Here is a 57671-nt window from a genome sequence, read left to right as displayed (position 1 = left end):
CCTCTGCTATACGCTCGAGCAATAACCGAATTGCTTCCTCATGCTTAGCGGAAAGCTGGCTACGATCGGTTATGTAATAGAGAAACAATCATTGACCTTAGCAGAACGGGCGCGCCTGCGATGCAACGCGCCAGGGCAATTCGGCCTCTCTGATGAGATGACCGCAGGCGAGCTTGGCGTTCAAATCATTCAATTACTGTTGATCGCAATTCCCATTGCCAGCGTGAGTTGGACTATTACCCACGAAGAGATCTTCCGCGAGCCTCGTGAGTTCTGCATACGCTGCAGCAAGCAGGCTCCACATCTGCTGCAACGCAAGTTCTTCTACCTCTTTACCTGCGAATACTGCTTCAGTCACTGGGTGGCATTCATTTTCCAACTAATCACCCACTTCCGTCTGGTCTATCAGGATTGGCGCGGATCGGTCCTCGGCTTCTTCGCCCTGGTCTGGATCGCGAACCAATACATCTCGATATTCGACCGCCTGCGGCTCGACATCAAGCGCGAGCGCGTAGAAATCAAAGGCGAAGAGCACGAAGTAAGACAAAAGACTGGAGATGGACAGCGCAAAGCGGCGTGAATCAGCCGTTGCAAAACGTTGTCTCGCATTTCTCGACCGCAAAGCACGATAATGGAACGCTGCAACTGCCATGGTTCGCAGACGCTCAATGCCGTGCATATTTCACTCAGCGTTTCTGTTGTTCATCTTGAGCTCATTACTATCCGCCCAAGCGCCGCCGACCGCGAGATCGACCACTTCAGCAACGCCGACCTTTCGTGCGAACTCGAGGCTCGTACAGTTCGATGTCATCGTGCTCGACGGAAATGGCCGTCCGATTCGCGGGCTGGCGCAAAACGATTTCAAGATCTTCGAGGATGGCAAACCTCAGCAGGTACGCTCATTTGACGCGCATGAAACAAAGCTGACGGCGCAGCCGCAAGAACCATTCCATCTGCCACCGCACCAATATACGAACGTCCCTGTAGACGAACCTCGCGGTCCTCTCACAGTCATACTCTTCGACACACTCAATACTCCAACGCTCGACCAGTCCGCGGCGCGTCGTCATCTCATCGAATTTCTAAACGAGCTGCCGCGCGGCCAACAAACTGCATTGTTCACCCTCGGCACGCGTCTGCGAATGGTTCAGAGCTTTACCGGACAATCGGATGTTCTGCTTGCTGCCGCACAAAGGATTCTGTCGAGCCAATCTCCTCTGCTCACTACTGAAAAGGAACATCAACGAAATGAGGATGACCTCATTTACCGCGAGCGGATGACCACTCCGACGGTGACCGGACCAGGCTCGGGTGCGGCCCCACAAGCGCCGCAGGACTCAGATCTCCTGGCGGGAACAACGGCGAGGTTGCGCGATGCTCTTACAACACAAGAGCAGTACCAGATTACTCAGAGAGTTGGAATCACCCTGAGTTCACTGGTGGAGCTGGCGGCGATGTTGCAAGGCTATCCCGGACGAAAGAACCTGCTTTGGCTCTCAGGAACTTTTCCGTTCAGTTTTGGTCCAAATCCATTCGTACGTTCCGAGCAACATGACCGCAGCAATTTCGACATTGCTGTCCATCAAGCCACTTCGCTGTTATCGGCGGCGCAAGTGGCGGTGTACCCCATCGACGCCACAGGCCTTCACACTCATGGCGTCGATCTGACTAATACCGGCGAAAGCATGACCGGCTTTGACTCCAGCACGCAGATGCCGCGCATGAATGCAGGATTCGCGCGCCAGATGCAGGAAGAAAGCGACGCACAAACCACAATGGACGAGATCGCAGAGCAGACCGGCGGAAAAGCCTTCTACGGAACCAATGGCCTGAAGACGGCGATGCAGCGCAGCGTTGACCAGACATCCTGCTACTACACAATTGCCTATGAGCCCCAAAACCAGGATTGGAACGGCAAGTTTCGTCGCATCAGCCTCAAGACAGAGCGCCCCGGAGCAACGCTGCAATATCGGCGTGGCTATTACGCGTTTCCTGAACCGGAACACACGCCCCAAGAGTCGACTATCAAACTGGCGGCGGCGATGCGTCCTGACATGCCGGACTCGACCGCTCTCTACTTTAAAGCACAAGTGCTACCGCCCGATACTGACCATCACTCAGTTCGAATCACGTATCTGATTAATCCGCAGCAAATCACTTTTACGGATGCTGCCGAAGGCCGGAAACACGCATTCCTCGATCTGCTGGCCGTGGCTTGGGACCGAAATGGGAAGGATGTAGGGCATTCGGCCGACACAATCGACGCAACCCTCACGCAGGCCGAGTATCTCAAAGTTCTTCGCACCGGACTGCAGGCATCGCAGGAGGTTACCGTGAAGCCCAGCGCGTATCGCGTCAGAGTTGGCGCTGTGGATCGTCTTAGCCAACAAGTAGGAACGATCGATGTTCTGCTGTCTAATGCTCCGCCAAAATAACGTGGATCCGTCCGCCCTCGGCCGGGTGTTTTGCTTAGGATGTCGTGGTCCTGCGAGTTTGCGATGGTCGTCTACTTCACGAGTCACGCGAGATGAGAATCAAAACGGGGCCCGCCCGGCCGGAGACACGTTTTGCTTCAGCTTACATTCCTGACGGAGGCGCCTGATCCTCATCCTCCGGCTTCTCCGGACGCCTCGGCAGTTCCTTCTCAATCGGCTTGCGCGGAAACATCTGATCACGCATCGCGGCGTTATAGACGAAGTCCGCGACAATCACCGCGATCTGCCGCAGATCGTCGAACTGCAAACGGTCATAGACGTCCATATTGGAGTGGTGCGTTCGGGTGTCGTACTCAATTGGATCCTGGATGAACTGGAATCCTGGAATGCCGACCGCATCGAACGAGAGATGGTCGGTGCCCCCCGTGGAACGCATCGTGAGCGTATCCATGCCGAGATCTTTGAACGGATGCATCCAGGCTTCGAAGATCGGCTGCACTCCAGCGTTCTCCTGCATGTACACGCCGCGGATCTTTCCTGTCCCATTATCGATGTTGAAGTAAACCGACACCTTCGCCTGCTCCGCCTTCACCGTTACCGCTCCGGCTTCTCGACGCCGAAGCGTTGGCATACCTTGCATTGCAGGAGTATCCATTGGTGGACGCGATCCAAAATGGTGCTGCACGTACCATTGAGAGCCCAGCAAGCCCTCCTCTTCGCCGCTCCACAGCCCAATGCGAATCGTCCGCCGCGGCTTCACTCCCAACGATTGCAGAATCCTCACTGCCTCCATCATCACGATGCTGCCCGCACCGTTGTCAGTTGCGCCTGTGCCTGTATGCCATGAATCGAGATGCGCTCCGAGCATCACGACCTCATCTCTCTTGTCGGCGCCAGGGATCTCAGCGATCGTGTCGTACTGCTCGTCAGCGTCGGACCAGTTGTTCTTTACATTGATCTCGAGCTGCACCGGTGTCTTCTGCTCCAGCAGGCGTGCCACGCGATCCCACTGCTCAATCGCCAGCGTCAATTGTGGTACCGCAGCCTGGGGCTCGCTCTTGCGATATGCACCACCACCCTGCACGAAGACAGTTCCTCCGCCCGCGGCTCCGCGACTGCGGTCGATCACCGCCAGCGGCTTTTCGTCAGCAAAGAACTGATTCAGATCCCGCTGAAACTGCTGGCGTCTCTGCTGCTCTTGCGGACTAAACGCCGGCCTCTCGCTTGGCAGTTCGTAATTCCCGACGTCTGCCAACGACTTTTCCGTGTAGCGCTCGTATGGCGGTTCCACAATGGGCTTCACGTCCACCAGCTCACCGAGGATCGCAATCTTCCCGGCCAGCTTGCCCTTGTACTTTTCAAAATCCTGCTTGGTCCTGATGTTGGCGCGAACGCAATCGCCGTGAATTGCACCGTCGGTTCCGGGAGTCCACGCCTTCGGATAAGCGATAACCGTTTGCGTATCCGGCGACAGCATGCGCACATTGACATACTCATTCCACCAGCCGCGTCCGAACGGTCCCCAGGCTTCGAGGTGAGCATTGACCAGACCGAATTTCGTTAGCTGATCGCGAGTCCACTCATTCGCGCGCTTCATGTTCGGTGAACCCGTGAGCCGCGGACCGATGTTTTCGATGAGCCCTTCGGCAATCTCCTTGATCTTCGAATTACGAAAACCCTCATAACGGATCTTCGTCACCATATCGAGATCGACTTTTTCCTGAGTTTGTGCAAAGGCAAGCACGGATAGAAAGGGAAGTGAGCAAACCAGCAGACGGCGGGTCGCGAATTTCAAACGATGACCTCCAACCATGATTCAATTTTTCGGGATCTTGGGCTCGCGCCTGCCTGTTGACGCTCACCCGGCACTCTGCAGCCCACAGGTGCAGCAAGGAATACTATCAGCACCGCGTGGGACGAGCGGGCATGGCGCAGCAACCAACCAGTGGCCGGCAGCTTTCCCCCGGCGCACGAAATTGTTGACGACTCCCATCTTCGCCAGGCGGGCGCCGGACGCTCCATTTCTGGGGGGCTACGCCCTAGGAACCATACTGTAAAATTCCGGATAGATGTCCCAAACCGCCCAGGCAGAGACGCGCCCAGCCGCCGAAGTTGTGCGTACGGCTCACGTGGCGCAGGCACCTAACGGCGTCTGCTACGCCTTAGTCGGCGAGAACACCATCAGCGCGCAGGACGTTGAGCGCGCAGTGGGAGCGGTGCCACCGGCAATTGCCGCGGCATTACAACGCAAGGCGTACTATTTCGTCCCACTCACAGTGGGTGAAGGTGACGATACCCGCATCGCCGAGCGCTACGACAGCGAGCTGAGCGACCATGCCGTTTGCCATCGCAACTACACCGTAAGCGGCTCGCAATGTGTTTTTATCTCAACGCGCGTGATGGACGACCGGTTCTCGGTGGCCTTTGAGTTCTTTATTAATGTAGGCCATGCCTTCGTGGAGAAAGCAGGAGTGTCCGAAGAGTTCGCTGAAATCGTGTGGAGACAAGCCGAAAGCAATGTCCGTGGCGAAAGCAGCATGGATGCCTTCGAATTGCGCAAACTCGCTACCGGCAACTCCGGCGATCGCGAAAAGGCACGCCACGAATATCTGAACGCAACCTTTGCCGACGCCATCGCCGTGTATCTGCTATCGCTCGCGGTAGATGTCGACTACTATGATCTGCGCGAACGCGATTACCCTCTCTTAGCTCCTGGACCGCTTGGCGAACGCCTGCGCAAGTGCGCGGAATTATTTCCGCCGAATCCCGGATACGAATTCGCAATTCATTACCGCCGTCGATAAAATTGAGCATTATCGGATAGTGGCTTTTATTCTCTTTCCTGGAAACCGCTGGTTATAAACCATCTGCGTGTTTATCACCGCGATATTCCCGCAGGATTCGCCGTCGTGACTTCAATCCATATGCGTGCTGAGGACGGAGTAGCGCAAACCTCTGAACGGAGCGCGCAGCTCCGTGTGGACCAGCTCTCGATTTTCCCGCCGCTGCTCTGGATTTGCGGGAGAATTGCCAAGAGGTAAACGAGAATGGCACAAGATGTCTCGAAAGGTCCGTCGTCGGAACGCAACGTCAACCAAGGCAATCAAAACCTCACATTCCGCTGTGCAGACGTGGGTCAGAGCAGCTGCGATTGGCAGACAAAGGGAAAGAGTGAAGACGAAATTTTTCCCAAGATCGAGCAGCATGCTCGAGAAGTCCATCACATGAATATGGACGAAAACACCCGCTCAAAAGTGCGAGGAGCAATCCGCCGGCAAGCAGCCTAGCAATGCGTCTAACTTTTAGAACGCCCCGCATTGGTGGGGCGTTTCTACTTTGAAGTTGCAGACGCCCACGCCAAGCCGCAACTTCGGGCTGATCCGCCGTCCTGCAGCCGTGAATGATAAGTTTAGGTTCATCAATGGCTGCAACCGCGCGTTTTCGCCATTCACTTGTTGTGCTCGCCTTGTTGTTCCTGGCTTTGCTGCTGGCAGCCCAGGAAAACAGGAGTACGCCAAACTCTGGCCAGGTTGCATCTGCTGCACGAATTCCGGATGAGTGCTGGTCAACCGATCGCGTTGCCTCAGGACTCCAACAGAAACTTGCTCTTGAGCCTAGTGCAGCACTTTACGATGAGCTTGGCGTGCAGTTTGGCCGAACGGGAAACTACGATTGCGCAACGGGCGCATTTGAAACTGCGCTCGCGATTGATCCCACAGCAACGCAGGCGCGCTACGATCTCGCTCTCGCGCTGATCCAGAATCACAATCCGCAGCGTGCCGTTCAGGAACTGGCCGCAGTTATCCAGCAACAGCCGAACTCGTTCACCGCCCACAACGCGCGTGGATTGGCGCTGCAGGATTTGCGCAAACCTGATGATGCCGCGCAAGAATTCCGCCGCGCCATTGCAATCAATCCGCAGTTTGCGCTTGCCTATTACGACCTTGCTCAACTGATGAGTTGGCAAGGGAGCTACAATGCGGCGGCGTATTACCTGGAGCAGGGGCTTGCTGCTTCACCGGCGGCGCCAATCTCGTTGCAGATGAAAACGGCTCTAGCTGTTGCCCGCTCGCAACTCGGCAATTATGCAAGCGCCATTCCTCTCTTGCAGGAGGCGGTAGCAGCCAACCCAAATACAGCAGAGCTGCATTACGATCTGGCTACGGCGTACGCGCATCGCGGGAATTATCGTGATGCGGTGATGGAATACAAAGAAACCTTGCGACTCGATCCAGGCAGGGCAGACACTCAGCTTCTGCTCGCCAAGGCACTGCTGAACCAAAGCGCTGTCGAGGAGGCCCTTCCATATCTGAGTGACTATACGCATCGCAATCCAGCGAATGCGGAAGGCCTGGAAATATTCGGTGACGCGCTGAAAGATTCTAACCATCCGGATGAAGCAATAGCGGTGTTGAAGCGCGCACTCAAAGTGAACCCCTCCAGCTATAAAGCTCATTACGATCTTGGAGTCGTTCTGGGCCGTGCCGGCCGTATGGATGAGGCCATTCGGGAGTTGGAGACGGCAGTGAAACTGAAACCCGCCGGTGCGGAGGCGAGATATCAACTCGCTCGTCTGCTGGCGAGAAACAAGCAAGAGGCTGCCGCTAAGCAGCAATTCGCAGCTTTCGACCAGCTCAAGCAGAAAGAAGAGCAGCAGGCAAAGGCTGCTTTTCTCAGCAATCAAGCCAACGATTTGCTCGAGCAAAAACGGGCTAGGGAAGCGGCGGACCTCTATGGCAAAGCCGTGTTGCTTGACAATAACGACGCAAGATTGCACTACAATCTTGCGGTTGCACTTTCCCAAATTGGAGACAAGTCAGCAGAGCAGCTCGAACTGGAAAAATCCATTTCTCTCGACGCCAGGTTCGCTCCGGCCCACAATCAACTCGGTGCGCTGCTCCTCTCTCAAGGCCGTCTCTCTGATGCTGAGCGCGAATTCACAAATGCGCTCGACATCGATCCACAGTCTGCGGATGCTCTCAACAATTTAGGCACTGCGCTTGGCCGGCAGGCAAGAAACGAAGATGCGGAGAGATTGTTTCGCCGAGCAATTGAGATCGATCCGCAATCTGCGCTGGGTCATGTCAACCTGGGACTTATGTACGCTTCGGCTGGTAAGTACGGCGATGCCGAAGCGCAATTCCGGACAGCGTTGCGACTCCAGCCCGGCAGTAGGAATGCCCTAACCGCTCTCGGTATATTTCAGGGAAAGACTGGCCGTCGGGCCGAGTCGGTGGAAACGTTGCGCAAGGTAGTCGCATTAGATCCGACGTTAGCGGACGTCCACCTGAATCTGGGAATCGCTCTTGGCGATAACAACGACCTTCAGGGGGCGCTGAATCAATTCTCGGAGGCAGCTCGCCTCGCTCCAGATTCGGCAATGGCTCACTACAATCGCGGCAGAGTTCTCTACGCGCTGCATCGCAACCAAGAGGCCCACGAGGCGCTGGCAACCGCTGTGAAGCTCTCACCAAATTACATCGACGCGCTCCTTCTGCTAGGAGTCCTTGAGCATTCTTCTCCCTACGCCACCCAGCTCTTTCAACGTGTCGTTGAACTCGAACCCACAAATGCTGAGGCGCGTTTTTATCTCGGCCGCAGCCTGCTTCAGGAGGGGAAGAGAGATGAAGCAATTGCGCAATGGAAGAAGGCGGTTGATGCAGACCCCGATTATCTGCCCGCGCTCTCCAGCCTTACTCGAGTGCTGACGCAAATGAAGAGTTCCGATTCGGGAGAGTACGCCGCGCGCCTCCAGGCATTGCAGCAGAAGCAACAGACCATTGAACGGGTGAAAGAGCTGAACAACTTCGCACTTCGTGCTGCCGAAGAACAAAGGTGGGACCAGGCAGTTAGTCAATTACAGGACGCAATTGATCTTTGCAGGCAATGCGTTCAACTCGGAGTGCTGAGAAAAAATATGGGACTCATTTATGCGCGAAAAGGTGACACAGAACACGCACGGGAGGAACTACAGATTGCGTTGAAACTGCTGCCGAACGGGCCAGACTTGATCGCTGCCAAAAAAGCCCTGGATCAGCTACAGGCATCTGCTACTTCGGCGCATTGAGAGTTCGTCTGTCCGCCCTTTGACAATTTCAATGAGTTTGGGGCGGCGGCTCGTCGATCTTTACAATCCGATCGCCTCGCACATGCTCCATCCTTTGCATAATCCCACTCGGCCATTTGATTTCGATGCTCTGGGCCTCAGTTGCGGGACCAAGACCGAAGTGCACCCGCTTATCGCTGGACGAAAGATAGCTGCTGGCCGTAGTCACAGTCGCAAATTGTGAACCCGATCTGGTGACCAGCTTTACTTCCGCTCCGATCGCATCGCGGTTGCTCGTGTGTCCGAGAAGCTCCAAAGCGAGCCAATGATTCTGATTCACCGTCTTGTTCATCAGCATGTGTATGGGGCCGTCATTCGTGGTTACAACCGCGTCCAGGCGACCGTCGTTGTCGATGTCGCCGATGGCCATGCCTCTGCCTACCCAAGATTGTTGGAGCCCAGGTCCCGAGAACGCCGAGACGTCTTCAAAATCCTTGCCGGTGTTGTGCGCAAGCAACATCGGTTCGCGATAGCGGAGGTTAGGAGAGGTTAGCTCAATCGTGTCGAGATCATGTCCCTGAGTTACCAGTAAATCCTTCCAGCCATCGTTGTCGTAGTCGAAGAAGCGCACGCCCCAACCGGAGTGGAGCGCCGTCATGCGTCCCATCCCGGAACTGAGGCTTGTGTAGGAAAAACTGGCGTCCCCTCTGTTCTGATACAACGCATACCGCTGGTTGGCCAGATCTGTGACTACCAAATCGGGAAGCCCGTCATTGTCATAGTCGGCGAAATCGACTCCCATGCCCGCATAGGTGTGACCGTCTCCATCGACGGCCGCCTCGGAGACCAGACCGACCTCCTCGAAACTGCCGTCTCCTTTGTTGCGATAGAGAAATTCGCGCATGGAATCGTTCGCCACATAGAGATCGACGCGACCATCGCGATCGTAGTCGGCTAATGCGATGCCTAGTCCTCTGCCCTCTTTCGAGATTCCCGTCTTTTGCGACACTTCCGTGAAGTGGCCATTGCGGTCATTGTGATAGACGAGCGGCGAGATCGGCGGAAAGACTTCCGGCTGGCAGTACGCGCGATATCCTTTCTTGCGCTCGCCGCACCACACATCGCTGAAGCCCCACTCCACATAGCGCAGCACCACGAGGTCGAGGCGGCCGTCATTGTCGAGGTCCACCCACGCGGCGCTTGTTGACCACCCGCCGCCACGGACTCCGGCCTTCTCCGTGACATCAGTGAACGTCCCATTGCCGTTGTTGTGATAAAGGCGATTGCCGCCGTACGCAGTGACGAAAAGGTCCTCGAAGCCGTCATTGTCATAGTCGCCGACCGCGACTCCCATGCCGTAGCCTTGGCCTTGCAACCCCGCTCTTTCGGTTACGTCCTCGAAGGTGCCGTCTGCCTTCTGGTGATACAGCCGATTCCAGTACTTCGGGCCGGTCTTCTGCGGAATCGTTCCTTTAGGCGTCGGATCGTTCAGGGGAGCGCCGTTTACGAGAAATAAATCAAGCCGACCGTCATTGTCGTAGTCAAACAGCGCAACTCCGGCCCCCATGGTCTCAAGTAAGTATTTTTTGGAGGTGTGCGATGCCTGGTATTCGAACTTAATTCCGCTCGTTCGCGCAAAGTCGACGAAGTTCCCAGCAGCGTTTTCTTGCACGCGTCCGGTTTGCTTCGCAGCTTGAGTCATTCCGAATGCGGCGAATAGCGAAGAGAAGATCAATACAGCTCGAACGCGGGTCACGTTTCGGACCAGGCAGCTCCAGCCGCTGGAGAAATCATCTTGAGAAAGGCTTTTCGATCCATGAGGCAGCCAGTATAACGACGCGCAGGCGTTCTGCTTCTTGATATCCTCTTGCGGGGCACGATGCCGAGTGTGCATTTCGAGCAGTGAAATTGCGCCTCAGAACCCCACTCCACGATTGTGATTGCGAGATATGCAAGAGGAAATGGAACAACTCAATCGGCGAATTTTTCTTAAGCTCAGCGGCGCTGCTGCCGTGGGACTCGCCGGAAGCAAGGTCTATCCCCAGACTCCCGAAGCGGCAAATACCGGAGCCCTCACCAGCCGAAGCGCGCCCGTGAATCCAATCGTGCTCAGATCGGCGGAGCTGGAGGTTGTCCTCGACCGGCATGATGGCCTGCCGTATGAGTATCGGTTGCTGCGTGGAAACCGCCGGATGCTTGGCGAAGACCTTGGCAAGCCGATCGCCGTCACTTTCTATGATAAGTCTTCCGGAACGATCAAAAATGCTAATGCTTCGGTCCAGAAATACTCTGAACTGAAGGAGCATTCCGATCTGCTGTTTCAGATTCAGGACGGCTCGCAGTCCGCTGTAAGTTTTGTGATCGCCTACATAGTTGAAGCGGCTACGCTTCGCGTAGTGCTCTACGCAGTTCGCGAATCTCCCGGATACGAGCTCATCGAAGTAGCTCTGCCGCGACTGGCTGCGGTTCGAGAAGAAGATGGAGCATCATGGCTCGCCCACGGCGACGATGGCGGCTGGCTCGCCACTCTCAAAGATGCATCCCCCGGACTGCTGACGCCGAATACCTTTTGGGGAAATGTGTCGGCGACTTTGCCAGTGGTAATGGTTGGAACGGATCATGCGATCTGCGTGCAGGAAACTACCGCTTTCATGGATGGCACCACACTTGCTGTAAGCGGCGAGCCGGGCAAGCGACGCGCATCGCTCGGAACCATTAAATGCCATCGCGTAAACGGAACGCTCTGCTATGACATGAATACGGGCCCGGGAACTCCGCGGAATTGCGGAAATCGGCAGACTCGCAACTTACTGATCGAACAGGAGTCACAATGTCGTCTGGACTTCCTCAGTACTCCGGGCGACAAGACTTCGCTGACCTGGTTCGACGCGGCCAAGCTTGTTCGCAAGCGCATGCCGCCGATCCCGAATCATCTTTACGACAACGCGTTTGTCTATGGCATTCGTTGCGATGAGCCCAGCTATCCCAAAGCTTCATCGACCTTTGAGCAGTGCGAACAGCTCATCCACCAAATCGCAGAGCTGACTGACTATTCTCCGCAGATCGTCCATCTCTGGGGCTGGCAATATCGCGGCAAGGACACCGGCTATCCCGCAGTGCAGGAGGTCAACCAGCGCATCGGCGGCTACGACGGAATGATGAAGTTGATGGAAAAGGCGAAAGCTTACAACTGCATCGCGACGCTCTCCGACAATTACGATGATGCGTACCGCAGCAGTCCGGCGTGGGATGAGAAGATCATCGCGCGCCGTCCCGATGGCGAGCTCTGGGAGAGCCGTAACTGGACTGGGGAGAACTCCTACATCATCGGACTGGCCAAGTATATGGACGGTCCCGGAATGGAACGCGTTCGCTATACCTGCGAGCGTTACAAGCTGCCGAAGACTACGCACGTGGACGTGCTCTCGTATTTCTCGATCCGCAACGACTGGGATCCGGAACATCCGGCAAGCGGGATCAAGAACCTGCGCGATGGGCGCTACAAGATCCTGCACGAGTTCGCCAAGCGCGGAGTCGACGTAAGCTCCGAAGCGCTGCGCTACGCATTCATCGGCAAGATCAGTTCCTTCTGGTACATGACGGGACCGGGAACCTGTCCCTTCGGCGGCACCGCGATTCCGCTGCTAGCAACCATCTATCGCAAGAGCGCGGTCTGGGGACAATCAGGCAGAACCACGACGGTTGCCGAACGGATCATGAAAACGTTGTTCTACAACGGCTGTTCGCATGCGATCGTCCGCGCGGACATGAATCTGAATGACGCGCTCGATACCTTCTATCTGATCATGGTTCCCTGGTTTCAACTACACGCGCGCCACATCGAGTCGTTCCGGCGCGAGGGAGAAAGAACTGTTATAGGGGTGGAGGATAATGCGGTGATCGACATCGATTGGAATGCCAAGGCCTACACCGCCTCACTCGACGGTTCGCCGATTTGTTCCGAGGCAGGCACGTTCTGTCCCTTGGATACAGACCGAATCGCGTTCTACTCGCTCACTGCTCAAGAGCTGACGGCCAATTTGCCTCGTGGTTGGCAAGCCAGCGAAGTTCGTGCGTCCAAGTTAAGCGCGAACGGCGCTGAGGAGTTTCAGATCAGCGTGGACGGAAGCCGGGTTAAAGCGCGAGTTGAAGCCCGCATACCGGTAATCGCTTATCGGAACGATGCGGTGCGGCGCCAACGTCGGCCAACGGTATCGTGAAGCATCTTGCTTGATTCCCTGAGAGGTTGCTGTTGCTTTCCCCAACAAAAAACTGCGTGCCTCAGCCTGGCTAGGAGTCCAGAATGAGGCACGCATCTGTCATGGAGCGGAAGGGGATGGGGGATCCGCCCAAGGCAATTTTTTTAGTATCCGCGCCCGAATTTCGGGTGGAAGGTGACGCCGAACGACAGCCGGATGTTATTTTGCGTCTGGCTGCTGAAGCGGGTCATGAGGTAGTCGAACTGGAACAGGCGGACAGAGATTACGTCCGAAGCCTGCCAGTCATAACCACCACCCAGAGCTGTGGCAAAGGCGTTGTCTGAAACCGAAAAATTGGTTCCCAGCACGCTGGTGCTCACGCTGTCATGCGCGAAGCCGAACAGGCCGTGAACGAAAACTGCGCCCTTGTCGTTGGGCATCTTGAACTCGGGTCCAAACAGATAGGTATAGATGTGGTTGTTGGCGCCGTTCTCGCTGTGATAGCTGCCGTTCATGTCAGCCGAGATGCCAAAAGTCGGCGTGAGCCTGAAGGTCGCCATGCTCTCCCAACCGTTCTGGTTGACAGCGCTTGCGCCCTGGCCGGGATTGAAGCGGGTATAGGAATATCCGCCGAATACGTCCAACTTGTCCGACGACGACTTCTGCGCAAACAGCGAGAAGCTCGCGGCAAGCACAAAGAAACTTGCAAACAGAGCTTTCCTCATGGACCGATTTCCTCCAGTGGCGAACAAAGATTTGTTCGAGCTGATTTTTTCCCGGGGTAGTTAGCGGCAAAGATAAGCTGGAGAGCAGTGCACGAAAAGAGTCCTATAGACCATGCGGTAATACCCGACTTCGGTAATGTTAGTGGGCTGATAACATGCCAACGGACATCTAAGCGTCCTACATTCAGCAGCTTACGAATGCCGACATGTAACTCCAGAGTTGGCTCATGAAAAGGAAGACGGCCGGATCTTGCTCACCAAAAATTGGTTCGGCGGCAACTCTTTCTAGAGCGCCTAAACAGGAATGCTTGTTCTAGTCGTTGTTGAGGTGCGCGACCTAGCCGCTCTCGCGTTGCGATCTGAACTGAACGATTCTTCGGCGATCCCGCTTCGATGGTCGAGTTGAAGGCGCTGTAGTAAAGCCTCTCATAGCTTTTTGTTCTTCGGCAAACTTCGCGCGAAGCTCGCGGCTTGCCTCTGTTTCGCGATACAGGGTCTGAGCCACCGATGCAGGGCCCCGAACCTCGCTGAGATCCTGAACCCTTACCTGAAACTGGCCACCCTCGGTTCGAATCTGTAGTAAGTCGCCTACGTGCACCTCTCGGGCAGGTTTAACTGCCTGGCCGTGGGATTCAATCCTACCAAGTTCACAGGCGCGAGTAGCCAGAGAACGTGTCTTGAAGAATCGAGCAGCCCACAGCCATTTGTCGATGCGAACGCCGGTCATGGTTGTCATCGTAGAGTCTAGCGCGTGGAACAGGCAGTCGGCGCTCGGCTGTCGGCATTCGGCCAATTGAGCTCGACATCAATGAGAAATCGCGCGAAACCGCGCGTCCATCCCAAAGTTCCTCGAAACACTCAGAACCTGCGGCCACCCGCGGCCGGGTGTTCGCCTGCAGGTCGAGAATCCCATTTTGAAACAAAGTGCTCAGCTTCAGCGCTTTGGCCAATTGCTTATTGCTAATCGCTTATTGCTGCCCTTAAACAATCACAGCCTCGGCTGTCGGCATTCGGCCAATTGAGGCTCGACATCAATGCAGAAATCGCGCGAAACCGCGCGTCCATCCCAAAGTTCCTCGAAACACTCAGAACCTGGCGGCCACCCGCGGCCGGGTGTTCGCCTGCAGGTCGGGAATCCCAATTTGAAACAAAGTGCTCAGCTTCAGCGCTTTGGCTAATTGCTAATTGCTAATCGCTTATTGCTGTTCTTAAACAATCACGGCCTGCATTCTTGCGAATGCAGGCCGTGGAAGGTGGTGAGATGTCCTCTTTGGAACTGGCCGACTCTGTTGCCAAAACCGGCTGCTCACACAATCTGGTGAATTTGTCACCCATCGTGCCCCCTTCCGTTACCGGAAGCTTTACGCTGGAACCCGCCTTGCGACGTCTTCCTGCGAGTGCCCGAGGAGCGAAGCCTGTTGCCTGATTTCGACAGGCCGTCCACCGATTGCTGCTCTTTGTTATCCCTCACCCTCTCGGGTTTGAGATAGGGCCACAGACGATCCGAAGACTTTCATCTCCGGTGTTCTGTGGTCTCTAGGCTGGCCTATCTGTCCAGCAGCTTTCGCCGCCGAAGGACGCCCAGTCTTGCAAGCCATCTGGATTGCAGATGAGCTTTCGCTCACCCAGCATCACAGTTGGTCTTTCGCCGATTGTCCGTCGTGACTTGCGCCACGCTGTTCAGGTCAACCGGGCTTTTGCCTGCATGATTCCGCACTCGACTCACGCCAAATGGTTCCTCATGCTTGGACTTCTCGAACAGCTTCGTCCCTGAATTTCCGATTCCAGGCGAACCTGGATTCAGTTTCGGCGAAGCCGTCATCAATCGCCGCCCTCGTCCCGGGCGCGCCGGGATGCCTTCGGCCGACTGACAACCGCAAAACCCGCTTTGACTTACGCCATGCGCTGGGTTGCGATTTGATTGCCGTGATCAGCAGAACGCTTCCGCAATCTGCTCATGCAACTCGCCCTTGCGGGCTGCTACTCGCGTGTTCCCTTTCGGGAACATCGAATCTGTTGCAATGACTGTTTCCAGCACTATTGCAACCTGCCGTCGCACTTACGCCGACAGCACCGGCAACCTGGCTGTGATGCAGAAGTCTTGAATTGAGCTTGCGCCTAATTCAACGCTTCCTTTCACAGTGCTGATCTCTTACGCCTGCAGAATCTTTGAGGAATGCACTTCGGTTGCCCTCTAGCGCTTTCCCACATGAAGCTCAGCTTTCGCCGATCCTCATGCTTCCAAGCTGACGAACTCGCCGACTTACGCCGCCTTGTTCTCGCAGGCTGAAGCCGCGAAGCCTCAACCCGCTCTCAGCCTGCCGGAACTTTCGGATATCGAAAACTTGCGCCTTCGACTTTCCTAGCGTTGTGTTCGCAGTCTTTTGAACTGCGCCTGCAATGCGATTCCGTTGGCTTCCGGTCTCAAGCGGTTATTCGCCGCCTGATTCCTTGCACCCGCTGACAGCTCTCGCTGCCGCCGTTTGCTGACCCATCTGCATCTTCGATTTCAGCAACCGATCGCTTTCCAACTTTCGTTGTTTGCGACCAGTCCTTGCTCGATTGAAACTCTCGGCTCCGTCTCGCGTCAGAACCGACCTTACGGCCTGTTCCTCTCCGACGAAACTGCGGGCCTCAACCGACTGTTTCAAACTTCCATCCCCTGACGGAGATCTCAACTTTGAAACTCAGGCTCGAGCGATTCAGGACATCTCACGCTCGCGTGTTAGGGAATTTACTCCTTTCGCAGATGGGAGCAAGGGAAATACGATCCGATTTTGTGGGTTTCCTGTTTAAAAGTAGTCCGTCTTGTGGAGTCGGGTGGAAAAGGCGTGAGCGCGAGAATTTCTGCACAGCTTAGTGTGCGATCTTGGCGATATTACGCCTCGATATTGCACTCTAAGCTGTGCGGAAATGGGGCCCAAGTTCCCGGAAATGTTCTTTGTACGGTTTTCCGAACAAACTTGCCTTCGAAGCAGAGAACCCTTCAATCCACGCGATGATAGCTAGCTATTTTCTAGACTCCTCCGCGCGCGGCGCGAAGCTTATCCGGGACGAAGCCAACACGTGGAACGCAAACCCGAGCTCTTACTTGCTGACTCCGATGAACGGACTCGAACGCTCTGCCGCGATCTCGCTGAAAATTTGCATTGCGAGTTGGCTGTTGTATCCGGCCGCGATTCTGCTCTTTCGATGATTCAGCGTGGCGAATTTTCCGTCGCACTCCTGGATGCGAATACGATTTCAGATCCTCCGGACCTGCTTCCGCAAATCAAGGCTAAATCCGCCAGAATTGAAGTCATCCTATTGCAAGAAAAAGCCAGCACCGCAGCGGCCGTTCGCGCGATCAAAGCTGGATTTTTCGATTATCTCGAGAAGCCCCTGGATGTGCAGGCGCTGCAGAAATCGATCGAGCAGGCACTGGATAGATCTCTAAAATTCCAGCCGTCGATTCCCACATTAGAACAGCTGGAGCGGCGAGCCATCGAAGACGCCATGGCGCAGGCGGAAGGAGACAAGGTCAAAGCTGCCCGCCTGCTCTCGATCGGCAAAACCACGCTGTACCGCAAACTGCGGCAATACGGAAGTTACTCCCGCAAGCGCAAAGGACCTGCGCGTCGCGGCTCTCCTAGAAATGACGTGAGTAGCTGGCAATGATTGTGTAGTCGGCGAAGGCAGCATCTCCGTGCGTGTGGTTCTGGATATCGGAGGTGCTGATCTTGCGATTTCTCTCCATCGCCCAGGGAGCGCTTACGTTTAACGAATTGTTCCGGTATGAAAGCGCCAGGCCCGGCTCAATCGAAATCACATATCCCGGACGCCGGAAACCATTGCTGGCTCCGAATGCATCGCGCACCGGAACTCCTTCCATCCTTCCGCCGAGACTAAGCGCTAAATAGCGAAGCTTCGGCACATTGTGCGAAAAACCTCCACGCCACAAGTATTGATCGCTCACCGACATAACGTCTTCGTGCGGAGCGCTGCGGAATGTCTTCACGCCATTGGTGTCGCGTGGATTAAACAGCCACGAGCCGGTGAAGTAGAGCATTGTATGGAAATAGGTTTGGCGATATGCCTGTGTCGCCAGCGTGAATCCCCAACTTCCATCGCCAGGCTGAAGGGATTGATCGAAATTCCGAAGCTGCGTTGTGCCGTTGGAAAGAATCGTGGTCCCTTGTGCATCGTTGATGCCGGTGGGTAATTTGAGAGATGCAGAGATAGCTACGTTGCCGTGACTCTCTGTCGGCGGACGAAATACCCACCCCTGCACGCCCAGAAATATGTCGCCAATGCCGCCCACGCGAGAGACGTTTACGTTGCCCTGCTGATGGCGTGTCCCGGTCATAGCGGGAATGTCGCCGATGATGCTGAACCGCGGACTGAACTGGTAATTGAAGGAAAGATCGTACAGATTGACGTGATTCTGCACCTGATTGTGCAGGATGGCGCGACGCACTTGGTAATCCGTTCCAATGTAGTGCGCATAAGAGCTGTAAGTGCGGAATCCGACGCTTATCGTCAAATTGTGAAGTCTGTCTGCCCAGTCGCGTCCATGAAAGGTCTGCTGCTGATTTGTCGGGTCCAGACCAGAAATCAGCGGCTGTTCCGTATGCGCCGCGACGCAGCCTTGTCCAAAAGCCATGGTTGAGAAGGCCAACAGCGGAAGCAAGCCAGCAAGAATCGCAAAAACCTTCAGGAGGCGGCGAGCAAAGGCGCGCGTCATAAGAACTCCGGACTACAGAAATCAGATCTTGAGCCCAAGTCTGCGATGCGGAAGTACATCGTATGTAGCTGGCGCGAACAATAATGCAAATGCACTATTGGGACTGCCTGTACATTGGGAACCATGCAATCCAGGCTTCGGCGCGTAGTCGCCGCTTATGTAATCGCTCTGCTCCTGATTTTCGCTGCTTCTGCCTTCGCTGCAAAGAACGTTCGGAAGCTCACGCTGCGAAATCTCCAGGGCAACAAGGCCCGACTTGGCGATTACCAGGGACGGATCGTGGTACTGAATTTCTGGGCTACCTGGTGCGGGCCGTGCAAGGAAGAACTTCCACGTTTAGGGAAAATGGCTGATCAATATGCCGCGCAGAATGTCGCCTTCGTGTTGGCATCCATTGACGAGCAAAGGAAGCTCGAAGCAGTTCGCGATTTTGTGGCGCAACAAAAGCTTAGCTTGCCAGTTTTAGTAGGAGCGGACGTCGATCTCCTTGAGCAACTGTCCGGCACCAACGTGGTCCCCGCAACGCTGATCATCGACGACAAAGGGGAGATCGTCCGCGCCATCAATGGCGAAGCCCACGAAGAGGATGTCAAACAAGCCGTGGATTGGCTTTTGAATGGGAAGAACGGTCCGGCGCCCACGGAGCGGGTGAAGAGGTATTGAAGGTAGAGACGCAGCATGCTGCATCTCCAGGCTGGACAAAAAAATTCCCGCCGTTTGCGGCGGGATCGATTCGATAGGGTGACTACAATCTAGCGATTTGCCTGCGACCCTTCCATAGTGTTTTTGTAGTATCGTGCTCCCTAATTTAAAACGATTAGATACTGCTGGCCCGATTCGTTCGGACTAGTGCGCTTGTCCTGGTGTTCAGTTGCCGAGGTGAGATGAAACACGCGAAGAGAATTGTAATTTGCATGGTGGTGTTGCTTGCGGCTTGCGGAGCACAGAACGCAAGCACCACGGGCGTCGTTCTGGTTTCGGAACAGCGGCTCCAGCAGCTGCTTCCCGCGACGGTTTTCATCGACGGTGAGAATGTCCCCACGCAGCAACGCAACGCAGCTCTGGTTCAACTCCCGAATGGAAAAATCCTGCTGGCGAGTTTGATCGACACGGCCGGGTACAGCTCTGCGTATCAAGAGAAGTATGCCGGCGTCCTGCTCTCGCAAAGCAGATTCACGCTTGGCAACAAGAATCTCGACGCCGGAGCTTACGCCATAGGTCAAAAAAAGAATGGGGACTCTGTCACGGTATATGTCTACAACCTTGGTGGAGAGAAACTGGCAGAGCTTCCCACGGAGAAGCAGGAGAACTTGCGCCCGGTGAAGCCGCTGCAAGTGATCTCGGCTGCTGATGGATCCGCCCGGTTGTATGTCGGTCCTTACTATCTTTCACTCGCAGGCAGGTAAGTGGCTCAGTCTTACGCAAGCCCGCGCTCAGCTACGGCCGGACTACTGGTGGGACTCGCTATCACGCTGGCGGTAGTCGTCGCATATTCCTGGTATGTGACCCGGCAGATCTCTGGCTTGCGCGAGCTGCAAACGTCCATTACTGAGCGAAATCGGATGGACTCGCTGCAGTTGTTACGAATTCAGAACACGCTGAACAGTATCGCTTTGGGAATGCGCGATGTGCTCGACAACACAGAGCACTATCCCGTAAAAGCCTTCCAGGGACAATTCCAACGGCTGCGTACCGATCTCGAAGACGGAATGAAGCGGGAGCAAGCGGTTTCCGTCGCAACGCGCACTGCTGAGCAGCATCAGTACCTTGAAAGTTCTGTCGCACAATTCTGGGAAGCTCTCGATCACGTCTTCGATCTGTCGCGCAACGGCAAGGAAGAGGAGGCTCGCCTGCAAATAAGTCAGTCGCTTCAAGCTCGCGAAGCGGCGCTGAGCATCGCCGTAGCTCGCTTGCTGGTAGAGAACAATGAGAGCGAGAAGCAAGCCGCAGAGCGAGTAAACGACATTTATCGCAGAGTTGAAAGACAGGCATATACGTTTCTCATCGCAGCCCTCGCGGCCATCGTGCTTACCAGCGTGTTGCTGATCCGGTCGAATCGCGAACTTTTTCACCGGCTGGCCACGCTTTCCGAGCAACGCAGTGACCTGGCCCAAAAATTGATCTCAACCCAAGAGTCGACGCTCAGCTATGTCTCCCGCGAACTTCACGACGAATTCGGGCAGATACTCACTGCGCTCGGAGCCATGCTCACGCGCGCCGCGAAGCGAAATCCCGATGCGGAACTGAATGAGAGCTTGCGCGAAATTCGCGACGTCGCGCAATCGGCGCTGAACAAAGTACGCACGCTCTCGCAAGCGTTGCACCCCGTGATGCTCGACGAAGCCGGCCTCGAGCAAAGCCTCGACTGGTATCTGCCTACAGTCGAGCGTCAGACCGGGATTGCCATCTCCTATGAAAAATCCGGGAGCGCATTTGAAGTCCCCCGCAGTGCCGGAGTTCACATTTACCGGGTCGTACAGGAAGCGCTGAACAATGTGAAGCGGCACTCAGGAGCTCAGCGCGCGTGGGTGCGTCTGCGTTTTCTCGCCGATGCACTCGAGCTCGAAATTGAAGATCACGGTCGAGGACTAGCCAGATCGAATGGGACGCGCGGTATAGGCCTCGTAGGAATGCGAGAACGCGCACAGCTCATTGATGCGCAGTTAAGCTTCACGCAGCCTGCGGAAGGAGGGACTCTGGTAAAGCTGCGAGTACCACGAACTGCGAGTGCCGAGGCCAATAAGGAGCCAGAGCACGTTGGCTAAAATGCGAGCCTCGCAGAGAAGCAAACCCAAATTCGAAGCTGAATGACCAAAAACAAGATCTCCGTTCTTCTGGTCGACGATCATAGCCTTGTCCGTCGCGGCTTCCGACGTATGCTGGAAGACGAGAGCGATATGCAAGTCGTTGGCGAGGCCAGCAGTGGCGGGGAAGCCGTGCAACTTGCGGGAAAGCTCAGACCGCAGGTCATCCTCATGGATTGCGCCTTGCAAGGCGAGAGCGGCATCACAGCAACGCGAAAGATCATCGAGGCGTTACCCGACACAGCGGTTCTCATGCTAAGCATGCATTCGGAAGAAACGCTCGTTCGCCAATCTCTCGAAGCCGGAGCCCGTGGCTACATTCTGAAGAACGCTTCGGATCTCGACCTGGCTGCCGCTATCCGCCGAGTTCTTGACGGAAATGTCGTGCTCGACCCGCAGCTAAAACGGACTGAAACGTTAAGAGGAGAGCGCGCAGGCGGACTCACCAGTCGCGAGCTTGAGGTTCTTCAACTGATTGCGATGGGCAAATCGAACAAGGAGATCGCAAGCGACCTCGACCTGAGCGTCAACACCGTGGCAGTGCATCGGGCGAATATCATGAATGCGCTTGGCCTGCATAAGACCGCCGAACTCGTCGTCTACGCCATTCGCAATGGCTTGGTGAACCTTCCGTAAACGAGCCTGCCTGCACAGAAGTTATGTGCACGTTACCTTGAAAAAAACGAACTTGCGACCTTGACCGCGTGTCTCAGCTATCTCTTTCTCGGAGCAGCCGTAGGACGCCAGGCTCGAAAGCAACAATCCTGGTGGGCTCAGAGGATCGGGAGTCGTATCGTATGCGTAGAGGAATTCGCGCTCGTAGATGTCGTGTCCGTGCTCGATGATATCTTCGCGCTCCCCGATCGAGTATGAGACGTCGCGCACCGTGAGTCTCAGGCCTGCCGACTTAGCTGGCAACACCGCTTTGATGACCTGGACGGGAAAGCCTCCGGAGGACTGGTGGATCGCCAGCGGGGCGCCGGCGAGATCGTCTGAGGCGAAGATCGGCTCTCCTGCAGGAATTACGAAGCTGGTAAAGACTGGCCGATCGGGACGGTGCGTGAGGTCATACTCGAGCGACAAGGTTCCAACCACTGCGACTGCCACTGTAAATCGCAATGCCCATTTTGGGTTTATCCGCCGAATCGAGTGCCCCGCAAGCAAGTAGTAAGGAATGACGGCGATGATCAGGTAGCGCTCTTGCCAAATCGGTTTAACGATCATGCTGAAGGCAAAAACGAAGCCGATCGTGGCCACTGAGAGCATGAGAAACAGACTCGCGAAGCGACGCTCAACCTTGCGATGAGCCCAAATCGCTATTGCGATAGGCAGGTTCAGCACTATCGCTCCCAGAGTGCTTCCAAGAAGATGGGTGATCGTCTTCCATTCGATTGCAGGCGTCAGTTTCGCAATCCATGAAATGTTGTGAATGACTCGCGCCGGAGCGGGAGCAAAAACCTTTACTGCTACGACCCAGCCAAAAAGTGCGAGCAGGGCAGGCAGGCAAGTGAGCAATCGATTTCGGAATTGTCTCCGCGCTAGCGCAGCATGCGCGAGTTCGCATCCCACGACCGCGAGACCGGCAACGTGCACCATCACCAAAGCCAAATTGACGAGGCCCCACAAGATCTGTAGGGAGGAACGATCGCTCTTCTGCTTCAGATACAAATCCAAAGACCACACCGTAAGAAAGCAGAGCAGGGAGTACATCCGTACTTCCTGGCTATAGAGAACCAGGAAAGGATTGCACGCAATTGCGAGCAGCAAAGCAATTCTCAACCAGGTGGAGAGCCGGATCTGCTTCATGCAACTCCAAAGCGGCGCCACAGTCAGAACGGAAAACAGAACCGAAAACCCCCGCAAGCTCGCAACAGATGCCCCAACCGTGGAGATCCAGAGCTTGAGCAGCATGTAGTAAAGCGGCGGGTGAACCCTGTCGACAACCAGCTGCCGTAAGAGATCGCTCCATCTAGACCTGGCGACGAAAACGCTAAACGCCTCGTCACACCAGAGCGAGTACGTACTGAGGTGGCGCAAACGCAACGCGACATAAATGAGCGACACGATGCCGAGCGCAGCAATCGAGATTGCAGGTTGGAAGCGCCTAGCCCGACGATTTTCGGTGCTTGAAGGCGGGAACTCTTTCACTCGGACAACGACATTGCCGGTGCTGAGCAGTTCCTGGTTTGAGGGCATACCCCCGAGCATAACCTGCCCTGGCCGGAGGGCACTCGGGAAAAACGCGGAATTTTCGGGCCTATTCGCCTGTGCTGCCTTTCGGCACTCTGATGGGAACTCACGGCAAAATCTTCAGTCTGCATTTTCGCAACATCAAAGGTGGCTTCCTTAAATTTCCAGGAAGCCTTCCCCGACAACGAGGATATTGATTTTGTCCGCGCGATCCGCACCTATAAGAGGTTGGCTACGACGGTATGCTCATGCCCGGCCACGTGCCGAAGATCGATGGCGATGAACAAGGGCGCAGGCTTTTGCGTATTGCTTCGGCTACATCAGGCACTGATCCAAATGGTTAGCGCAGAACGATAACAGCTCAGTCGCGACGAAGCTCGAGCGCCATGAAGTGCCTGCTGCTCTCGTTGGCTGTTCACAGCATCGCATCCGGCAAACTGCATCGCTTCTTCCACACTCTAAGCAAAGAAAGGCGAAGAGAGGTGCTATATGCGTTTGCTGGCCATTCTATGTTTGGCGCTCTGTGTGTCTGCCGTTGCGCAGGAGAAGAGCTCTGGATCGAAATCCCAAAAATCAACGGCGAAGGCCGGCGCAGTTTCCGACTCTCAGTTTGTAACCAAAGCTGCTCAAGGGAATATGGCTGAAGTTGCGCTGGGAAAAATGGCAACTGAGAAGTCACAGAACGATGACGTGAAGAAGTTCGGTCAGATGATGGTCGACGATCACTCGAAGGCCGAGCAGGAGCTTGAAGGAGTGGCGTCAAAGAACAATTTGCAGGTCCCAAAAGAAGTAGGTGCCGAACAAAAAGCTGAGCAGCAGCGGCTGGAAAAGCTATCCGGCGCTGCCTTTGATCGGGCTTACATGCAAATGATGGTTAAGGATCACGTGAAGGATGTGGCGGAGTTCAAGAAGGAAGCTGCAAACACGTCCGCCAACTCCGATGTCAAAGACTTCGCGACTCGCACTTATCCTACGCTGGATAACCACCTGACCCACGCAAAGGCAGTTCACGACGCCATGAACAAGTCAGGTAGCAACGGCAAAGTTGGGAGTAAGTCCAAGAAGAAGAACACGGCAGGAACCACGAGCGGCGGTCCGGGGCTCAACCTGATTTGATTTGGGCTCAAGCGCATCGTAGAGACGCAGCGTGCTGCCTCTCTACCAGGACTACGCTCGGGCTGCACCCGCCCGGGAAAGACCAAAAGCGGCGCGGATACTGGTTCGACTCAGATAAACGATGATCCACGCCAGCAGCGCGAATCGCAACAGTCCGAGAATTGCGAGCGCGACCGGAAGGTAACGGAACATCTGGGCAAAGAGTCCTACGTCGAGCATGAAGGAGAAGACGGCGAATCCATAGCTGGCAAACCATGCCCATCGCTGCAATCGTTGCAGCGCAATCCCGATCCAGCAGCAAAGGAGTGCCATTACCACGAAGTAGGTGGTCACAATTCCTGGCACATCGAGCAGCAGTGTGGGACCCAATGACGCTGATGGCGTCGCGTCTTCTAACAATGAGATGAGTGAGGCGCGAGCGAAGAGCCACCCAAAGAGCAACGCGGTGTACCCCGCCGAGCCGAGGAAATACAGAGCCGCGATCATCTTCACGCCAAGTGGACGTTGTTTCACGCCTAGTGTTGCGCCTCCTCAACCGAGATGATCTTCGAGTCCGTGCGGAATTTCTTGTAGTCGCTGAACTGAGCATCCACCTCCAGCCGCATTGATTTCAGGAGCGCGATGCGCGCATCGAAGGCAATATGTGCATGCCGCGGCAGCCAAGCTTCGTTATTCACAAACGTCTGCTCAAGTTCAATATGGGAACCGGGATGCAAGCGCAAGAGGAACCCTCCCCAAGTAATGGTATCGATTACTTCAGCTTCGAGCCTCAGCCATTCGAAATTCTCTTTGCCGATCCACAATTTCGGACGCAGCTTCGGCAGCACTCGCGCCGCGTTCAATCTCGGCCGAAACGACTGCCGAGGTTCGCCCGCCACTACGTACGCAGGCCGCCCATTTACGGTTTCTTCGCGGAGAATACGGAAATCATAAGCCTCCGGCACCTCCAAAAGAAATGAGTGCTCTTCGTGATGGCGTTTCTCGAAATCGGCCAGCCGCTTGTGCCGGTCGGCTGGACTCTCCTGCCGGCGTTTTTCCATTGTGTCGTTGAGCTTCTTCTCAGCTTTGCGCGCCTCGGACTCAGACAGCGGCTGATCGTTGCGTTTGATCAAGTGAGCATACGGCTGCCCGTAGAGAAAGATGATCTCCTCAGTCTCCGATTTCGTCGACTTCGTGCTGCCATCGGAATTCAACTCACGCTGCTCGATGCGCTGCACGAACGTGTAGTTTGTCTCCTTTTGCCAGTTGCTCACGTCGTGCTCCATGGCTCGACGCACAATTTGATTGGCAGAAAGCGGCACTACGGTGGGACTCGACCCACTGATTGGGGAATCATTATTTCCCTGGGAAAGGGCTACAGCGGACAGGGCGAGAAGAAGAATAGCAATCAGAAATGCGGGTGGCCTCAGCTTAGCGTTCGACAATTCCCGCATAGTTTCGTAGACAGACTCGAATCCAGCTAGTGAATCATACCCTTTGAAAGAACGAAGGTGAATGTTGCCGGTCTGTAGGGGATGCTTTCGTGTGCATTATCAGGAGCGTAGCTTGAAGTCAGGGAACCGCATCGGCTGTTTTTCATCTCTAAGGTAAACTGGCTGGGAGTGCTCACGCGGAGGGATGTGTGAGCGGTTGAAACAGGCGGTCTTGAAAACCGCTATACCCGAAAGGGTATCGGGGGTTCGAATCCCTCTCCCTCCGCCATTAGCCCGCACGCTGTGATCGACGTGGCGCGAGGACCTCGGCAATCTTGTCCATCAGCGTGTCCGGTTCGTCGGAAGTTGAGATAAAGCCATCCACGAATGCGACCACCATTTCTGAGAGAGTAAAAGTTCCCGAAAAGATAATGACAGGAATGTTCGGTTTTTTGCTCTTCATTTGCATGGCAACCAGGTCGCCGCACATTCCCGGCATGTAGTAGTCGAGAATCGCAAGGTCGAAGTCTTCAGCTTCGAACGTTACCAGTGCGTCAGTGCCGTTGCTGGCCGTGACTACCCGGTAACCAAGTTGCCGCAACCGCTCCTCCATTACTTCCCGGCGACGAGCGTCATCATCAACGTAGAGCAGCTTCTCAGGCATACAGCATAAGAAGCTCCCAGTATGGGAATCGCTGCATTACCGAGATGCATTGGACTTTGGTGTGAGCACCCGGAAGCAACCAAGAAGGTGGCCTCCTGCTTCTAAGGATTAGCGACGAGCTACTCTCTCATTGCTCCGTAGCGTGAACGGGCCGCTCCCCGACCCGCTTTGCAAACTCCAAGGTTTTCTGCAACCGCCGCGCACGGCTCTCAGGATTCCGATAATAAAAGATCGCCATCAATTCCCCGCGCTGCTGCCGCGGCGTCATGCGGGACCAGCCTTCGCGAGCCACCGGATTACGCGCAAAGGCGGTTCGGATTAGAGGCGGCAATTCCTGCTCCGCCTCCATGGTCTCCATGAGGCGCTCAGCAATCTGTTCGGCACGACGGCGACGGCTGGCAACGCTCTTCGGCTCAGAGATCCACGCGCTGACGGCGTTCCGATAAGAAAAGCTTAGAGAGTCGAAGAAAGCCCGCATTCTCTTGCTCTGCTTAAGAATTGATTCAAATTGAATTGGAACCGCGACGGCCCGCGGCTCGGTATCGTGTGAAAGGTGAAATTCCGCGGTGTTGCCCAGAAAGACTTTGGCGGCCTTCTGAACCTTGTTGTTTACCAAAATGAAATGGCCACCGTCTTTTTGCGGAAACAATGAAGTGCGAAAAGTAACCCCGTTCACTTCGCCAAAGACCTTTATCCGACCCTTCCCCCAGACCTTCTTTGCGTCAAAAGGCAGCCGAACAATGATCCATCCGAGGTCGGACCTCAAGCGCTCGAGGGTAGCGCGAAATGTCTTTACTTTTCGCTTTGCCATCGTGGATCGCGGATGAAGCGGGCACTCGCGCAGGATTCTATTCGATGAACGGCGAGTTGGCTAGTGAGCTGCCGCGCTGGACATAAGGCTATCGAGTGCAACGTTCATTGCAGCTGCTTTGCCCTGTTTGCCGGTTGAGATGGCTTCGCGAATCGCCACCAGCGGAGCGCGGTCGTCGAACTTCGCCACATCGCCATTGCGGGTCACGCCAAGCCGCGCGAACAGCTGGTCGAGATCCACGGAAACCGGCTTGTCTTTCATCTTCGTGTAAAGTTCTTCCAAAACGGGAACGCCCACGGCTTTATCAGCAACTTCAAAGACGTGTGACAACTCCCAGTCTTCGGTGATTACGCCGCCGTCATTCATCACCGCGCGCAAAGCGTCATCAAGTCCCTTTTGATTGTGGGTGCGCTGCCGGATTTCGACGTCGGCAATCAGACAAAACATCGCACCGCCCCAATAAGTTCGGCCCCATGTGTGCGTGTGATCCAGTCCTTCGTCGCCATTTTCAGGCAGACCCTGGTGCATGTCGCGCGCCATCTCGCCCCACACTTCGGCTTTGCTCATGTTCCCGGCGCGGAGTCGCGCGAGGGGCTCAACGTAGACAGCGATCCCCTCCTCGATCCAGTGGTGCTCTTCCGGCACCGATGGAAACGTCAGGTGCACCATCTCGTGCGTCATCATCCAGTCTTTTTTGAACTCCTCAGGGGTCGTCTGAGTCCCCACCGAGATACGGATGAGTCCGCCGTTATGCAATCCGAAGGTGTGGCCGTTATGTACTCCGCGACCATCGAAGCTACGGATGTTGAGATAAGTTCTTGCCAACGGGAAGCGTCCGTAATAGGCAACGACGGAATTGGCCGCGGTGTGGACCCAATTCATCAAGTTGTCCTGGGCAGATTGAGAGAGGTCGGAATCGAGGTTCACATCAATCGTGCCGCCCCCAACCTCAAAAGAAGGGTCGCGATGTGGAGTGAAGGCAGCGCTGAGCACGATGAGAAGTGTACAGACGGAACGGACAACCATGGCAGAACTCACCTCAACACCTTACGGAGTTCGATGAGCCCCGCGAAACGAGGTTATCAGACTTTCTGCGAGATTATCGTTGAGTGAGTCTCGATGGGATGGCGCTTCCTGACGTAGCGCGCAATCAAGGAATCGAGAGAAATTGCTCCCGGACCGAACAGTAGCACTATGAGCGAAGCGAAGAGGAAGGTATACGGTGAGGCGGCATAAAACTTGTCTGGCTCGGAGAAGATGGACTTCAGCGCCTCCCGGTCTGCGGCGATGTAAGCGACGGCCATGTCGATAACCAGCGGAATCGAGATCAATCGCGAAGCGAGTCCTAAGATGAGCAGGATTCCTCCAACACATTCCAGCATAGAAACGAACCACGCGTTGAATACCGGAAAGGGAATGCCGAGTTCGGTAAAGAAACCGATAGGTTTGGAGATATCTTGCAGCTTTCCCCAGCCGGTCTGCCAAAATTGCCATCCCCAGTAGACGCGCACGAACAATAGGAAAGGGCATTGGAGGAAATTGAGAACTCTGAGAAGGCGGCGGTAAAGGTGAATGCTCGTGTTAACGATGCTCATAGTTGCTCGATTACAGTTGGAGCCCGAGCAGATGTTGCAACAGCAGGCCCGCTTGAAAACAGCAACTAATTACTCAATGGATCAGCAGAAGAGCTGTTCGATTCCAGCTTGCTCCCCGAAAACCAGCCCCACTCCGCCCAATCCGCGAACCAGCCCTGCACGAGTTCCATGATCTTAGCTTCCGGCCAGGTGGATGGATTGAAGGCTAAATCGATTGTTTCCGAGAGCTTCTTGCCCTCGCGCAGTGCGCTTAGCAGGCGGAATGCTTCAGGTGTAACGCGCTTAAAGTAGACCAGATAATCGGTGCGATGGACTACGACGAAAGTTGGCTTCGGCTTCGATTTGCGCACGCTCTTCACGCGCGAACGGCTGCGCCGTTCCGAAAACGTATTGCTGGCCTCGTCGGACCCGTCGTCGTTCTCTTCGCGGATCTGAAGCAGCAGACTGTCGACCGGAAACTGCAGATTGAGCAGCTGAATGTGCGGCTGCAGGCGCAACCCAGGATCTTCGCCCAGTTCCTGAATCTCGGTGAGTTTCAACGTGGGCTCTTCCGCAGCGTCGAAGCATTCAATGTCTGCCCATTCGATTCGAACCATATCGAGCGCTAACTGCTCATGCGGATGCGTGTATCGCGGATTGGCGCGCAGCCAACTCTCCAGCCGCGATCCCAGGTTGCGCAGCGTAAACGAGCGCGATGGATTCGCTGCCAGGTAAGCTTCGCAGAGCGCGTCGAACTTCTCATCGCCCATGACTGCGCGCAGACCAACGAAGTCCTCATTCAAACTCGACAGAATGCGGAACCAATAGGAGCGGCTGTAGATTTCGAGCCGCTCGACCGAACTTAGCCTGTCATTCGGCTTGACAATTCCTTCTACCAACTCATGCATGGACTCGCCGGCCATGGTGCGGTCGCGAATTCCTTCTTGGGAATTCAGCTTCGTAGCCAGCGCCTCGTTGAACTTGCGCTGGAGCTCCAGCAAATTCATTCTGCCACCGCCATTTCGGGAACATTCGAGGGAACGAAGCGGTTAGCTTTCAGCGCCTCGGCATGAACTTCATCGAATGATGGAATGTGATCGTCCCACTCAAGCAGCGTCGGCATAGGCCCGGCAAGTTCGATGGCACGCGCGTATAGCTTCCACACCGGATCAATCACAGGATGGTCGTGCGTATCTAAAATGTATTTCTCGTATTTCGAATGGCCGGCGATGTGGATCTGCGCTACGCGCTCAATCGGCACTCGCTCAAGATATGTCAACGGATCAAAATTATGGTTTTGCGAGGAGACGTAAATGTTGTTTACGTCAAGCAGGATTCCGCAATCCGCTTGTTCCACAACTTCATTCAGGAACTCCCACTCCGTCATCTCCGATACGTGAAACTCGGCATAGCTGCTGACATTTTCTACGGCAATGGGAACTTCAAGAAAATCTTGCGCTTCTCTGATCTTCTGCGCTGTCACTCGCGCCGCCTCGAAGGTGTAAGGCATCGGCAGCAGGTCGTGGCTGTAGGTTCCATCAACGCTGCCCCAGCAAAGGTGATCGGAGAGCCATGGTGTCTTCGTGCGGCGCACCAGTGCCTTTAATCTTTTGAGATGCTCACGATTCAGCGGCTCAGCCGAACCGAAGTACATGGATACGCCATGCTGAATTACCTGGTATTGGTCGAGGATCTGGTCAAGGATGTGCAGCGGACGTCCGCCATCGACCATGTAATTTTCGGAGATGATTTCAAACCAGCCGACGACCGGCTTTTTCTCAAGGATGTGGTTGTAGTGAGGAACGCGAAGGCCGATTCCGACTCCGAGATTTTTGAATCCATTAAAGCGATTGGCCGGCATTAGGAAGTCTGAACCTCATAAGTGCAAAAGGGCTGAGTCGATCTAGACCCAGCCCCAACAGGATACCGAACTACTGCGGTGCCTGCTCCATCGGCTTGCCATCGGTGCGGCAGCCGCCCTTGCCCTTGCAGGAGTTCTGGGCCTTGCAGCCGTTGTCGCCACTCTTGCAGCCACCCTTGCCCTTACAGGAGTTTTGGCCTTTACAAGCATGTTTGTCTTTCGTGTGCTTGCTGGCTTTCTTGGTTGATTTGTCGGTTGTGGTGCTGCTGCCTGCATCCTGCGCAAACAGACTAGCGCTTGTCCCGGTGACCAGACCCGCCAGAGCCGCACTCGCGATTGCCAACTTCACTGACTTCGTCATTTGTATCTCCTATGGTGTTGTTTCTAATTCGGTTGTTACCGCCAAAAGACCAGCCTCGCGCCGTCGAGGTTCGACTCTCGAGCCTGCGCCGTGTGCATTACCCCAATTGTGATTCCCTGCCGCGACCGATGTGACAAGCGGTGATCGCAACTAGAGATCAAAACTGCGCTGCGGAGTGAGCACAGAGATGTACTGTCCTGCGCCAATAAAAATTGCAGGCAGGAAATACACCACAATTGCACTTTCCGCGATGGGGGGGCAATTTTACCCGGCAGCCCAATGCCGGGCAATAGGTATTTGACCTACCTCTAAGGACAGTCAAAGCCAAGCCGATCAATGTACGCATCAGCTAAGACAGCCAGATTGCGGAGGAAGAACGCGGCGCAGACTCTGCGTCAATTCGTCCCCGGCTTTTCGATGAGTGGGATCAGTGCCTGCTCTTTGGGTTTGTCGTGGCAGGGTGATGGTGCTCCGGACTTCCAGCAGATTCCATCTGCTTGTGCTCTTCTTCCTCTTCCTTGAAGACCGCAGGAACACCGAGACTTCCCTTTTCAGGCAAGTGCCGGATGTAGCGCACGACTTTCCACATCTCGTCGTCTTCGAGGATCCCCTTCCATGCCGGCATTCCCGAAGGATTTATGCCGTTGATCAGAATCCAGTGCAGCTGTCCATCCGTGTAAGCCTGGATATCTGCTGACTTCAAATCCGCGACGGGAGGTGACATTTGGCCGGCGAAAGGAACTCCAGTGTTCTGCCCATCGAGGCCGTGGCAGATCTGGCAATGATGTCCAAAGTGCTCCTTGCCTTCGTTGACGGAGGCTTGATTGTCAGGCACAGGGTTCTGGTCGTCCTTGCCGCCGACCGTGATGTTCTTTTTAACTTCTTTCATGACGCCGGATTCGACCGAGCCGGGCCGAGAGACTTTACACGCGCAAAGCATGCACACGGCAGCAATGGTCAACATCACAACTGATTTTTTAATCACGGCGTCTCTCCTCGCAACAGCAACGTAGGATGCAACCATTGTAATGAGGGTAGCTCCTGGGCGAGGTTGAGACGCAGCATGCTGCACCTCCGCCATTCGCCAAAGCAATCCCGCAATGCAGGTTTGCGTCGGCCTCATCGTGGAGACGCAGGATGCCGTGTCACTACTTCGGAAACCGCGTTTTTCGCCAACAGCTCCTCGGCTCTTGATTTGATCTCATCCGCCGCGAAGATTGGTTTCGAGCAGCTCTTTTCGGAACAGACAAAAGCAGCAGATTTGTCCAGTGGCGGATATTCGACATCCGCATGCGGCAATGGTCCTTCGCGTTCGTCCCACCATTCAATGCGCTTGTAGCCGGAGGGCATGCGTAGACTCGCGAAAAACAGCGATTGCGCGGCAGGGTCGTCCTTGTGCCCAACCACCGTCAAATGAAGCGGTAGATGCGTGAACTCGTAGTCGGCAAGCAGCGCACCAGCGGCTGGAAATGCCCGCGCGATCTCCGGCGTGCCAATGTAGCGCATCGCTTGCGCCGCCATCTTTTCGTATGCCGGATCGCCGGTGTAGTGATGGAGAAGATTTGCAGTGCGAACGATCAGGATGTTTTCATCGCGCTGCGGCCGCGGCTTGTAGGCCAGATCCGTCCCGACTTTTGAAGTCAGATACCCGGGCACACCTGTTGATAGGAAGTTCTTGGATATGAAATCCATCGTCTCCACACTTCGCTTCAGCCACTGCCGATCGCCTGTAAGCGTGTAGAGGCCCTCGAAAGCGCGCGCCATTGAAAGACTGTCGCCGAGGAAAGGGCCGGTAATGTCTTTCGCATCATGTGAAAATCCACCGCCGGACAAAGACCGATTTGAAATCACCCAGTTTGCGGCGCGTGTCGCGTCATCTAAGTAGGTCTTGTCGGCCGTTGCGCCATAAAGCGCTGTGAGCGCAGCGATGATCCATCCATTCTCGCGAGCGTAGAGATGCTTATCGATACGCGGAATGCCTTGCTTTCTGCGTCCTGCATCGTTGAGCGCGAAATAATGCGCGCCGTGATGGCCTTCAACCAGGTCTGCGTCCTGGCTCACATAAAACGCGCCTTCCGGGCTCATCATGAACCCCGTCAGATATCGGTGTATATCTTTCGCAGCCTGGAGATATTCGGAATCGCGATATTGTGCGTACGCAAGCGCATAGATCCGCAGATCGTTCGCCTGGATCAGCGCGATCTTCTCGAAGTGAGGATGAACCCAGTCCTGTTCAGCGGAATACTGATAAACGCCGCCCCATATGGGATCGATCAGATGCTTCTGCTGCAGACGCAACGTGGTCTTTACCTTTTCCTCGGCATCTTTGTCGCCTGAGCGAGCAAGCAGTAGAGCGTATTCGGCAGAGTCGGCGTCGAGAAACTTGTCACTGAATCCCCAGCCACCTTGTTTCGAGTCGTACTGCACTGCGTAATCGCGCTTGATGCCATCGCGGGCTTCCGCCGTGAGCAACGGATTCTCGGCGAAGTTAATCTTCGGCTCGGGCTTCACCGATGGTCCCGGAGTAGGATCGTCGATGATCGCCTGCAGCAGTCCAGCCATTTCATCCGGAGCCAGATATCCTTGGCGCTTTACGATCTCCTGGCCATTGCCGTTGAACACAACCGTTGCCGGCCAGCCGTAGTCCTCGTATCGGTTCGAGAGATCAGGACGTGAATCCTGATCGACTTTCACGGTGATATAGCGCTCCCGCAGCAGCCGGATTACGTCGGGATCCTTGTATGTGTTCTCGTCCATAACGTGGCACCAGTGGCACCACACTGCCTCAAGATCGAGCAGCACGAAGCGGTTTTCCGCCTTCGCCTGTTTGAAGACATCGTCTGACCATGAAACCCATTGCATTTTGTCGGCGCTCTTCATCGCGGCCTTTGGGGCCCTCATTTGTGACGCAGAAAAAGTGCAGACACCGAGAGCCAATGCGAAGGTCAAAAGTGTGCGGAAGGCATGACGAAGCATACGAACCTCACTCGATACTGATGGACCAGGAATGCGGCGGCCAAACGCCAACGAACTTGGGATGATGAGCGGGTAGAATCATAGTCCACAACTTCCAATTACGTAACTCGGTCAGGCTGAGGATTTCCTATGGCAGCTGTGAATGAGGACGCCTTACGCGAAACCCTTCGCTCAGAAGGATTTCGGCGCGTTTATGTCTGGCAGGACGGGCCTAGCGCGTACTATCCCGAACATACTCATCCGACCGAAACAGCGCATATCGTTCTCGACGGCGAGATGACTCTCATGATGGATGGCGCCATGCGAACTTACAAAACGGGAGAACGGTGCGATGTTCCGGCCGGAGCAGAGCATTGCGCCCGCATGGGAGCACAGGGCTGCAGATATCTAATCGGAGAACGGTAATTTTGTGAGGAGCTTTGCTCCCATCTAACCGCGCTTCGTGCGCGATCGAGCGCAACACCAGACACACGGAAGTCCAACCACTTAGGCGTTTTTATTCTCCGAAACTCCGGTTCATACCGGCACGAGCCGTGCGATGATTTGCCGGAGTTGTTCAGGAATGAGCTTTGCTGGATCTCGTTTTCCGAGTTTTCCTCGCAAACTCCCCTTGACACGGCAATTAAAATTCAATTAAGTTTTGCGCGACTAAATCGATTTATTAGTGTCTACATCAGAGAGAGTGCGAACCTTGGCAAACATTTTTTCAAGCATTTGTGAGATGAATCTGGTCACCCCGCCGCAACCCTGTTCGGCCCGGCGCAGTCATCGCATCGAATTCCAATTCTCCGATAAGTCCCGGTTGCAGATGTTTGTATGCGAGCGTCACGCCGGCAATGTTGCCTGCGTCGAGCGCGCGCTTTTTGAAAGCGGAGAATTTCCCGAGGGAGCCACTTTGGTGTCAACTTCAACGCAAGCGCTGAGCGCAATCGGCTTCTTGCCCAACCGCCTCGCCGCTGCTACCGCCGAGTAAGCAGAGCATCACATCTTCTCAGCGCCGTAGGCGCTCAATTGCGGACAGCCTAAAAGCCGGAAGCGTTGCGCAGAACTTCATGCCTGGATCCAGAGTGGCCGGGATTTAGTCGGAGCACGGCTTCCACCGTGCTCCTCTCATACCAATTCGGAACTAATCTGAATCAGCGATAAATCCCCGGCGATGCGATCTGGTCGAACGAAACATTCGCTGGGATGTTGTAGCGCGCCATGATGTCTCGCATCTTGCGCTCACTCTCCGCCATGTCCTCGGTGTGCTTTTTGTGGCGGGATTCCAGCCATTTCTTGTACGCCTTATCGAATTCCTTTTGATCGTCAGAAGAGAGTCGTTGTCCCTGGCTGTAGGCCGGCACATACGCGGTGTTCGGGTATGCGGCTTGAGTGCCGCCGCTCGCAACCTGCGCGAAGGGTACGCTGGCGGGAATGTTGTACCGCGCCATGATGTCCTGCATCTTGCGCGCATTTTCCGAAATGTCCTCTTGATGGTTCTTGCGCGTTGCCTCTGTCCATTTCGCGTAATACTTGTCGAAATCCTTCTGATCGTCGGCTGAGAGTCGCTGCGCTGGGACCGAAGCCGAGTAGGCTGGATTTGGATACGCTGAGGCAGATGCAACCTGATCAAACGACACATCTGCAGGAATGTTGTTGCGAGTCATGATGTCCTGCATCTTGCGGGTGTTCTCCGACATAGCGTCGCGGTCGTTTTTGCGCGTCGCTTCCATCCATTTCCCGTAGTAATTATCGAAGTCGCGTTGGTCATCGGCGGAAAGCATCGCGTGCCAGTTTTGTTGCGGCACATAAGGATCCGGCGCGACTGGCCGCGCGACAGCAGCGCTGCCTAGACAGAGCAGCAGAGCACATAAAGCAAGCAGATGTTTCATTTGGGGCCTCCTCCAGAAAACACGGCCGGGTGCCGCGTTTTGGTTCTCCTGGTTGAGGATTTAGATGGTTGCTGGAGTGGTGGAGATTACCGAGATGTGTTGCTCGTCGCATAAGGAGAGCTGTTGGTATCTCCCGTTTTTGCCGAAGGAACGAACACGAAACGTCGCGAAGGCTGTGACGGCGTTTTCTGTGGCCTTCTTGCCCGAGTTCGCTCTGGTTTCCTGGACTGCTGGTGATCCGCTACTGGTCTTCTGCCGAGAGGAACCCGAACACCGGTCGACGACCGAGCGAGATTCGGAAGCTATAAAGCGCCACCGCCAGAGCGATCATGACCGGCACAAATCCACGCGCAAAGTACCAACGCGAAGAATCTAGAGCCACTGGAAAAACCTGCAGGAAATTTTGAATACCATAGGCGACCACCAAGGCGAGCAGTCCGAAGCGCAGCAGGGCGGTTAGAACCAGCGTTGCAATCAGCACAGCGCCGATGCTCTCAGCGATTACGTTTTCGCGCCCCAGATTGATCAGCGTGATTAAAGTGCCGAGCACAACGATTGCTGCCCAGTAATGCCGTATGGCGGAACGAACCAGGAAAAACAGGAACAGCATCGTCAGACCGGCAAAGAGTCCGCCAATCGCAGAATTCAGCAACATGGAAAGGAAGTTTGCCGTGCTTCCCAAAGCGGGACTGTCACTATTGATCGGCGTCTGTCCGGCAAGGTTGAACCAGGCAGGCAAGGCATTGATTAGATGCTCCACCAGGGCGAGACCCGATCCGATGAGCGCGCCGACCAGCAGGTCGCGCCCCACCATAGGATCGCGGTAGTTGCCGCCGAGCAGCCGCGTCCAGGAGATCAGGTGCTCCGGCCAGCGACGCCGAACATAGGGTTCAAGAGCAATGTAGTAAATCCAAATCACCGCTCCACCCATCAAGGCGATCGCCACGGGCACAATCACAAGATTGAATTCTGCGTTCACATCGGCCACGTGATGCACGAGCAGAACTCTGGCGAGCGCATTCACCACGGCAAAAAATGCCGCCAACCGAAAAGCCCCTTTGCGGTCTCCCCGTCCAAGGCGAACGTTCCTGCGTGCGAAGACCACCGCAAACAACACCAGCGTTGCTCCGCCTGCGATGATCGTGAACAGAGCAATCGTCCCCGTGCGACTGATTTTCTTTTCCGGCATCCAGTCCGGCGCCGTGGTCCAGGGAGGGATCAAATGGAAATAAACCGGCTTGCCGCGATACGCAGCGGCAGTGACGTGAATTGGAGTGCGATCGCCTTCATACGTACCCTCCCAATCCCGCTGCAAATCGAATGGCTCAATGGGAAGCCACTTGGGCGTGGCCGGCTTAAAGTGACTTATGTCCAGACCTGCCTGCTCGAACATTTCCTGCCAATTGGGTTCGGGAGCTGTAGGTTGGGATTGATCCTGCGGGGGAACGGCACGGAATGTGTGGAGTCGCCCCACCGAATCCAGAGATACCAACACCATGCCTGAGGTCTCGTACGGAGGATCCTGCGATTGCACAAGACCGCTCGGTCTCGATGGAGAAAGTAGGTCAGGGCTGTGACGATAATTGAACGCGAGAGCGCCAGGATTCGAGCCAGTGATGGGCTGGCCATGAGGAGACGACATCTTCATCGCATTGCGATAAAGCAGATAGTCATAGTTGCGGCTAAACCACCAGGCGCGATCACCTACTTGTGCGTATCCGGCCTTCGCGGCGATATCCCGCGCGCGATCTTCGAGAACGTCTGGACTTTTCTCGATTGGGTACAGCGCCAGATCGGTGGAATAACGAGCTACCCAAAGGATCGCGAGGAAAACCACTAACGCCGCCGCGAGCAGGGACCACGCGACTCGTGGCGACAAAGCCTGCTCGCCACCAGCAGCTGCGACCATTTGCGGCGAGGGAGTTTCTCCGGCAGCGAGCGCAGCGGCCAGCGGATCGCCCCCAGGCAGCGCTGCGGCGATCTGAAGCGCCGTTTTGGGACGCTTTTGCGCATCCGCCTCCAAACACCGCAGGATCACGCGCTCCACCAGAGGATCCAGGTGGTGAACGACTCGCGTTGGACTTGTCACGGAGCTGTGCTCGCGCAATCGCAGCAGATCATTCAGATTTGTCGCTTCAAAGGCTCGTTTGCCGGTGAAGAGTTCATAGAGGACTAGGCCGAGCGAATAGATATCGCTCTGAACCGTCACTTCTTTTCCGCTAAGCTGTTCGGGAGCCATGTAGGCCGGAGTTCCCGAACTGATCTCCGCACCCTGAATGTCGGTTGCTAGGCCAGCGAGGCCAAAGTCCATGATGCGGACTTTGCCGCGATCGTCGAGCATTACATTCGAGGGTTTCAGGTCGCGATGCAGCACGCGGTGGTCGTGGGCGACAGCCAGCCCAGCGCAGAGCTGGCGCGAGATGTCGATGGCTTTGTCTTCCGGCAGGCGGCCGATACGGCGCAGTAGCGAAGAGAGATCTTCCCCGTCGACATACTCCATGCTGATGAACGGCACGCCGTTCGCCTCGCCAATGTCGAAGACGCGGCACACGTTGGGATGTGAGATCTCGCGCGCGATTCGCACTTCGCGGTGGAAGCGCGCCAGCGCAGCGCCATCCTGCACCAGCTTTTCCGGCAGGAACTTCAGCGCGACGTCCTGATCGAGCTTGAGGTCTTCTGCGCGATAGACCTCGCCCATGCCACCGCGGCCAATAAGAGCCACGATGCGATATCGATCTGCTAGCAAAGTGCCCGGAAGAATGCGTCCGCTTTCGGCACGTAGTGACGCAGAACCACGGCTCGAAGAGGAAGGTGGCAGCGCGACAGGAACAGGTGAGGAAGGACTTCGATCGAGCGTGACCTGCACTTCAGCTCCTGAAGACTGGGGAGCACCACATGAACCGCAGAACCGCGCCGGTTCGAGAATGCCGCTTCCACAATGAGGACAGTAGGCCATGGATGGGGGATTCTAACCTGGGATCTGATTGCGTGGTTCCGGCCGCCCTTGGCCGGGCGGTGTGCGATTTCGGAAAGCTCTAGGTCGCGATGCAGTAAAGACTCTGCATGCAATCCGGTCTTTTGGAATCATGTGATCGGCTTCTCGTAAACTCCGTGTGTCAAAAGTCGCTAATCACACATTCACGAATCGCGCGCCGCAGCCGGCCGAGGGCGGCCGGAACCACGTAATGAAAATCTTACTTCCCTCTCAAGTACTCCGCAGGTATTGGATTCTCCGCGTTCTCGGCCTGCCAGAGAATCGTCATCACCCACCAGCGCTTGCCATCGTTGATCAACTGAAAGCTGTTGATACCTCGCGCGAACGGCTTTGCATCGTCGGCTTTGTGCCGGGATTCGTAGGTGCTGAAGACGTGCGCGATGTTGGCGTAATGCTCGACTTGGTTTGAGACGCCATGCTCGAAGAAACCTTCCTTCTCCAGGAACGGAGCGGATCGTTCGATGTAATCCTCCGGCGAGAGTACGCGTGCCTTTACGTCCGACTCATTCGCTCGCTTGCCGGTCGGAATCAGCCGCGCTCCCGGATAAAAGAGTGAACGAAAACGATCCCAGTCACGCTTTTTGCCGACTGGGCCAGAGATCACATCGTAAGTCGCGGCGAGGATCGCTTCGACGGAATTCACATCTTCAGGCTTAGCTTGAGCGGCAGGAGGTGCGGGAGATTGAGATTGTGTCGAAGCCGATTGAGCGAAGCCAATCGCAGCCGAGGCGAGCAGACAAACAATCAGTGTTCTTTTCATGGGCTCGGAAATGGTATTCGCTTCCAGTGAAATGCGCACCTTCCAAACAGATGTAACACGGAGGAGACGGAGGTAGGGAGGTGCTTTTTTACGGTCATTCCGCACTGAGTGGGGAATCCCTACAGCCACGAAGATATATGGCAGTAGGATCCGCGAGTTTGGCCGTAGTTCCGAATTGTCAGGGTGAGTTCACAGAATGCATGCAGTGGATAGGGATGCCTCATGAGATCTGGCAGGCGAGAGAGAAGCTCCTCCGTGTTCTCCGCGCCCTCCGTGTTCAAAAAGGTTTTGCTGATTTATCCTCTGTAACTTCATTCACGAGGGACCAACACAATGTCGATTCTGCGGTGTTTGGGTGCAGTTGTACTCATGTTCAGTGCTTTGGCTGCAATCGCGCAGCAGAACTCTGCGGTTCCTTACAGCGAACTGCGCTGGCGGTGCATTGGACCTTTCCGCGCCGGCCGCACTGTGGCCATTGGCGGAATTCCTGACCAGCCCAATGTCTTCTTTATGGCGCCGAACAACGGGGGTGTCTGGAAGACCGACGACTTCGGGCGCACGTGGGCTCCTATCTTCGATGGCCAGCCCACCGGCTCTGTCGGTGCACTGGCACTTGCGCCTTCGGATCCGAACATCATTTATGTCGGCAGTGGCGAAGGACTGCGGCGTCCGGATCTCTCGACCGGCGATGGCATCTACAAATCCACTGACGGCGGGAAAAACTGGACCCATCTCGGCCTGCGCGATGGCCAGCAGATTGGATCGATTCTCGTAGATCCCGGTGATCCAAACCGCCTGTACGTGGCGGTGCTCGGACATCCTTACGGTCCTAATGCGGAACGCGGTGTTTTCCGTTCGACCGATGGCGGGCAAACGTTTCAGAAAATTCTTTACAAGGACGAAAACACAGGCGCAATCGACTTGGCCTTCGATCCCGCGAATCCCCGAACGATTTACGCTGACCTGTGGGCTTCGCGCCGTCCACCGTGGAGTGTTGGAGATTCCTACAACGCGCCAGGAAGCGGGCTTTACAAATCGATCGATGGGGGCGATCACTGGCAGCAGCTCACTGGAGGTCTCCCGGATTGGGAACACGACAAGCTTGGAAGAGTTGGCATTGGCATCGCTCCGAGCAATTCGAAGCGAATCTACGCCATGGTGGACTCGCCAACTAAGGGTGGCGTTTACCGCTCGGACGATGCCGGTGCGAGTTGGAAACGCGTTAACGACGAGGCGCGCGTCTGGGGACGCGGTTCCGATTTCGCCTGGGTCCGTGTCTCGCCGAAAGAGGAGAACACGATTTATGTAGCGAACACCTCAAGCTATAAGTCGACTGATGGCGGCCAGAACTTCGTTGCATGGAAGGGCGCTCCGGGAGGCGACGACTATCACACCATCTGGATTAATCCTAAGAATCCAGACATCATCCTGCTCGGGGTCGATCAGGGGGCTACGATCACGGTTAATGGTGGACGCACCTGGAGCTCGTGGTACAACCAGCCGACCGCGCAGCTCTATCACGTGATCACCGATGACCAGCATCCATATTGGGTTTATGGCGGACAGCAGGAGAGTGGTTCCGCCAGCGTGCTAAACCGCGGCAACGATGGCCAAATCACTTCTCACGACTGGCATCCGGTGGGCGCCGACGAGTATTCGTATGTCGCTCCCGATCCACTGGATGCGAACATCATCTACGGTGGTCCACGCTTCAAGGTCTCCAAATTTCACCGCGACACCGGCCAAGTAGAAGATGTGACGCCGTTTCTCCTCGGCGAGTTCCGCACCAACCGCAGCATGCCGCTGATCTTCTCCAGGAAAGATCCGCACCTGCTGCTGCTCGGCGTGAATGCAATGTTCAAAACCACCAATGGCGGTAAGAGTTGGGAGCGCATTTCTGATGATCTCTCTCGTCCCGATCCGGGAACGCCGGCCAACCTTGGAATGTTTGCCGATTCTGATTCCCAAAAGGGAAAACACCGGGGCGTAATCTACAGCATCGCTCCCTCGCCGTTGGATGCCAATCTAATTTGGGCGGGGACGGACGATGGCCTGCTTCATGTAACCCACGATGGCGGGACGAAGTGGCAGAACGTCACGCCGCCGGAACTCACGCCCTGGAGTAAAGTGGCGCAACTCGATGCCAGCTACTTCGACGCCGAGACCGTCTACGCCGCGGTGAATCGCTTCCGCCTCGACGATCTGCATCCTTACATCTACCGCACGCACGATGGAGGAAAAAGCTGGCAGAAGATCGTCGACGGCCTGCCTGATACTGCGCCTGTAAACGTGGTCCGCGAAGATCCTCGACACAAGGGCTTGCTCTTTGCCGGAACTGAGACTTCGGTCTGGGTCTCATTTGACGATGGCGATCACTGGCAGTCGTTACAGCAGAACCTGCCGGCAACCTCGGTCCGCGATCTGGTCGTTCATGATGATGATGTCGTAGTGGGAACGCATGGGCGCTCTTTCTGGATCCTCGACGACATTACCGCGCTTCGCCAGATCCGTGCCAACACGCTCTCGGCTGATTTCCTGTTCAAGCCCGCCGTTGTCTATCGCTATCGGCGTGACGCATGGACTGACACGCCGTTACCGCCTGAAGAGCCTGCAGGCAAAAATCCTCCGGACGGCGCGATCATCGACTACTTCCTCAAGTCCGGAGCAAGTGATCTGAAGATTGAGATTCTCGATGGCGGCTTGCACGTACTGCGTACGTTTCCCAATAACGATCGTCCGGCGCCGAGCGCGAAAGAGCTGCATGTGCCCACTTACTGGGTTCGTCCGCCGCAGGAATTGTCAAATCAGGCCGGGATGCATCGCTTTGTATGGGATCTGCACTTCACTCCACCCGATGTGCTAAATCGGGACTATCCCATCTCGGCCATCTATCTTGACACCCCCCTCGCTCCGCAGGGCGTCCTTGCTCCTCCTGGAGAGTACGTCGTTCGCCTGACCGTAAGTGGCCACGAGTTCATGCAGCCACTCGTCATTAAAGGCGATCCGCGGGTGAAGGCCTCTGACGAGGATCTCCAACAGCAGTACGCCGTGGAGCAAAGAATGCTGAAGGCGCTGCATGAGGATTACAGCAGCCTGCAGGAGCTGCGCAGTCTCCGCGCACAATTGAACGAATTGAAACCGCGCGCAAAGGGAGCGCTCGCCGACTCGATCAGCAAACTGGATCAGCAAGCCGCAGCAGTCGAAGGCAGCGGCGCTGGATTCGGCGCGAGCCTCAGCCCACAGGCGCAAAGCTTGACTCGTCTGAACGGAGCGCTGGCCCACATCTATGACGTAGTAAGCCTGGCTGACGCGGCCCCCACAACCCAAGCGGTCGCCGCCGCCGATCAGCTTGAAAAAGCACTGACATCGGAGACTTCAAAATGGAACGAAGTGAAGAAGGGAATTGCTCCGCTCAATCAGCAACTACGAAGCGGCGGTTTGCCTGCCATAGATCTGAAGAAACCTGCGCCCGCCCAAGCTGAAGATGAGGGCGGGGGAGATGAGCCATAAATAATAGGTGCCGCCGGAATGGCGGGGCTTACAACGCCATCTCCATAAACACATTCGCACGCGCGTACGGAGAGGGGATTACCTGGTCCGGAGACACGTGGCGGAATCCCACCGATTCGTACAGATGAATCGCATTCGCCAGATTGCGATTGGTCTCGAGGTACAGACGCTCCGCGCCTAGCTTCTTTGCTTGCGCAATCGCATATTCGAGTATCTTGCGGCCGATGCCGAGGCCACGATCGCGCTCCAGCACAGTCATCTTGGCCAGCTCGAACTCTCCTGGTCCCATGGGGAGCAAGGCACAGCAACCGACGGGACGATCATCGGCGAGCGCCATAAAAATGTGCCCACCGGGCTCGATGATGTTCTTCACCGGATCTTCGAGCACCACCCGATCTGCCGCTTCGATCATGAAGTACTTGGCGATCCACGCCTCGTTCAGATTGCGGAACGCAGCTTCATCTCCGGGCTTAAACGGCCGGAGATGTATTGCCGGAGCGCGGTTGAGCATGGCGTCTTCGATCAACATATTAAGAATCGGAGAATGTACTGAGGCTTCCATGGCAAAAATGTAATGCCTATACCATTGATACGTCCAATATCTTGTTCATAATGATTGATATCCTATGAGTCTCAATTGACTAGCGGACTATGAATCAGGACATCGAACTTCGACACTTGCGCTACTTCGTAGCCGTCGCGGAAGAATTGCATTTTGGGCGAGCAGCGAATCGCCTGCACCTGGCGCAGCCGCCGCTCTCGCAGCAGATTCGTAAGCTGGAAGAGATCGTGGGATACCAGCTGTTCGCGCGCACCTCTCGCGCGGTAAAGCTCACGAGTGCGGGAGAGATCTTTCTGGAGCGGGCGCGTCGTACTCTGCGCCACGTACATGAAGATCTCGAGGAAGCGCGCAGCGTCGGCCGCGGAGAGGTTGGCTTCCTGAGAGTGGGATTTATTGGATCGAGCATGCTCACCGCCTTACCTGGGATGCTCGGACGCTATCGACGTCAGTTTCCCAAAGTGAACCTGCAGCTCAGCGAATTCCACACCTCGGGCGTGATCCAGCAACTGCTGGACGAGGCGATGGACGTTGGCGTAATGCGCGATAGCGGACCGACCGAGGGACTTGTTGTCGAAGCGCTGTTCTCCGAGCCATTCATTTGGGTATTGCCCAGCCGGCATCCTCTGGCGAAATGCAAGAAGCTGAGCGGCGCCGAACTGCGCGATGAGCCTTTCGTCATGCCGCCGGTGATCGCCGGTCGACGCGCCTATGACAAACTCATATCGCCATGCGAGGATTCCGGATTCCGGCCGCAAGTTGTTCAGGTGGCGTCACAGTGGCTGACGATCCTGCGGCTGGTGGGGGCAGGAATCGGAGTAACAGTTGCCCCCGCCTGTGTGCAGCGCATCGCTACACCAGACGTAGTCTGTCGAAAAGTTCAAGGAACGCGAACCAGGAGCGACATCGAACTTGCCTACCGCGTTGGCGAGGATCGCGCGATTGTGAAGACCTTCTGTGACCTCGCGAGAACCTTGCTATCCTGCAACTAAATTTCTGGCCGAGTTGTCGGGGTTGAAGGCCCTGTTCCCTGTCCCCCGTAACCTGTTCCCTAGCCCCTAGTCCGACCACTGCCTGAATCGAACAAGCACGCCTTCAACCATCGTCGCCTCGAGCGTGCTGCCATCGCGCTTGAAGGTGAGAATTTCGACGCGCAAATCGCCTTCGGTGCCGGTCTCGCGCTTCACCGGAGCGCCGTAGAGGTGCACCAGCTCCGTTTCGGTCATCCCCTTGTGCAGACCGGCAGCAGGGAAGTTGTCGTCCGAGGGAGCAGTTGTTGAAGCTGCGGGGCGCTCCGCTGCGGGGAAGTCAATCCAGCTCCGAAGAGCTGACTTCACATAGTCGGGATTGAGCGCGCGGGCAGGAACTCCGCCGGGAAACAGGAGATTAATGTGCGACACTGCAGCCGCAGCGCGCTGACGATCGTCCGTGCTGGACGCGAGTTGCGCGAGCGCAGCTTTGAGGCGCGCGTCTTCGCGCTGGCGCTGCCTGCGCAATGTATCGAGCTCCTGCTGCATCTTCGCTTGCCGCTCCGGATCGGCTTCATTCTGAATATCTCGCTCCAGAGCTCGCTCGCGCGGACTCTTCTCAACCGCGACGCTTGCCGCTGGGGAAGCATTGTCGGCTTCCGCAGTCGCGCTGCCTCCGAGTTGCAGCTCGATGCTCTTATCGTTTACGCGCACACTTGTCAGCGGAACGGATTGATTGCGACGGATCGCAACTCCAAACTGCTTGATGCGTCTGCCGTAATCCGCGTAATTAATCGGTGAGGACGAGTCAGGAAAGATATCGATTCCGGTTTTACTTGCAGGCAGGTCCTGCTTCACCACCACCGTCCTGCCCTCGAAGGAGTCGCGAAGGTCAGCCTCTGATTGAGCGCAGAGGTAAACAGCGCCGCCAAAAGCTAAGGCTGTTAGAACCAGAGTTCGTCGCATGATTCTCCCGGTGCACGGAAGCATGTCGAATTTTATCGCGATTGGCCGAATCGGCCGCTTTGCTGCTATACGGAACGATTTTCCCGGCCTCACTTGCGCCCGAGGAACCTGATCCTGGCGGTAAACGCTCTTCCGCCAAAGCCACCATACGTTGCGTAGTTCGGAGAGTCGACGTTGTTGTTCACGAACGCCGGATTCTTGCGATCGGTCACGTTCTCTGCTACTCCGCGCAGCGCCAGGGCGTATCCGTGAAAGGCGAAGCGCCATTCGAGTCCGGGACTAAGCGAGAAATGAGCGGGCACACGGTTCGAGTAGGGCAAGCCGACGATCTGATGATTCTGGTTGACGGCGGTCCAGGGGAATCCGATGTGGTAGTCGAGCGAGTAGACCAGATCGAGCCGCTTGAAAGGCGTGGGGAACCATCCCCAGCTGATGACCCGGTCCGGAACGTCCCAGGGCAGGGGACCGCCCATTTGAGTGCTGAAGATAGGATTGTTGAGCGAGTAGTCGACCACTGCGTTCGAGTGCGCGTAGGAGCGCGTGTAGGCACCGAAAACGTTGTAATCGCCATGAAAGTGCTTGCGCGCCGTGACCTGGATTGCGCGATAGTGGTCGCGCCGATCGTTGGTCAGGAGGTAATTGCCGGAGAGCTCCGAGGCAGTGTTGAGGTTCTGGAAGATGAATCCGTTGCTGCCATACTTCTGCAGATATTCAACACTCCCATAGATCGCGCCAGGAAATTTTTGCTCCAGGGCAGCGCTCCAATTCAGGAATCGGGGCTCGCGCAGCAGATTCTGGTTTACAAGGAAGTTCGTGACCAGTGGAGGACCGGTAAGCGTGGTCCCGAGAGCGTCGTAATAGTAATCAAGGCGCGGACCAGTCATAGCACGTGCGAGGTAATCGAGATGCGTGCGCTCGTGATAGATCCCGACTCCTGCAGAAATCTTCGTGTTGTGCTCCGCTCCCAGCACGTATGTCCCGGCGATGCGCGGCGAGTACAGCGGACGCCGCACGATCTCGTCCCAATCGAAGCGCACACCCGGTTGTATGAGCAGGCGATCGTCCGGCGACCAGCGGTCTTCGACGAAGCCGCCGAGCTCCAGATTATTGCGATCGAGCACAGTCAGCGGTGGCAAAACGCTGCGCCGATAGAGCGTGCCATCCGCACGAAGCAGGCTGAATGGCTGGTCCATATAGCGCTGGGTGAAGTTGATGTGATCGATCTCACCGCCGAACTTCAATTCGTGGCGTCCCAATTTGGTAAATGGACTCAGCGTCAGATTCGTGATTCCCTGTGCCCGGCGCGAAGTGCCGTGGAAGCTCTCGAAATAGTTTCCTTCATTCAACGTGGGAGTGATCACGAATGGGGTCGCGCCTTGTGGATGGTACTCGTCGCGAAACTGGTTCCAGGCAAAGCCCGTCTCGAGCAGCGCGCCGCCGGAGAAATAGTGCAGAAGCTTTGCTGTCGCGAGATGTGCGTTAATGTCGCGTCTTACCGTCGCCGACGCGGGAGTGAGCAGCGAGAGTCCCTGACGGTTTTCGTCCTGCACATTGTTCAGCAGGGAGAAGGTCAGAATGTCGTTCGGACGCAGATTAACCTGGACCTTGGCCAGATTGCTGCCGCGCAGGAAAGGATCGCGATCCGAACCTTCAGGCAGATCTTTGAAGACATAATTGTCGTACTCAGCGTCCGCGGAATCGAAAAACCAGATCTTACCCTTCTGGATCGGGCCAGAAACCGTGGCGCGTGGCACCCACTTGTCGAAGCTGAATCCCTTGCCCTTTTTGTTCTGCCAGGATGGGATGAAGTTCGTAGCGTCAAAACGAAAATGGTCGTCGCCCATCCCGGTGTTGAAGTTTATGATCCCACCCGATTCTTTCCCAAACTGGGTGGAAACGCGGGTGCTTTCAACATCGACCTGCCGCACCGCGTCCGCGCTGAAGCGCATGGAGAGATTGCCGCTGACAGGCGCAGTAATGTCAAAGCCGTCGAGCACATCAGTGCTCTCGTAAGTATCGGCCCCGGCAACGTGAACTTGCCCGGTCGAGTCCTGCACTACTTGAGGGAAAAAGGGCAACAGATTACGGATATCGCGCGACGTGGGATAGGGAATGTTGACGATCTCGGGCGTGCCCAGCACCTTGCCATCGGACGTTTGCGCAGGATCGATTCCCTGAACCGTGGCGCTAACGTTCACCGTCTCTTTCAACTCCTGCACATGTGGGATCACGATCTCGAGCGTCTGCGCACCGTTGATTGTCAGATCCTGCTTGGTCACGGGATAGAAGTTTCTTTTCTCCGTACGCATAGTGAACGTGCCATCGGGGTCGAGGCTGACAAAGCGTCCGCGGCCCGCGGCATCGGTCTGCACCCGCAGCACTTCTCCGGTTCGTGTATCAGTAAGAATGACAACAGCGTCCGGAACAACGACACTGTTTTCATCGCTCACCACGATCGTGAGTGAAGTTCCGGAATGCTTTGAGGGTGCCACCGGAATGGTGCCCTGATGGCCCGGGGTTTGCGCCAGCAGCCGGGGCGCGAGCATCGCGAAAAGCAGGAAGGCGGTGTGGACGATCCGCATTCGCAAACGTAAGTTGCTGGGTGTGAACTGCACCTAATACATATTCGCAGAACCGCCCTGAAGATGCCTGCTAAAACAAATAGCACGAGTTACCGCTGTCATTCTCATTAGAGACTCAAGGGCAAAACCTTTGAACACGGAGGTCACGGAGGTCACGGAGATGCCGGAGCGAAAAACAAGACCCGATACTCGTTGGCTCGGACGTCTGCTTGCAGCAAATTTACGCTGTTATTCTCATAAGAGACTCAAGGGCAAAAGCCTTGAACACGGAGGTCACGGAGGTCACGGAGATGCCAGAGCGAAACCAACAAGACCCGACACTCGTTGGCTCGGGACGTCTGCTTGCAGCAAATTGGCCCCAGCGAAACTCCCCTTCGTGACCTCCGTGACCTCCGTGTTCAAATTGTGTTCTGCCGCGCCGCATCTTCGTACTTGCAAGTTGCTGGTGTTCTGTAGCAGAATTTTGCCGTTTCGAGCTGTCGGATCCCATTCACTTCTCACTGGCAGCCCAGGCCTTGGCACCGCGCGTTTGGTTCTAGGATTAGCGGCTCAGTGCAATTGCACGAGCTCAGGCCCCGAACGTCGGCCCTGATTTAGTTCGCCGCGGCGAACATGTACGCAGTTTGGAGAAGCCAGGCGGACTCGATCCGCTCAGTTGGCTCCGTCCTTTCGGGCTCCTTTTAGGCCCGGTCTCAGGCCCTGACAGAGAGAATTACACCAGCCACTGCTGGAAGGCTGGGTTTGGCGCGGTTCGTTGAGGCCCCATGGATACCTCTTCCCACGACGTCTTGCTCGTTGGTGGCGGCGGCGCAGGTCTGCGCGCGGCAATTGCCGTTGCTGAAACCAATCCTAATCTGCGCATCGCAGTGATCTCAAAGGTCTATCCCATGCGCAGCCACACCGTTGCCGCCGAAGGCGGCGCTGCCGGTGTGGCTAAGCCCGACGACTCTCTCGACGACCATTGTTACGACACAATCTCCGGCGGCGACTGGCTCTGCGATCAGGATGCCGTCGAGGCCTTTGTAAGAGAAGCGCCGCAGGAGCTCTTGCGACTTGAGCACTGGGGATGCCCCTGGAGCCGCGAGCCCGACGGCCACATCGCGGTACGCGCCTTTGGCGGAATGAAGAAGAAGCGCACCTGGTTCGCCGCTGATAAGACCGGCTTCCACATTCTGCACACCCTCTTTCAGACCACGCTCAAGTACAACGAGATTCATCGCTACGACGAGTGGTTCGTCACCAAGCTGCTCGTCGACGATGGCCGCGTGCAAGGCGTAGTTGCGATCGAATTGATGTCCGGCCGCATTCAGGCGATTACTGCGAAAGCGGTGATTATCTGCACAGGCGGCTGCGGTCGCGTCTTCCCATACACCACCAACGCCGCCATCAAGACCGGCGACGGCATGGCGCTGGTTTATCGCGCAGGCGGGCCGCTGAAGGACATGGAGTTCATGCAGTATCACCCAACCGGCCTTCCCTTTACGGGAATTCTCATCACGGAGGCCGCGCGCGCCGAAGGCGGATATCTGCTCAACAAAGACGGATATCGCTATCTCCAGGACTACAACCTCGGCAAGCCCGAGCCCAAACCGGTACTGCGTTGCATGGAATTGGGCCCGCGCGATCGTCTCTCGCAGGCTTTCGTGAAGGAATTCGAAAAGGGACGCACCATCGATGGGCTATACGGCCCTGTCGTGCACCTCGATTTGCGGCATCTCGGCGAGAAGCTCATCAATCAGAAGCTGCCCTTCGTGCGCGAGCTGTGCCTGAAATACGAAGGTCTGGATCCCGTGACACAGCTCATTCCCGTGCGTCCGGTGGTGCACTACATGATGGGTGGAATCTCCACCGACATCGATGGCGCAACTCCGCTCCGCGGCTTATTTGCCGCCGGTGAGTGTGCCTGCGTGAGCATCAACGGAGCCAATCGGCTTGGGTCGAACTCGCTGCCCGAGATCCTTGTCTTTGGCGCGCGAGCAGGCAGAGTTGCTGCGGAGTACGCGAGCGGCGTACCCGACACCGTGAGTCTCCCGATCCTCAGGCAGGCAGAGGATGAGCGCCGCCGTCTAGAGCAGGAGTTCCTGCGAAAGACCGACGGCAGGGAACGTGTAGCCACGATTCGCGAGGCCATGCAGAAGGCAGTCGAAGACGGAGCCGGTATTTACAGAAATGAGAAGTCCTTGCGCGTTGCGGCGGGAAAGCTGGCTGAGCTACAGGAGCGAGCGCAGAAGCTGGCCATCGACGATCACTCGCGGACTTTCAATACGGAGCTGTTGTCGGCGCTCGAATTGACCTGCATGCTCGACGTCGCGATCACCATGGTTCACAGCGCGCTCAGCCGCACCGAGTCGCGCGGGGCGCATCAGCGAACCGATTATCCTGCACGCGACGACGCCAAATTCCTCGCTCACTCCGTGGTCACGCGCTCTCCCGAAGGCTCCCCGCGCATTGAGTACAAGCCGGTGGTAATCACGCGCTGGCCTCCTGGCGAACGCGTGTACGGACAACAACCAACGTTAATAGCGGCAAAGGCATAACATGGCACAGACCATTCAGCTCCGGGTTTCGCGTTACTCGCCCGAACGCGATGCAGAACCCTACTTTCAAACCTACGAAGTGCCGGTGAAAGCAGAGTGGGTGATCCTTGATGCGCTCAACTACATCAAGGACAAGATCGACGGTACGCTGACATTTCGCTGGTCTTGCCGCATGGGCATCTGTGGAAGCTGCGGCTACATGGTCAACAACGAGCCCAAATTGGGATGCGCAACCTTCCTCACGCAGTACACGCCTGGTCCGCTGACCATCGAGCCACTCAGGAATTTTCCCGTGGTTCGGGACTTGGTCATCGAGATCTCAGACTTCCTGGAAAAACTCAAGAAAGTGAAGCCGTGGCTTATCCATGAGGATGGAAATGGCACCGGCGAGTACCTGCAGACTCCCGATCAACTCGAGGAATTCCGCCAGTACAGCATGTGCATCAATTGCCTGCTGTGCTATGCCGCATGTCCTATTTCGGGACTTGATCCGATCTTCACGGGTCCCGCAGCGCTAGCCTTGGCCCATCGCTACAACAAAGATTCGCGCGATCAAGGCTCGGCCGAGCGAATGGCGGTGCTCTCGCATCCGGAGGGAATCTGGGGCTGCACATTTGTCGGCGAATGTACCAAGGTCTGCCCCAAGCACGTCGATCCCGCAGGAGCCATTCAGCAATACAAATTGGCCGCGGCGATCGACGGCATCAAACAATTCCTCATGCCCTGGGGACAGCGACAGGAGAACCAATGAGCAGTTCTGGGCAAGCTTCAACTCCGGCGCAGGCATCCGGCGGGGCAACTTCTCCCGCTTACACGGAATTTCATCCGCGCTGGTACCGCCCGCAAGTCTCAACGTACTGGTGGCTGGGCAAATGGGCTTACGTAAAATTCATTCTCCGCGAATTGAGCAGCGTCGCCGTCGCGTGGACCGTCGCCATCATATTGCTTCAGATGTTTGCGCTTATTCGTGGCCAGCAGGCGTATCTGCGCTTCGAGCATGTGATGCGCGCTCCCTGGATGATCGGGCTCAACGTGATCGCGTTCGCTTTCCTGTTGCTGCACTCGATCACGTGGTTCAATCTGGCTCCAAAAGCGATGGTAGTTCGCGTTCGCGGAAGACGTCTGCCGGCGCCGCTGATCTCGGGGCCGCAATACCTGGCCTGGATCGTCATCTCAGCGATTGTGGTCGCCATCATCGTTTCGCGTGGATAGGGGATTATGGTCAATCGAGAAACTGAACCGATCTTCTGGACACTGTTCAGCGCCGGCGGAGTCGTAGCCGCTCTTTTTCTGCCGGTCCAGTTGTTCATCTTCGCCTTGGCGGTGCCGTTCGGATGGATGCATGCTCCGGCGTATGAATCGCTGCGCGCGCTCGTGCATTCTCCCATCACGCGAATTTATCTATTCGTTCTGTGCTCGCTGCCGCTGTTCCACTTCGCTCATCGCTTCCGCTACACGTTGTATGACGGGCTTCAGATCAAGCACCTGAACGAAGTCGTCTTTGCGGGATGCTATGGAATCGCAGTTCTGGGAACACTCGCGGCGGCATATTTGCTCTGGGTGGTGTAAGGAAAAGGCTCAGGTTTTTGAGCAGGAGTACACAATGGAATTCAAGCTGAAATCGATTTCCCAGGCTGGAATCGGCACCGCCATCGCTAAAGCCGAGCGCTATCGCTATCTCAATGAGCCGGAAGAGGCGGAATCGATTTGTCGCGACATCCTCGCTGTCGATCCGAATCATCAATTGGCGAAGCGCATCCTCGGCCTTGCCATTACCGATCAGTTTTCCGGCGGAGTCAACGATCGCGTGACCGAGGCTTCGTCAGTCTTCGACAGCCTCGAAGAACAATATGCTCAGCTTTACTACCGCGGCATCTTGCATGAGCGTCACGCCAAAGCCCAGCTTAGCGCCGGACGCCCGCCGCAGGCGGTTGCCGCCGAGCTTGAAGAGGCGATGCGCTGCTTCCAGGGCGCTGAGCAGCGTCGCCCTGCGGGAAATGATGAAGCGATTCTGCGCTGGAATCGTTGTGTCCGGCTGTTAGAACAGATTCCCATGCCAGAGCCGCGCGAGGAGATGCAAAGTTTCGAATCGGGAGACACTTCGCCACAGTTCCCGGCGCGGACTACGCCGCTTCGCGCCGGCAGATCTCGCTGAAGCCTACTCAGGAATCCACTTAGGCGCGGCGCTGAATAATCCGGATACAAATCCAATCTGGTAAACCAGGAATAGCCCGAAGGCAACGCTCACGATCCCAGAGGTCGCGCACATATAGCGATTTAAACGGGCGAAGCTCTTGCCGGTCCAGACTACCGGCATCGCGATCACCGCCGTCATAAGCATCATTCCGGCGATGGTTCCTATGCCGAACAGGAGCAGATACCCGATCGCCCACACCGGGTTATGAATGGTAGCCAGCACCAGCAGAGCCACAGCCGCCGAGCCTGCCAATCCGTGGACAATGCCGATCACCAGCGGTCGCACCAGCTGATATGCGCCAAAACGGGACAAGGCGCGATCGAGAAGTCGTTGCGATTGTGAGTTGGTCATGTTTGCTGGTACTGAACTGTCGGAAGAAACGTGCGTTGGGCTGACTCGTCCAGTGAACCAGGCCAACACTCCCGTGAGGTTGAGCACGCCCAACAAAATCAGCATCAGCGCAACCGCGAATTCCATTGAAAGTCCAATGCGAGGAGGAATTGCAATATCGAAGAGGATGATCGCCGAACCCACAATGAATATCGTCAGCGTGTGACCAACCCCCCAGAGCATCCCCACCAGGCTTGCATGACGCAGCGTGCGAAGCCTCGTCACGATCGTGGTCACAGCAATCACGTGATCGGGATCCGTCGAATGACGCATCCCCAGCAGCAGTCCGATGCCTGCCACCAACAACCATTTCGCACTGGCAAACGCCGTGATGTGAGGCAAGCCAATCGGCTTCAACGATTGCGCCATCAGCGCCGCTCCGACAATGCTGATGAATACCGCTGAAAGCAGCGGCAATCCTCGAGAGATCAGCTGGCTCTTTGGATTCCAATTTGAGATCAGTCGTCCTGCTCGCACCATGACAAGCCCGACGGCAATGAGCACCGCTGCCAGTCCAAGGCTGAAGGCCACGATCAGGAAGAAGCCGAACGCAATGCGATGCAGCGCGATCGCGCTGAGGAGCACAACCAGCGCCGCCGGACAAGGCACCAGCCCGCCGGTAATCCCCAGAATGATTAGCTGACGCGTCGAGACCGGTTGCCGCGCAGCTCCGGCTGCGCATCCGTCGCTTCCGACCGCGACTGGATGGCTGCTTTTGACCAATCCGTCATACCAATGCGTGTGATCTTCGGCCAGTGATGAATCCTGACCGATCCACCGCCGTAAAAATAGCCATACTCCCAGGACAAAAATAATGAGTCCCGAAATGGAACCGAGCCAGGGATAAAGCTTCTCAGGAAGCACGTAACGCGATGCATACAGCGTGATGGCTCCCAGCACATACACGCCCGCAGTGTGGGCGAGGGTGACGATCAATCCGAGGAGTACGGCATTCCAGGCGGTGCCGCGGGATCCCACAAGGTACGCTGCAACTAACGTCTTGCCATGGCCCGGCTCAAGCGCGTGCAATGCGCCCAGTCCCATAGCGATGATTGCGGCCGTGAGGAAAAACCATATGCTGAAACTGCTGGAATTGATCAGCTGGGTAAAAGCACTGCGCGGCGTGGGCTGAGAATTCGCAGCGAGTCGCGGCGCTTGAGTTTTGCCCGGAACCGCAGAACCCGCAGTGCTCGCGGCGGTGGACGCCAGCGGCGTAGTGAATAAGCTCAAACTCGGTTTAGCGGCCTGTTGCGCAGGAACATCGCGCCGCGCGGCTGACGCGATCACCGGCATAACGAAGATCGCATTGGCACTCAAATCCTGCGGCGGGCTGTTGAGCAGATCGGTAGGATAGTTCGACAGCTCAGCGCTGCGGTCCCTTTCTGGGACATTGCTGGTGAGCTGCAAGTCCGGATCGGCATGGACCACCACTTCCTTCCAGCCGGCGCGCCCGGCAAAATTGTCGTCGTGATATTCCACTCGATGGCGTCCGGAGCTGAGCCTGGTCAATGGCGCGTGGCAGGTGAAGCCGAATTTCATGGTGGGAAGCCCACCTGCGCCGGGCGGAAAAATCACCTGGCGCTCGGCGCATTCCAGTTCCACGGGCCGCCCGTCAAGCTTCAAGGTAATGCCGCGCCAGAACTCGTCTGCTTTCCTCCGGAGATAAGCGGAGATGCGAGGGTCTGCGGAATCAGCTTTGAGTCCGGCGGCCTGCAGCTCCTGGAAGGTAGGAATTTCCGCCATGTCGATCATGTAAAGCAGTTCAATTTGGGAACGCGTAAGCGTAATTCCCGAATAATGGCTCACGCTGAAGTTACCCATGGGATGGGCGACGAGCGGGACTGCTGCAAACAGCACAAAGGCAAGAAGAGCAAGGCCTGTGCTCGGTCCCACGAATTGGCGGAATTGGCGGATTTGGTTCGCTGCTCTCGGCACTCTCTTAACGCTGCTCTTCGCCATGGACGTTGATTGGATGAACGTTGATTGGAGAGTATAGCTGGCACACGCTCTCCGGCGGGCATCGCAGCAAATTCCGTGCAGCAATGCGGCTCGCTTCAAGGCTGGAAGGACACCACACCCTTGGCGTCGATCCTCCTGAGAGCACTCCCTGATTGGCAGCCGACTTGCCTTCCGCAATCAGAAGGTTCTACGACCAGCTCCTGCGACCTGTACGTCTTTGGGAATGTACCCAAAGAATCCCCTGCATGCCATGATTCCCTGGTGCTCGGATTCCCCGCCGACAAGGAGGGACTATGAAAAGCACAAAGCGCTACCTGCCGATTCTCGCCGCAGGCCTGCTGTTGCTCTTGAGCAGCAAGCTGACGGCGCAAAGCGCACAAACGAGTTTTGACAGCACGCTCACCCTGCCGGCACTGCCGTGCATTAACAACTTGCCAATGGTGCTGACCGGACCGACGGCTGTCGACTACCAGGTGAACTCCACTGGCGACGCGTCTCACGTGTCTCTGCACTTGCAGATTAAAGCCAGCGGTCAGGACCAGGCCAACAACGCCTACCAAGTCAATCTGGAAGGCAGTGCCCAGTTCGCTGACGTATCTACAACCAGTTATGACATTCCATTTCACTCGCAGTGGGTCGGACAGGGAGCAGCGCTCAACTTTGCGCTTACCGGAGTCATTAGCGTCTTCCTGGACGAGAACGGCGCAGTGAGCTACACGCAGGGAAAGTCCCTCGACCCAACCTGCACAAACTGAAGGTCACCATCCCCCATACGCCTCAACGGATCGGCGGCAGCCCCGCCGATCCGGAGACGTACTTCACCCCTGTCCCCTGTAACCCGTCCCCTCTCTGTTGGTTTTGTCGGTTTGCCTGAGCCGAATGCCGAACGCCGAATGCCGATTGCCAGTTCCCCGGCTGTTCACTTCACCCGATCACCCGATTCTTCCTCCCCCACGGACAACTACCTTCGTGACATGATGCGAGCACTTCCACGCTTTCACCACGCGGCATAACCGGCCTATAGTTCGGTTAATTCCATGAAAAAACTGGCGCTATCTGCGGTCCTTCTCGCCGCCTTCAGTCCGCTCCTGCTTGCCGGACAGACGGAGCGCATCTCTCTCTTTGATTCCTACGTTACGGTGAATGCGGATGGCTCCATGCTGGTTTGCGAGACGATTGAAGTGCAGGCTGCCGGGCAAAACATTCGCCACGGCATTTATCGTGATTTCCCGACCCGGTATCACGATCTTCTGGGCAATCAGTACAACGTAGGTTTTCAAATTGTCGGGGTGGAGCGCAACCGCAGTTCCGAGCCGTACCATATTGGAACCATCGACCACGGCGTACGCGTCTACTTCGGAGACTCCCGGCTCATGCTGCCGTCTGGAACATACACGTATACGTTCACCTACACCACCAACCGGCAGCTAGGTTTCTTCGCGGATCACGATGAGCTTTATTGGAACGTAACCGGCAATCGATGGCAGTTTCCCATTGACGTGGCAACCGCCACGGTCGTTTTGCCGGAGCAAGTTCGCCAGGCCGATCTCGGCCTCGATGGTTACACCGGCTTCCGCGGAGAACGCGGTAAGTTGCTCACGCATACCCGTAACGCCGAGAACAATCCTCAGTTCAGAGCGGAGCACTTAGCTCCCGGTCAAGGACTCACCATCGTAGTTTCCTGGCCCAAGGGACTCATTCTTCCTCCCTCGACGCAGCAGAAGCTGAACTGGTTCATTGCCGATAACCGCGCTGTGGCGGTAGGGCTCGCTGGGCTCGCATTGGTCCTTCTTTATTACTTTGCCGTGTGGAACATGGTCGGACGCGATCCCGCGGCGGGAACCATCGTCCCGCTATACGAGCCGCCAGACAACATGTCGCCTGCGGCCATGCGATACCTGGAGCGAATGAACTTCGATAACCAGGCTTTCGCCTCGCTGATCATCGATTTGGCGGCGAAGGGTTATCTCACCATCGATCGCGATGCATCACTCACCTACCGGCTGATTCGCAAGCCCAGTTTCGTGGAAGCGGATAAAGCGCTCTCTCCCGACGAGAAGCTGCTGGCGAAAAAACTATTTGAGAACGGCAGCACCGTTTCTCTGGATCGCCAAAACTACAATCTTCTCCACCGCGCCCGCAAAGCGGTGCAACTCTCTCTTCGCGCAACTATGGAGAAGATCGATTTCCTCACCAACTCGCAGTACATGTGGCCGGGCGTTCTCCTTACCCTTGCCACCATCGGCGCTGTGGTTCTCCTGGGCCAGACTTTCAGTACGATGGCGGCGCTGTTTATGGCGGTTTGGCTTACCTTCTGGAGCCTGGGCGTTTACGGTCTGCTGACCGCGGTCGTCAAAGCCTGGAAAGCGACGATTTCCGGAAAGCCCATTGCCGGAATCGGAGCCTTCGTTCTCACGCTGTTCAGCCTCCCCTTCCTCGCCGGCGAATGTTTCGGGATATACATTCTGTACCAGAGT

At 56.1% G+C, this 57671-nt stretch carries 50 protein-coding genes and 1 tRNA gene (1 of these 51 running past the window's edge); 24 read left to right on the top strand and 27 right to left on the bottom strand.

The annotated features are described in order from the left end of the window. Positions 1 to 88, bottom strand: partial view of a thiamine phosphate synthase gene (locus DMG62_12395; GenBank protein PYY22654.1) — the 5' end (the start) only. Its footprint begins 590 nt before the window's first position; 88 of the gene's 678 nt are visible here — the first part of the coding sequence; its start codon is at positions 86 to 88; its stop codon lies off the left edge, out of view. A 69-nt stretch (positions 89 to 157) separates the two neighbouring features. Between DMG62_12395 and DMG62_12390 the strand changes: the two genes are divergently transcribed. Beyond that, positions 158 to 580, top strand: a complete 423-nt coding sequence (locus DMG62_12390) for a hypothetical protein (protein PYY22653.1) — start codon at positions 158 to 160, stop codon at positions 578 to 580. 70 nt (positions 581 to 650) lie between these two features. Beyond that, positions 651 to 2435 carry a hypothetical protein gene (locus DMG62_12385; GenBank protein ID PYY22652.1) on the top strand — a complete coding sequence of 595 codons (1785 nt, stop codon included), beginning with the start codon at positions 651 to 653 and terminating at the stop codon, positions 2433 to 2435. 142 nt (positions 2436 to 2577) lie between these two features. Here the strand turns inward: DMG62_12385 and DMG62_12380 are convergent, their stop codons facing one another. After that, on the bottom strand, positions 2578 to 4248 hold the full coding sequence (locus tag DMG62_12380; GenBank protein PYY22651.1) for a peptidase M28: 1671 nt from the start codon (positions 4246 to 4248) through the stop codon (positions 2578 to 2580). Positions 4249 to 4504: 256 nt separating this feature from the next. Between DMG62_12380 and DMG62_12375 the strand changes: the two genes are divergently transcribed. From DMG62_12375 to DMG62_12365, 3 genes are all read left to right on the top strand, one after another. Beyond that, positions 4505 to 5239: a hypothetical protein gene (locus DMG62_12375; GenBank protein PYY22650.1), complete on the top strand. Its 735-nt coding sequence runs from the start codon at positions 4505 to 4507 to the stop codon at positions 5237 to 5239. A 243-nt stretch (positions 5240 to 5482) separates the two neighbouring features. Next, entirely contained in the window at positions 5483 to 5722 is a 240-nt protein-coding gene (locus DMG62_12370; protein ID PYY22649.1) for a hypothetical protein, read from the top strand. A gap of 113 nt (positions 5723 to 5835) precedes the next feature. Beyond that, positions 5836 to 8502 carry a hypothetical protein gene (locus tag DMG62_12365; GenBank protein PYY22648.1) on the top strand — a complete coding sequence of 889 codons (2667 nt, stop codon included), beginning with the start codon at positions 5836 to 5838 and terminating at the stop codon, positions 8500 to 8502. Between the two features lie 28 nt (positions 8503 to 8530). Here the strand turns inward: DMG62_12365 and DMG62_12360 are convergent, their stop codons facing one another. Next, the gene (locus DMG62_12360; protein ID PYY22689.1) at positions 8531 to 10048 is read right to left on the bottom strand and encodes an RNA-binding protein; all 1518 of its coding nucleotides are present in this window, start codon (positions 10046 to 10048) and stop codon (positions 8531 to 8533) included. Positions 10049 to 10430: 382 nt separating this feature from the next. On the opposite strand from DMG62_12360, the gene DMG62_12355 reads away from it, so the two are divergent. Then, positions 10431 to 12701 carry a hypothetical protein gene (locus DMG62_12355; protein PYY22647.1) on the top strand — a complete coding sequence of 757 codons (2271 nt, stop codon included), beginning with the start codon at positions 10431 to 10433 and terminating at the stop codon, positions 12699 to 12701. A 143-nt stretch (positions 12702 to 12844) separates the two neighbouring features. Here DMG62_12355 and DMG62_12350 read toward each other — a convergent pair whose 3' ends face one another. From DMG62_12350 to DMG62_12335, 4 genes are all read right to left on the bottom strand, one after another. Then, positions 12845 to 13405: a hypothetical protein gene (locus DMG62_12350; protein ID PYY22646.1), complete on the bottom strand. Its 561-nt coding sequence runs from the start codon at positions 13403 to 13405 to the stop codon at positions 12845 to 12847. Positions 13406 to 13742: 337 nt separating this feature from the next. After that, the gene (locus tag DMG62_12345) at positions 13743 to 14132 is read right to left on the bottom strand and encodes an RNA-binding protein (protein PYY22688.1); all 390 of its coding nucleotides are present in this window, start codon (positions 14130 to 14132) and stop codon (positions 13743 to 13745) included. Positions 14133 to 15026: 894 nt separating this feature from the next. Next, positions 15027 to 15227: a hypothetical protein gene (locus tag DMG62_12340; protein ID PYY22645.1), complete on the bottom strand. Its 201-nt coding sequence runs from the start codon at positions 15225 to 15227 to the stop codon at positions 15027 to 15029. A gap of 610 nt (positions 15228 to 15837) precedes the next feature. Continuing rightward, on the bottom strand, positions 15838 to 16056 hold the full coding sequence (locus DMG62_12335; GenBank protein PYY22644.1) for a hypothetical protein: 219 nt from the start codon (positions 16054 to 16056) through the stop codon (positions 15838 to 15840). A gap of 415 nt (positions 16057 to 16471) precedes the next feature. On the opposite strand from DMG62_12335, the gene DMG62_12330 reads away from it, so the two are divergent. Further along, the gene (locus DMG62_12330; protein PYY22643.1) at positions 16472 to 17062 is read left to right on the top strand and encodes a hypothetical protein; all 591 of its coding nucleotides are present in this window, start codon (positions 16472 to 16474) and stop codon (positions 17060 to 17062) included. Here the strand turns inward: DMG62_12330 and DMG62_12325 are convergent. Continuing rightward, entirely contained in the window at positions 17034 to 18128 is a 1095-nt protein-coding gene (locus DMG62_12325) for a hypothetical protein (GenBank protein PYY22642.1), read from the bottom strand. The genes DMG62_12330 and DMG62_12325 overlap by 29 nt on opposite strands. Positions 18129 to 18251: 123 nt before the next feature. Between DMG62_12325 and DMG62_12320 the strand changes: the two genes are divergently transcribed. From DMG62_12320 to DMG62_12305, 4 genes are all read left to right on the top strand, one after another. Further along, on the top strand, positions 18252 to 18791 hold the full coding sequence (locus DMG62_12320; protein ID PYY22641.1) for a TlpA family protein disulfide reductase: 540 nt from the start codon (positions 18252 to 18254) through the stop codon (positions 18789 to 18791). Between the two features lie 221 nt (positions 18792 to 19012). After that, positions 19013 to 19534 (top strand): hypothetical protein, encoded by a 522-nt coding sequence (locus tag DMG62_12315; protein ID PYY22640.1) that lies wholly within the window; start codon positions 19013 to 19015, stop codon positions 19532 to 19534. Beyond that, on the top strand, positions 19535 to 20893 hold the full coding sequence (locus tag DMG62_12310; protein PYY22639.1) for a sensor histidine kinase: 1359 nt from the start codon (positions 19535 to 19537) through the stop codon (positions 20891 to 20893). Between the two features lie 42 nt (positions 20894 to 20935). Next, a complete protein-coding gene (locus DMG62_12305; protein ID PYY22638.1) occupies positions 20936 to 21568 on the top strand; it encodes a DNA-binding response regulator in 633 nt (210 codons plus the stop codon). A 21-nt stretch (positions 21569 to 21589) separates the two neighbouring features. Here the strand turns inward: DMG62_12305 and DMG62_12300 are convergent, their stop codons facing one another. Continuing rightward, complete coding sequence (locus DMG62_12300) at positions 21590 to 23128, bottom strand: hypothetical protein (protein ID PYY22637.1); 1539 nt, start codon at positions 23126 to 23128, stop codon at positions 21590 to 21592. Positions 23129 to 23611: 483 nt separating this feature from the next. Here DMG62_12300 and DMG62_12295 point away from each other — a divergent pair, with 483 nt between their 5' ends. Further along, positions 23612 to 24238 carry a DUF4142 domain-containing protein gene (locus DMG62_12295; GenBank protein ID PYY22636.1) on the top strand — a complete coding sequence of 209 codons (627 nt, stop codon included), beginning with the start codon at positions 23612 to 23614 and terminating at the stop codon, positions 24236 to 24238. 51 nt (positions 24239 to 24289) lie between these two features. On the opposite strand, the gene DMG62_12290 is transcribed toward DMG62_12295, so the two are convergent. After that, entirely contained in the window at positions 24290 to 24751 is a 462-nt protein-coding gene (locus DMG62_12290; protein PYY22635.1) for a hypothetical protein, read from the bottom strand. A 2-nt stretch (positions 24752 to 24753) separates the two neighbouring features. Then, positions 24754 to 25671: a hypothetical protein gene (locus DMG62_12285; protein ID PYY22634.1), complete on the bottom strand. Its 918-nt coding sequence runs from the start codon at positions 25669 to 25671 to the stop codon at positions 24754 to 24756. Between the two features lie 178 nt (positions 25672 to 25849). Here DMG62_12285 and DMG62_12280 point away from each other — a divergent pair. Beyond that, a tRNA-Ser gene (locus DMG62_12280) sits at positions 25850 to 25939 on the top strand. Here DMG62_12280 and DMG62_12275 read toward each other — a convergent pair. From DMG62_12275 to DMG62_12235, 9 genes are all read right to left on the bottom strand, one after another. Then, entirely contained in the window at positions 25940 to 26314 is a 375-nt protein-coding gene (locus DMG62_12275) for a hypothetical protein (GenBank protein PYY22633.1), read from the bottom strand. A gap of 127 nt (positions 26315 to 26441) precedes the next feature. After that, complete coding sequence (locus tag DMG62_12270; GenBank protein ID PYY22632.1) at positions 26442 to 27125, bottom strand: hypothetical protein; 684 nt, start codon at positions 27123 to 27125, stop codon at positions 26442 to 26444. Between the two features lie 60 nt (positions 27126 to 27185). Further along, positions 27186 to 28151: a hypothetical protein gene (locus DMG62_12265; GenBank protein PYY22631.1), complete on the bottom strand. Its 966-nt coding sequence runs from the start codon at positions 28149 to 28151 to the stop codon at positions 27186 to 27188. 56 nt (positions 28152 to 28207) lie between these two features. After that, entirely contained in the window at positions 28208 to 28720 is a 513-nt protein-coding gene (locus tag DMG62_12260) for a DoxX family protein (GenBank protein PYY22630.1), read from the bottom strand. Between the two features lie 65 nt (positions 28721 to 28785). After that, entirely contained in the window at positions 28786 to 29706 is a 921-nt protein-coding gene (locus DMG62_12255; protein ID PYY22629.1) for a DUF2063 domain-containing protein, read from the bottom strand. Beyond that, a complete protein-coding gene (locus tag DMG62_12250; GenBank protein PYY22628.1) occupies positions 29703 to 30560 on the bottom strand; it encodes a hypothetical protein in 858 nt (285 codons plus the stop codon). Before DMG62_12250 ends, DMG62_12255 begins: the two co-directional genes overlap by 4 nt. A gap of 70 nt (positions 30561 to 30630) precedes the next feature. After that, positions 30631 to 30921 (bottom strand): hypothetical protein, encoded by a 291-nt coding sequence (locus DMG62_12245; GenBank protein PYY22627.1) that lies wholly within the window; start codon positions 30919 to 30921, stop codon positions 30631 to 30633. A gap of 427 nt (positions 30922 to 31348) precedes the next feature. Next, positions 31349 to 31885, bottom strand: a complete 537-nt coding sequence (locus DMG62_12240; protein PYY22687.1) for a cytochrome C — start codon at positions 31883 to 31885, stop codon at positions 31349 to 31351. Between the two features lie 155 nt (positions 31886 to 32040). Beyond that, positions 32041 to 33897, bottom strand: coding sequence for a hypothetical protein (locus DMG62_12235; GenBank protein PYY22626.1), 1857 nt, complete (start codon positions 33895 to 33897; stop codon positions 32041 to 32043). Positions 33898 to 34026: 129 nt separating this feature from the next. Here DMG62_12235 and DMG62_12230 point away from each other — a divergent pair, with 129 nt between their 5' ends. Both DMG62_12230 and DMG62_12225 read left to right on the top strand, forming a co-directional pair. Next, positions 34027 to 34302 carry a cupin domain-containing protein gene (locus tag DMG62_12230; protein PYY22625.1) on the top strand — a complete coding sequence of 92 codons (276 nt, stop codon included), beginning with the start codon at positions 34027 to 34029 and terminating at the stop codon, positions 34300 to 34302. A gap of 316 nt (positions 34303 to 34618) precedes the next feature. Beyond that, on the top strand, positions 34619 to 34870 hold the full coding sequence (locus tag DMG62_12225; protein PYY22624.1) for a hypothetical protein: 252 nt from the start codon (positions 34619 to 34621) through the stop codon (positions 34868 to 34870). Between the two features lie 163 nt (positions 34871 to 35033). Here the strand turns inward: DMG62_12225 and DMG62_12220 are convergent, their stop codons facing one another. From DMG62_12220 to DMG62_12210, 3 genes are all read right to left on the bottom strand, one after another. Next, positions 35034 to 35771, bottom strand: coding sequence for a hypothetical protein (locus DMG62_12220; protein PYY22623.1), 738 nt, complete (start codon positions 35769 to 35771; stop codon positions 35034 to 35036). Between the two features lie 241 nt (positions 35772 to 36012). Beyond that, entirely contained in the window at positions 36013 to 38727 is a 2715-nt protein-coding gene (locus tag DMG62_12215) for a hypothetical protein (GenBank protein PYY22622.1), read from the bottom strand. 238 nt (positions 38728 to 38965) lie between these two features. Further along, complete coding sequence (locus DMG62_12210) at positions 38966 to 39526, bottom strand: hypothetical protein (GenBank protein ID PYY22686.1); 561 nt, start codon at positions 39524 to 39526, stop codon at positions 38966 to 38968. Positions 39527 to 39895: 369 nt separating this feature from the next. Here DMG62_12210 and DMG62_12205 point away from each other — a divergent pair, with 369 nt between their 5' ends. Next, the gene (locus DMG62_12205; GenBank protein PYY22621.1) at positions 39896 to 43036 is read left to right on the top strand and encodes a glycoside hydrolase; all 3141 of its coding nucleotides are present in this window, start codon (positions 39896 to 39898) and stop codon (positions 43034 to 43036) included. 28 nt (positions 43037 to 43064) lie between these two features. Here the strand turns inward: DMG62_12205 and DMG62_12200 are convergent, their stop codons facing one another. Beyond that, complete coding sequence (locus DMG62_12200) at positions 43065 to 43547, bottom strand: GNAT family N-acetyltransferase (protein PYY22685.1); 483 nt, start codon at positions 43545 to 43547, stop codon at positions 43065 to 43067. Between the two features lie 140 nt (positions 43548 to 43687). Here DMG62_12200 and DMG62_12195 point away from each other — a divergent pair, with 140 nt between their 5' ends. Continuing rightward, complete coding sequence (locus DMG62_12195; protein PYY22620.1) at positions 43688 to 44587, top strand: LysR family transcriptional regulator; 900 nt, start codon at positions 43688 to 43690, stop codon at positions 44585 to 44587. Between the two features lie 66 nt (positions 44588 to 44653). On the opposite strand, the gene DMG62_12190 is transcribed toward DMG62_12195, so the two are convergent. Further along, the gene (locus tag DMG62_12190; protein ID PYY22619.1) at positions 44654 to 45529 is read right to left on the bottom strand and encodes a hypothetical protein; all 876 of its coding nucleotides are present in this window, start codon (positions 45527 to 45529) and stop codon (positions 44654 to 44656) included. Positions 45530 to 45618: 89 nt separating this feature from the next. Beyond that, positions 45619 to 48111: a hypothetical protein gene (locus tag DMG62_12185; GenBank protein PYY22618.1), complete on the bottom strand. Its 2493-nt coding sequence runs from the start codon at positions 48109 to 48111 to the stop codon at positions 45619 to 45621. Positions 48112 to 48875: 764 nt separating this feature from the next. Between DMG62_12185 and frdA the strand changes: the two genes are divergently transcribed. The 5 genes from frdA to DMG62_12160 are packed head-to-tail and all read left to right on the top strand — an operon-like array spanning position 48876 to position 52803. Then, on the top strand, positions 48876 to 50648 hold the full coding sequence (frdA, locus tag DMG62_12180; GenBank protein PYY22617.1) for a fumarate reductase (quinol) flavoprotein subunit: 1773 nt from the start codon (positions 48876 to 48878) through the stop codon (positions 50646 to 50648). Position 50649: 1 nt separating this feature from the next. Further along, positions 50650 to 51399 carry a succinate dehydrogenase/fumarate reductase iron-sulfur subunit gene (locus DMG62_12175; protein ID PYY22616.1) on the top strand — a complete coding sequence of 250 codons (750 nt, stop codon included), beginning with the start codon at positions 50650 to 50652 and terminating at the stop codon, positions 51397 to 51399. Continuing rightward, positions 51273 to 51860, top strand: a complete 588-nt coding sequence (locus tag DMG62_12170) for a fumarate reductase subunit C (GenBank protein PYY22615.1) — start codon at positions 51273 to 51275, stop codon at positions 51858 to 51860. Before DMG62_12175 ends, DMG62_12170 begins: the two co-directional genes overlap by 127 nt. A 6-nt stretch (positions 51861 to 51866) precedes the next feature. Beyond that, a complete protein-coding gene (locus DMG62_12165) occupies positions 51867 to 52217 on the top strand; it encodes a fumarate reductase subunit D (protein ID PYY22614.1) in 351 nt (116 codons plus the stop codon). Between the two features lie 34 nt (positions 52218 to 52251). Next, positions 52252 to 52803 (top strand): hypothetical protein, encoded by a 552-nt coding sequence (locus DMG62_12160; GenBank protein PYY22613.1) that lies wholly within the window; start codon positions 52252 to 52254, stop codon positions 52801 to 52803. A 3-nt stretch (positions 52804 to 52806) separates the two neighbouring features. Here DMG62_12160 and DMG62_12155 read toward each other — a convergent pair whose 3' ends face one another. Beyond that, a complete protein-coding gene (locus tag DMG62_12155) occupies positions 52807 to 55194 on the bottom strand; it encodes a hypothetical protein (GenBank protein ID PYY22612.1) in 2388 nt (795 codons plus the stop codon). 293 nt (positions 55195 to 55487) lie between these two features. On the opposite strand from DMG62_12155, the gene DMG62_12150 reads away from it, so the two are divergent. Both DMG62_12150 and DMG62_12145 read left to right on the top strand, forming a co-directional pair. Then, positions 55488 to 55949, top strand: coding sequence for a hypothetical protein (locus DMG62_12150; protein PYY22611.1), 462 nt, complete (start codon positions 55488 to 55490; stop codon positions 55947 to 55949). 282 nt (positions 55950 to 56231) lie between these two features. Continuing rightward, positions 56232 to 57671: hypothetical protein (locus tag DMG62_12145; protein PYY22684.1), on the top strand; the 1440-nt coding region annotated here is incomplete at its 3' end.

The sequence above is a fragment of the Acidobacteriota bacterium genome, from assembly GCA_003225175.1.
In the GTDB taxonomy this organism is placed as follows: Bacteria; Acidobacteriota; Terriglobia; order Terriglobales; family Acidobacteriaceae; genus Gp1-AA112.
The sequence above is the reverse complement of the archived record's forward strand: the minus strand, read 5'-3'. Positions and strand labels throughout refer to the sequence as shown.

Excerpts from the sequence above, each read along its gene's own strand:
- DMG62_12390 (PYY22653.1), top strand. The coding sequence starts at position 158 with ATGACCGCAGGCGAGCTTGGCGTTCAAATCATTCAATTACTGTTGATC.
- DMG62_12385 (PYY22652.1), top strand. The coding sequence starts at position 651 with ATGGTTCGCAGACGCTCAATGCCGTGCATATTTCACTCAGCGTTTCTG.
- DMG62_12380 (PYY22651.1), bottom strand. The coding sequence starts at position 4,248 with ATGGTTGGAGGTCATCGTTTGAAATTCGCGACCCGCCGTCTGCTGGTT.
- DMG62_12375 (PYY22650.1), top strand. The coding sequence starts at position 4,505 with ATGTCCCAAACCGCCCAGGCAGAGACGCGCCCAGCCGCCGAAGTTGTG.
- DMG62_12370 (PYY22649.1), top strand. The coding sequence starts at position 5,483 with ATGGCACAAGATGTCTCGAAAGGTCCGTCGTCGGAACGCAACGTCAAC.
- DMG62_12365 (PYY22648.1), top strand. The coding sequence starts at position 5,836 with ATGATAAGTTTAGGTTCATCAATGGCTGCAACCGCGCGTTTTCGCCAT.
- DMG62_12360 (PYY22689.1), bottom strand. The coding sequence starts at position 10,048 with ATGGGGGCCGGAGTTGCGCTGTTTGACTACGACAATGACGGTCGGCTT.
- DMG62_12355 (PYY22647.1), top strand. The coding sequence starts at position 10,431 with ATGCAAGAGGAAATGGAACAACTCAATCGGCGAATTTTTCTTAAGCTC.
- DMG62_12350 (PYY22646.1), bottom strand. The coding sequence starts at position 13,405 with ATGAGGAAAGCTCTGTTTGCAAGTTTCTTTGTGCTTGCCGCGAGCTTC.
- DMG62_12345 (PYY22688.1), bottom strand. The coding sequence starts at position 14,132 with ATGACCGGCGTTCGCATCGACAAATGGCTGTGGGCTGCTCGATTCTTC.
- DMG62_12340 (PYY22645.1), bottom strand. The coding sequence starts at position 15,227 with ATGACGGCTTCGCCGAAACTGAATCCAGGTTCGCCTGGAATCGGAAAT.
- DMG62_12325 (PYY22642.1), bottom strand. The coding sequence starts at position 18,128 with ATGACGCGCGCCTTTGCTCGCCGCCTCCTGAAGGTTTTTGCGATTCTT.
- DMG62_12320 (PYY22641.1), top strand. The coding sequence starts at position 18,252 with ATGCAATCCAGGCTTCGGCGCGTAGTCGCCGCTTATGTAATCGCTCTG.
- DMG62_12315 (PYY22640.1), top strand. The coding sequence starts at position 19,013 with ATGAAACACGCGAAGAGAATTGTAATTTGCATGGTGGTGTTGCTTGCG.
- DMG62_12305 (PYY22638.1), top strand. The coding sequence starts at position 20,936 with ATGACCAAAAACAAGATCTCCGTTCTTCTGGTCGACGATCATAGCCTT.
- DMG62_12300 (PYY22637.1), bottom strand. The coding sequence starts at position 23,128 with ATGCCCTCAAACCAGGAACTGCTCAGCACCGGCAATGTCGTTGTCCGA.
- DMG62_12295 (PYY22636.1), top strand. The coding sequence starts at position 23,612 with ATGCGTTTGCTGGCCATTCTATGTTTGGCGCTCTGTGTGTCTGCCGTT.
- DMG62_12285 (PYY22634.1), bottom strand. The coding sequence starts at position 25,671 with ATGCGGGAATTGTCGAACGCTAAGCTGAGGCCACCCGCATTTCTGATT.
- DMG62_12275 (PYY22633.1), bottom strand. The coding sequence starts at position 26,314 with ATGCCTGAGAAGCTGCTCTACGTTGATGATGACGCTCGTCGCCGGGAA.
- DMG62_12270 (PYY22632.1), bottom strand. The coding sequence starts at position 27,125 with ATGGCAAAGCGAAAAGTAAAGACATTTCGCGCTACCCTCGAGCGCTTG.
- DMG62_12265 (PYY22631.1), bottom strand. The coding sequence starts at position 28,151 with ATGGTTGTCCGTTCCGTCTGTACACTTCTCATCGTGCTCAGCGCTGCC.
- DMG62_12260 (PYY22630.1), bottom strand. The coding sequence starts at position 28,720 with ATGAGCATCGTTAACACGAGCATTCACCTTTACCGCCGCCTTCTCAGA.
- DMG62_12255 (PYY22629.1), bottom strand. The coding sequence starts at position 29,706 with ATGAATTTGCTGGAGCTCCAGCGCAAGTTCAACGAGGCGCTGGCTACG.
- DMG62_12250 (PYY22628.1), bottom strand. The coding sequence starts at position 30,560 with ATGCCGGCCAATCGCTTTAATGGATTCAAAAATCTCGGAGTCGGAATC.
- DMG62_12245 (PYY22627.1), bottom strand. The coding sequence starts at position 30,921 with ATGACGAAGTCAGTGAAGTTGGCAATCGCGAGTGCGGCTCTGGCGGGT.
- DMG62_12240 (PYY22687.1), bottom strand. The coding sequence starts at position 31,885 with ATGTTGACCATTGCTGCCGTGTGCATGCTTTGCGCGTGTAAAGTCTCT.
- DMG62_12235 (PYY22626.1), bottom strand. The coding sequence starts at position 33,897 with ATGCTTCGTCATGCCTTCCGCACACTTTTGACCTTCGCATTGGCTCTC.
- DMG62_12230 (PYY22625.1), top strand. The coding sequence starts at position 34,027 with ATGGCAGCTGTGAATGAGGACGCCTTACGCGAAACCCTTCGCTCAGAA.
- DMG62_12225 (PYY22624.1), top strand. The coding sequence starts at position 34,619 with ATGAATCTGGTCACCCCGCCGCAACCCTGTTCGGCCCGGCGCAGTCAT.
- DMG62_12220 (PYY22623.1), bottom strand. The coding sequence starts at position 35,771 with ATGAAACATCTGCTTGCTTTATGTGCTCTGCTGCTCTGTCTAGGCAGC.
- DMG62_12215 (PYY22622.1), bottom strand. The coding sequence starts at position 38,727 with ATGGCCTACTGTCCTCATTGTGGAAGCGGCATTCTCGAACCGGCGCGG.
- DMG62_12210 (PYY22686.1), bottom strand. The coding sequence starts at position 39,526 with ATGAAAAGAACACTGATTGTTTGTCTGCTCGCCTCGGCTGCGATTGGC.
- DMG62_12205 (PYY22621.1), top strand. The coding sequence starts at position 39,896 with ATGTTCAGTGCTTTGGCTGCAATCGCGCAGCAGAACTCTGCGGTTCCT.
- DMG62_12200 (PYY22685.1), bottom strand. The coding sequence starts at position 43,547 with ATGCTCAACCGCGCTCCGGCAATACATCTCCGGCCGTTTAAGCCCGGA.
- DMG62_12195 (PYY22620.1), top strand. The coding sequence starts at position 43,688 with ATGAATCAGGACATCGAACTTCGACACTTGCGCTACTTCGTAGCCGTC.
- DMG62_12190 (PYY22619.1), bottom strand. The coding sequence starts at position 45,529 with ATGCGACGAACTCTGGTTCTAACAGCCTTAGCTTTTGGCGGCGCTGTT.
- DMG62_12185 (PYY22618.1), bottom strand. The coding sequence starts at position 48,111 with ATGCGGATCGTCCACACCGCCTTCCTGCTTTTCGCGATGCTCGCGCCC.
- frdA (PYY22617.1), top strand. The coding sequence starts at position 48,876 with ATGGATACCTCTTCCCACGACGTCTTGCTCGTTGGTGGCGGCGGCGCA.
- DMG62_12175 (PYY22616.1), top strand. The coding sequence starts at position 50,650 with ATGGCACAGACCATTCAGCTCCGGGTTTCGCGTTACTCGCCCGAACGC.
- DMG62_12170 (PYY22615.1), top strand. The coding sequence starts at position 51,273 with ATGTACCAAGGTCTGCCCCAAGCACGTCGATCCCGCAGGAGCCATTCA.
- DMG62_12165 (PYY22614.1), top strand. The coding sequence starts at position 51,867 with ATGGTCAATCGAGAAACTGAACCGATCTTCTGGACACTGTTCAGCGCC.
- DMG62_12160 (PYY22613.1), top strand. The coding sequence starts at position 52,252 with ATGGAATTCAAGCTGAAATCGATTTCCCAGGCTGGAATCGGCACCGCC.
- DMG62_12155 (PYY22612.1), bottom strand. The coding sequence starts at position 55,194 with ATGGCGAAGAGCAGCGTTAAGAGAGTGCCGAGAGCAGCGAACCAAATC.
- DMG62_12150 (PYY22611.1), top strand. The coding sequence starts at position 55,488 with ATGAAAAGCACAAAGCGCTACCTGCCGATTCTCGCCGCAGGCCTGCTG.